Below are 47,235 nucleotides of genomic sequence, written 5' to 3'. Positions count from 1 at the left end.
GCTTTCTTCGTTTCTTCACTATATCGATTAAAAGTTTGACCTTTCTTCGCTGGCATAACAAAAATCCCCTCCGGTATCCAGTGTTTGAGTTCATTGTAACATGTCCTCTTTTTTCACTGTCTACCATCAGGGGATAATACCATTGCAGCTCTTTTTTTAAGATTATAGAATTTATAAATTTTCAGCGAAGCTGAACAATTCCGTAATCGCAAGAAAAACTTCCTTTAACCGCGGTCTGTCTTCTGAGAAAGTACGTCGATAGACGTTTTTTTATGGATGATATTTTAATGAAGGAACGATGAAGATCTTTGTTGCTCCTCCTTAATATGTCTAAAGTTTGAAGCGTTATGGGACATAGCAAAAAAAGACGTTTAATCTCCTTGCATTCCCCCCCTATTTTGCTATACTCAATTTTGTTTATATAAAAACAGAAATCAACAAATCATAACAAAATAAACATAAGGAAAGGTTGTGACAACGTCCATGGACCACAGTCGTACACCGCTCTTCACCGCACTTAAAGAACATGCGGCCAAAAACCCCGTGCAATTTCACATTCCGGGACATAAGAAGGGCCTCGGCACCGACGCCGAATTTCGGGAATTTATAGGGGATAACGCCTTTTCTATAGATTTGATTAATATTGCGCCGCTGGATGATTTGCATCAGCCTACAGGCGTCATCGAGGAAGCCCAAAAGCTGGCCGCCGACGCATTCGGTGCCGATCACACCTACTTCAGTGTCCAAGGGACAAGCGGAGCGATCATGACCATGATCATGTCGGTATGTTCGCCTGGCGATAAAATCATCGTACCGCGCAACGTCCACAAATCCGTGCTTTCCGCCATCATTTTCACCGGGGCCAAGCCTGTATTCGTATCGCCTGCCCAGGATTCCAATGTCGGAATCGATCACGGAATCACCATCAGCTCGGTCCGGAAAGCATTAAAACGTCACCCTGACGCCAAAGCCGTACTGGTCATTAACCCGACATACTTCGGGGTAAGCGCCAATCTGAAGGAAATCGTGGATTTGGCTCACAGCTACAATGTGCCCGTTCTCGTGGATGAGGCGCACGGTGTATTGATCCATTTTCATGAAGAGCTCCCGATGTCGGCCATGGAAGCGGGGGCCGATATGGCCGCGACCAGCGTCCACAAACTCGGCGGCTCGATGACGCAGAGCTCCGTGCTGAACGTGAATACCAAGAACGGATACATCAATCCTTATCGCGTACAGACGATTATCAGCATGCTGACTACAACCTCCACCTCTTACATCCTGCTGGCATCGCTTGATACTTCACGCCGCAGTTTGGCGCTGCATGGACGCGAAATGGCTGCAAGGACGATTGAGTTGGCGCAATATGCACGTGATGAAGTCAATAAAATCGAAGGTTTGTACAGCTTTGGAAAAGAAATATTAGGCGGGGAAGCGACGTACTCCTATGATCCAACCAAATTGACGATCCATGTGCGCCACCTCGGCATTACGGGATATGAAACCGAGAACTGGCTGCGGGATCACTACAATATTGAGGTGGAGCTCAGTGATATGTACAATATTCTGTGCCTCATTACACCGGGGGACAATCGGGAGACCATCGATATTTTGCTGACAGCGCTCCGTGAGCTTTCCAATCAATACATGCATGTGAATGAGATTAACGAGCTGGTTGTGAAAACTCCGGAAATTCCGCAGTTGTCGCTGATCCCTCGCGATGCATTTTACGGAGATACGGAAGTAGTGCCTTTCAAGGAATCGGCAGGGCGCATTATTGCCGAATTCATCTATGTCTACCCGCCAGGGATTCCGATCCTGCTTCCGGGCGAAGTTATTTCCCAGGAGAACATCGATTACATTATCGATCATGTCGAAGTAGGCCTTCCGGTTAAAGGCCCCGAGGACCGCAGCATCCAAAATGTTAAAGTCATCGTGGAAACGGATCCTATATTCTAAAACGTCAGCTGTAAACACAATAAACCCGGTGCGAATGGTTCGCACCGGGTTTATTGCTTTGGAGTCTTATTCCTGGTTTGCAGCAGCGACCAGTTCGTTGTAAACCGCCTCTACTTCATTCCATTCTTCTTCGTCCTCAATATTGTAAAGAACCATTTCCTCGTTCTCTTCTTCCATACGTAGAATGACGCCGTCCGCTTCCGGATTTTCGCGTTCAAGCAAAAGCGCGTAAAGCTTCTCGCCGACATCAAATGTCTCCACAAGAACCATCTCTACTTCTTTTCCTTCTTCATCCGTCAATGTCAGCACAAACTCTTCATGTTCGTGGTCGTGGTCATGATCGTGACCGCAGCCGCAAGCATCTCCGTGTTCATGTTTGTGTTCACTCATTGAAAAAACCTCACTTCGGTTAAATTATCATACTTTCGTATCGTATCACGGATAGCTTCTTCAGGTCAATTTCTGCCAAGTGCCTTAGGGCCCCTTAATTTAGGGCAGTAATCACTTTCTCCGCAACTTTCACAAAACCGTCCTCCGATTTGACTTTTACATAAAAGCCCACCGAGTATTTTCCCGCCGTTTTGAAATCATATGTGAAATCATAGGTTCGGAACCAGAAGTTATCCTTGCGGTCCTTCACTTCCTGGGATTGAATGTCCTTGATATTGCCCGAAGGATCCTCAATCGCTACTTTCACGGAATGAATATCGTTGTTTAAGCTGTCAACCTGGCTAAAAACATTGAATTTCAGCTTCCCCTTGTTCACGTTGCCGAATACAGTATCTCCTTTAAACAGAAAAATATGCACGTTCGGCTTGATGATTTGAACTTGTCCATTCGCGGGATTCCAATCCACAGCGCCGTCAAATTCCCGAACCGGCACATAGGTTTTGCCATCAATTAAATATCCGCCATCCTTCAATTCATGACCGTTCAGCCAGACACGGACACGCTCATTAACGGAATCTGCGAACAAAAGGGTGCTGCCACCCATTAAAGAGAGCACTAGCATACATGCCATCACTTTTTTCCATTTCATAATAATCATTTCCCTCCATTGGCTCATCTTGTTGTTATATGTGTATACTACATGTCAAAAAACAAGTTGCGGACAATTTTGCACTTTGTGGTAAAATTTTTTCCTCGTGCGTAACGATTGGTCCTATCACGAATTATAATGCATTTCGGCCCCGATTCGATCATATAATCCGTGTAAATCGACATGGAATTCGTTAAAATATACATTAGCATACGGGGACTACACTTCATTTCATCAGGAGGTTTCATCCATTGACACTAAAATTGCAAATGCTTGGCACCGGCAGTGCGTTTGCCAAGAACTACTATAACAATAACGCACTGGTCCATGACGGGAATTTCACACTTCTCATTGACTGCGGCATCACCGCTCCAATGGCACTTCATCAGCTGAATAAGACCTTTAACGATATGGATGCTGTGCTTATCACTCACATTCATGCTGACCATGTAGGCGGACTTGAGGAGCTGGCTTTTATTATGAAAATGAAATACAACCGTAAGCTCCCACTCTATATTGCCGAGACGCTGGTGGAACCGATATGGGAGCACACCCTCAAAGGCGGCTTATATCAACAGGGACATATCTCCTCCCTGCATGATGTATTTGACGTACACCCTCTGAAACCGGGAGTGAAGACCCATATTTCATCCGGCATCTCGGTAGAACTGATTCATACGCAGCATATTCCCGGCAAGGACAGCTATTCGCTTTATCTGAATGATCGGATTTTTTACAGTGCTGACATGGTATTCGACCCTATACTGCTCAACCAATTGGTGAATGAGCGGGATTGTGAAGTGATTCTGCATGAATGTCAGCTGCAAGGCCCTGGCGAGGTTCATACGACACTGGATCAGCTGCTTAGCCTACCACAAGAAATTCAGGAGCGCACCTATCTCATGCATTACAGCGATGAGGTCGAAGCTTTCATTGGAAAGACCGGCATCATGGAATTTGTGGAGCAGCAGCGGGTATACGAATGGTAGTTCAGTATAGATGAATAGTTTATGAGGTTTCCCGGGAACACTAATGCCGGGAGGCGATTCATATGGATAATACACAACAAGAAGTCGTAGGCGTCCGTAAAAACGGAGATGGCGACATCATCGAACTTAAGCTGGATAACGGCAGTGTCGTTGACTACAAGACAGCGCAACAAATGGCCAAGAATAAAGAGATCAAAAACCTGAACGTATTCCGTGGACGTGACGGAGACGAACATCTTCGCTCCAATGCGGATGGCGATCCAAGCAACAACCTGGACAATTTGCCAAACTTTTAAAATCATGACTAAAAAGACCTCGAGTCGATACTCGAGGTCTTTTCTTTTAAACAGTGAGGATCATTAGCACCTTAATATGGTAAGAAGCCTACAGTTCCTTTTTCATACGAACGTGGGGAATGCCCGCATCATCAAACGGCTCGTCCGAAATGGTCTCATACCCAAGCTTGCGATAAAATGCCTCCGCTTGCACCTGTGCATCCAGTACAGAATACTGCAGCTTCAATTCACGCGCCTGCGCTTCCAATGCCATCATCAGCACACGCCCTATCCCTTTGGAGCGGAATGGCTTACGCACCGCAATTCGCTGCATTTTGGCGGAGTCTTTATTGTAATAGGTGATACGTCCGGTTGCCGCGTATTGACCTTCCGATTTGATCAGGACATGAAACGCATCGGATTCCAGACGATCGTACTCATCGATCTCCAGGTCAATCGGCACCTTCTGTTCAAGCACGAAAACATCCTTCCGGATATCCAGCGCCTGCTGCAATTGCTCTTCGGTTGATACATTTATGATTTCTGCTGCCATTTCAACACCTCTTTATGTAGAATCAATTCTAGTGATATCGCAGATCGAGATATTATACAAAATAATCGTTTTCCTGTATAGTATAAGCTAACGTTTTCTTGAAAGGAGCATGGCCTTTATGGGCATGGGAGCCACGATATTTTGGGCTGTTATCATCTCAGCCGTTATCATCTACCCTATCTTTTGGGCGATTAAAAAAGGTTATTCCCGCAAATGGGATGAGGAATAACCTCGGCCGTTTTACAGCAAACCGCCAACCTGCCAGCCGACGGTTTGTTCTGCTCGTTATTCAAGCAATGGATACAGACATTCTTACGACTGATCTGTTACGGATTCGTTGCTGCACCCCTTTATGGTTGGAGATCACGTAATGTGTCCACCGAATCCATCGGCGGTACCGGCTCCAGTGCCCCGCTTCCCTGCTTGGAATACACGTCCTGATCTACAGAACGGCCGTAAACATCGAGCATTACGGGCGCTGCTGATCCATGGAGCGGCTCCAGCTGCACCGACGTTCTCTCCGGGATACTGCAACCGCTGCCCAGTACAGTTACCCCCAGCAACGAGAGCACCAGTCCGGCTCGTTTGAAATGATGGGATTTCCCACCTGCCATACCATTCACGCTCCTCCACTGGCAAATACATGCTGTATTTAGTCTGAACCGGAATGTGATTTTTTATAACGAGAAAACCATTGACAGTCGCATTGTCTGCTGGTAATATATGAATTACCTTTTTAAATATTTCATGATCTGTTAGCTCAGCTGGGAGAGCACTATCTTGACAGGGTAGGGGTCAGTGGTTCGAGCCCACTACAGATCATAACCGTAAACCCTTGATGCCATTGGCATCAAGGGTTTTTTCTTTTTTCCTTCTTTAGATTAGCTAGCTGAATTTCACCCAAAGGGGACGAATTGGGGGGACAAAGTCGGGTTTCCCCGTCTCCAGGTACGTTGCCCGGATCCACTGATCCCGAATGTTGTGTATCTTTATCGAAGATCAACGACACCATTCCAGGCTTGACTTCCACTTATCCATACAAAAAAACCGGTACCCAGAAAGGTGCCGGAAATCATAACCTACATATTCATCTTTATTTATACCATTATCTTTAAGTACCCCAGTCCCCTTACGAAGGATCAAGACTTACTTTAACAGTTCTTCCGGCGTCTCTCCGCTGTATACAAAAACGGGACTTGCAGTATTAACTACAAAAACAGCTACCAACGTCAGAGCAGATGCGATAAACGAAAACAACCGATGTCTAATCCTATGGATCCATAACATGAGCTTGTCCTCCTTTCCAGCGTATTAAACTGATAGCCTGGACCAAAAATATGACAGCCAATGTTGGGGACTGGAGTCCAAAGTTAAATATCACGATGAAACAGCTAATCAAGCGAAGTTTTGCGTAATGCTTCCTCGGTATTCGGGACTGCTTCTCAATTCGGCTGGGAGCGAACAGCATCACCAGCGACAGACTGAGAGCAGTAATTACGAGAATGCCTGCATTCCCCATATCCGCAAAAGACACCAGAGTGAATAGCGCTGTCGTGAATGCAATACAGCCTGCCCCCGTCTTAAGATGATATCCTCCGGAAAATTGCCTTAGTACCGCAAAACCCACCAAAGCTATCACAGCCTGCTTCATGTTACCTGTAAAAATAGAGATAAGCAGCGTGAAGACCACAATACACAATACGTTTAAAATGATGGTGATCGCATGTTTCAGAACAGAAACAGAGGACTTATGGTCGGGTACCTGGCGTTTGATCCCCTCCGCTATCCGCTTTGACAAGCCTTCTATGATCATAAGATTCCCGCTCCTCTGTATTGATGGCATAATACAAGAAGATTCCAAATGTTATTCCAAAGAAGAGAAGGTGCAGCCATAAACGATTAAGGTAAAATAGAATTGCAATTAATATCAACACCACGATAATCAACGTGATCAATAGAACATGTTCAAATTTAATGCGCAGCTTTTCCAGATCGTACTTAAACCCAATACCAAACCTGTACATAATCCAGGATATCAATAGTCCTGTCGCACCTGAGAGGATTTGAAGAATATAACCATTGGCATGATCGGTCTGAATGGAGTCGATCGATCCGAATATCGTTGTCAGATATGCCGTTTGAATTAACGCATAAAACATATAACCCAGAATGGTGCAGATCGCCGACCAGATAACCGGGATCTTAATAATGGCTGAAAATAAGAAAACGAAGATCAGCACGGTGATGAGAGGGGCTAGAAAATCCAATTGAAGTTCGTTGCGCATGATAAAACTTTGTAAGTTGGCAAGGATCATGACAATCAACGCCTGCCCTATGTACTCTGTCGTCTTGAATCTAAGCAACGTCATGATTAGCGAATAAATAGCCAGTGTTTCAAATGTTGAAAACAACATAAACCAAATAACTTCCATTCAAAGATTTCCTCCCTACACCATAAGAAATGGTTAAATGTGTACTACGCCACTTCTCGATTTATCCTGATTACACTGATGGTTATAACGTCCATAAATAAACGGTATACCGACAGACCCTCAGTTTCTATCGAGTCGTCCTAAATGATGCATGTTCTTGAGGTCAATTCCGATGGCGCCTGCCACTTCTTATATGTCTGGAAACTGTGATGGAAAATGTAAAAACATTAACGTCGTTTATGTCTCCGGTTTGGCCAAAAATTCTAAAAAAGAACAGCTTAGAACTTCGTATACACCAAAACGAATTAAATCGCTGACGTTCAATCCATATACCAAACGAAAATTAAGCACTAGTTATCAAGAATCCACGACCTTGCGAAAATGACTAAGCCAGAATAAACTCAGTTCCTACTATATTAACATCCTGACATCATCTAAGTTGATTATATAAGGCCCGGAGGGCATAACAACAGGTAATTAAATACATAAGTGGGGGAATCCATCATGGATCTATGAAGTGAAGGGTGAAATAGGAAGTTTATTTGCTATATCTCTATTATATACGAACCTACGTTCCTGTTCAACCGTTTACAATCTAAAAAATGAAAGAAAAGGCATCCAAATCGATTACGGGAAACCTATAATTTGGAAGCACCCAGGCCTCCATCCATGCTATCCGGGTGGAGCGAAGGAGACTGGGGAATTAGCCTTGATCCTTCCGCTCTGCCCGATCTAATTCACATAACCCTGCACCCGGTAAGGTTCTATACCCGGCAACTGATCCAAATTTTATCCTCTTAGCGTAACCCGCTTCATCTTCCCCTGCTCTTCCTGTCATTCCCCGATTCACTTATACAGCTTGGTCCATGCCAAACCATTCGCAACGAGCAGCGTGAGGATATATGCTAACATGCCATAGGGAATGGTGCTGCTTGCATAATGCAAACCCCATAATCCGCCCACTACAATAAAGAATAGCAGCACCCACCAGCCGTCTTTCTGCTGAGCCATATTAAACGCCTGAGAGAACGGTGGAGTGCGCAGAATTGCCTTGGCTGATAAAGGAATCAACACCAAGCCGGTAAGGAATACGATGAGAACATCCGGGATAATCCGGCTTCCGAACAGAATCAGGAATATGACCGCATTCACAGTGAAGAGCGGCAGGAACATTTTGACCGCAAAAGCCTTTAACGCCCCTAGGTATAACGGATTCATGCTTGGCATCGGGGCTGCGCCAAACAGCCAGAAGGCTTTGGGCTTGCCGGAGAATTTCAGCATCATGACGACCGTTACAATCATAATGAGCATCGTGTGCAGTACATAGTACGACGATCCCTGGCTGATTTCGGCCAATGAGGAGTTGCGGATTGTGGAGACAAAAAATAAATAAGGCAGTAACACGGACAATCCGAGTGTTGGATACACTTTAAGCTTAAACTCTCTCTCATTCTTCAGCATGCTGGCAGATAATCGGAAACAAGCCTGCTCCGTGCGCGACCGGCATACCAATTTGGCCAAGAATCTGTCCAAGCGCCCGCGCTCCCGCCCTTTTCCCGCTTCGCTGTGAGCCAGCTTCTCCAGATGCTGCTCGAAAGAAGGAATATAACGGACATAAACGATCATAAGCACAATCGGTACGAGTACAGCCAGCAACGAGAGTACGGTCAGCCACCCGCTCCCCTCGCCAAACAACCACTCATACGGAGCCGCAAACCACACTGGCGGAAGCAGAATCTGCCACCAGGCCGGCGTAAATACCAAATTGAAATCAATCAGATCAAAGGAACGAATCACAAACTGATAGCCAATGGCCAGCGCGGCGGAAAGTCCAATCTGTACATAATTGATCAGATCCTTCAGTTTCTCTCCATCCCAATACTTAAGCAGCAACAGATAAACCAAGGAAGTGCTCACCAGAATGAGCATATTCATCAGAATTAACTCCAGGATATAGATCAGAAAGAACAGCACGCCATGCTTGATCAATCCTACGACCAGTGAGCCTGCTGAGAGCGCCGGTAAGCAGCAGCAAGTAAATTCCAGCATGAATCGATCTCGCCAACCCGACCGTACGACCGTCGATCGGCTTTGTCATCAAAATGCTGCGGTCGCGCACATCAAGCAGCACGGAAGAGAAATCTGAAATCATGGAGCTCATGATCAAGAACATGAGGATCGCAGACAGGATGCTCATCGGCATTAAATATTCCGGATCGCTCCAGAACACAAACGGCGTTAGGACAAGCCCGATTAAGCCGTACAGCCAGAGGGAGCTGACAAACAGGTTCTTGTCCTGCTCTTCTTCTTTCTTCCTGTTGCTTGAAGATAATATGACAGGTGCACGCCTCGAATCCATCAGCAATTTGACATGGAGGATCCGGCGCAGGGTTGCATAGTCGACACCCATTCTCGAAATAATTCCCTGAAAGCGATCCAGTATCTTCAGCATTCGAAACGATGATTCCGATCCCCCCATATCAACTTCCCTCCCGAACGATCGATACGAACCGTTCCGCAATACGGGCATGGTCATGGAACCCCGTCAGCTGATTAAACACTTCTTCCAGGGACCCCTCATGAGAATGCTGTTGTAATTCTTTGAACGTTCCGTCCGCCACTACCCGGCTGTCAGCAAGCAGGATGATCCGGCTGCTGATTTTCTCAACGACGTCCATAATATGTGAGGAATAAAAAATCGTCTTGCCCTGGGCCGAGAGCTGAGCCAATACTTCCTTGACCACCATCACGCTGTTCGCATCCAGCCCGCTTAAGGGTTCATCCAGAAACAACAGATCAGGGTCATGCAGCAGGCTCGAGATCAGCAGCACCTTTTGCCGCATTCCTTTTGAAAACGTAGCGATCCGGGAGTGATAGGCCTTTTCCATGTCAAAACATTCCATTAATTGCTTCGCCTTATCATCCGCTGCATCATATGTAAGTCCGTACAACTCGCCTATAAAGGTCAAATACTCGGCAGCCGTTAACTGATCGTACAATTCGGCCACCTCGGGGACATATCCAATTCTACGTTTATAATCGATATTCCCATCGGAAATATCCTGACCGAATATGCGGACTGTCCCCGTGTACCCCTCAACCAGCCCGAGCATGATCTTGACCGTCGTGCTCTTCCCCGCTCCGTTCGGACCGATATATCCAATCATCTCGCCCCGGCGTACCTCCAAGTCGATACCGTTCAGCACGTAACGATTATCATATTTCATGCGCAGGTCTTGAATCCATAACACTTCATTTTCGGACATGATATGATTCTCCATTCCCTCATTGACTTCACATACCTACCTTATTATGGAAGTAGGTGAAAATCAACCTTTTGACGCATACTCGCTCTGCAATATCCCCATATGCACGATGTCATGCCAGTCGCCATTCCGGTACAAGCTCTGCCTGGAGCTGCCTTCGTGGACAAATCCGATTTTTTCATACAGCTTGATCGCTTTAAGGTTGAAGGAAAATACTCGCAAGCTTACCCTGTGCAGATTCATTTCCAAAAAAGCATAATCGAGCAAAAGCGTCATCGCTTCAAAGCCGTACCCTTTGCCCCAAGAAGTCTTTTCGCCAATGTCGATGATGCACTCCGCATTCCGGTTCTTGGTATCGATATGAATCAATGACATGATGCCGATCGGTCTGCCGGTATCCTTCAACAGGATCAGATAGCTCTTCGAGGAGGAAGAGCCCAGGATCACATGCTGAACGAAGTCCTTTGTTTCCTCCAGTTGATAAGCATCCAGGCAAGGACTGGTGGATTGCATCACTTCGAGATCATTACGCCAGGTATGATAAAGCTCTGCGTCATTCATCGTCATTTTTCGACATGTCAATCTAGCAGAATTAAATAGCATCAACAAGCACCCTTTCCATAATCATGTTTCTATTGATATCGGATCTAACATTATGCAGAGAGATTGGATGAACGTTTCCAACTGCTCCGGTACACAAGTCATCGTCGGTCCGAGATGGAAGGTATCCAGCATGAGTCCGTTCAGAAACGAGATCATATATCGCGCGATGGCTTCCGGTTCCAATCGGGGCCGAAACTCCCCTTGCTCCTGACCTTTCCGAATGACCCGTCCCATGGTCTCAACAGTCAGTTGATATCGTTCGGTTATATAGGGATAATTCTTCCTGGCATGAACATAAGAGGAAGACAGGATAAATTCCGCCCTGGCCAATACAAGCGAATGCCGGATTAGCGATAGATCACCCTGCTGTTTCTGAACCCAGTCCATCAACTGATTCCATATCGGATATTGCGGATCCGGTTCAAAAAAACGGAGCGTCTCTTGGTCGTCAAAACGCAGGACCTCTATAAATACATGCTCCACATTATCAAAATACGCATACACGGCTCCGCGGGACATGCCCGCTTCATCCATAATGTCCTGCATCACAGTGCGGGTATAGCCCTTTCTGATAAAAACGCGCCTGGCCGCCCTCAATATTTCATGCTTCTTCTCCTGTTTGTATTCCTCGCTAACCCGTGGACACATAAGTCATCCCTCTCCCGCCCTTTAACATGAATACAGATTCCACAAAATTCACCTTAACATAAACGACATGATTGTCGTTTTAGACTTATTTTATCATAAACGACACTGGTGTCGTTTTCAAGCGGCATCCGTGTTCAACACGAAAAGCCTCTTGAAGGAATCCCCTCCTCTCCTTATATTCCTCTTTGAAAACAACTTGTTCTATTTTTCCGCTTATGCACATTTCCGTCAACATTCGCGAATAGCTGCATATATATGGGGGAGAACGAAAAGAGGTGATCGGACATCATTAAGGGCATCAGCCGCATCCTGATCTTCACCTTACTGCTGGTTTTCTTTTTCCCCGTCGTATCCCATGGCGCTTCCGGACAGAAGCTGGACAGTAAGTACAGCAAGTACGCACAGTTTATCGTCATTGATAAATCCACCAACAAACTGACGTATTATGAAAAAGGCAAGGTCATTAAAACGTTTCCCGTCGCTACAGGCAAAAAGCCCTCCTATACGCCAGAAGGCCTGTTCAAAATCCACGAAAAAGTGAAAAACAGACCTTACTACAAGGAAGGCATCAAGGGAGGAGACCCGCGGAATCCGCTAGGGGACCGCTGGCTCGGCATTAATGTGAAAGTAAACGGCAGAGTTAGCTACGCGTACGCCATTCATGGAAACAACAACGCCAACTCGATCGGAAAATACGTGTCGGCAGGTTGCATACGGATGCATAATAAAGACGTGCGCTGGCTCTACGACAAAGTGAAAATGAATACCCCCGTCCTCATCCAAAAATAAGAGCGCAAAAAAGCCAAACACATTCATGTGTCTGGCTTTTTTAAAATTTGGCGTTTACGATCCATAGTCCGCTCCGAATTCAATAATATTGCGGTCGGGATCCAGCACGAAAATCTGGGCAAAGCCGGCAACGCTGTCGGGATTAGCCACATACTCGACGTTCATTCGGTCCAGCCATTCCTTCGTCTCGCGGTAACTTTTCACCCAGATCGAGAAATGCCCGTCCGTCGTATCGATTCCGCGCTCCCGCAGCGTATCACTGATGGGATGCTCCAGCAGATGAAGCTGCTGGTCTCCGACAGCGTACCAGACACCCTTGGAGGCAAACGGCGGTCGCGGCAGCTCCTGAAACCTCAGCACCTCCGAGTAAAACGCCTTCGCTGTCTCCAAATTTCGTACGGCCAAGCTGACATGGTGCAGTCTTTCAAATTGAATCATGATTCACACCCACTCATAAACGGAATCCATCATCGTTCATATTGTCTTACAGCTTTATAATATTGTCCATCCATTTCAACCAAGAGCACCTTGTCAGCAGGCGCCCCAGCCAACTGATAGATGGCCGTTCCGACAGGTAAACTGCTATCTCCATCTTCCAAGTGTACTCCCTCTGGAGCACGATGATCCGCAACGTCCGCATGATCGATCTCGCGGCTCACTTCTCCAAGCTTGGTTCCGGCTTTAAAAGAAGGAAGCACGGCATGCTTCAATACTTTGTAAGAGTTTCCACCACTCCATACAACAAATCCCTCGCTCCATTGCACAGGCTTACTATTTGCTGCTTTTTCCTCGGGTTGTATTTGTTCCGATGAGCCAGTTACATTAACCTCACTCTTCTCCACGGCTGCTGTGGAATTCAAAGTCATCGAAACGACCATTGCAGTGACAATCATCAAAAAGTATTTCATTCCAAGACTCTCCTTCCATTTCTTTGAATAAAGGTATGTAACCATCTTGTATAGGATAACTTATACATTATATTTGAATCAACCATCTAAGGGGGAGTTAACCATGGACATCCATTCGGAGGAATATAAAATTGCCTCACTCAATGGGAATGAAGGTACCTTGAAAGCGATTGAAGATGCTGAGACCAAAATTGCCGAGCTTACTGGCAAAGATATCACCCTGATTGCTTACGAGAAAGACCAGACCCAAGAGAAGAATCAATAATCAAGCCGAGTAAAATAAAGAGCTGCCCTCCAACCGTCCACTGTGGCCAAGGGAGAGCAGCTTTTTCATTTCATTATGCAAGACAGCAAAGCCCGATCCCTGTAACTCGGAATCGGGCCTTGCTGGACCGGGAGCTCATATTCCCAGCGGTATCTAATAAATGCTTACTAGACCGAAACTTTAACGCCGAGTGTCACGATTTCGTGAGGTTTAACCGGCAGTGTGAAGCTTTCTTGATCATCAAAGCTTTGAACCGTTCCCTCTACCTCCAGAATAGAGCTCTTATAAACGCCCCGGGAAGGTAGAGAAGATTTCAGCTTCAGTTCTGTATCCGTGCCCGCCATATTGAACCAGCGCAGCATCAGATCTCCGGTCTTAGGATTCACTTTCAGGGAAGAGAACGCAAGCTCTTCATGGCTCCATTCAAGCGGTGCGGAAGTCGATGCAACGGTGCCGGCATGGACTCCGGTCTGTGCAACCGTCCATGGAATTTGGAACTGGTAAGCCTCAGCGTATGCACCTGACTTCATGCCGTCTCCCTGATGCGGAATGACCTCCATACGTACGGTATGAACGCCGATGCACTGAGCCTCAGGTGTAGGGAAGTACCCCCAATCACCGAGCTCGCCTACGGAACGAAGCAATGTAACGGCGATGGTATTCCGGCCGTCACGCAGGACTTCATATTCATTCAAGCCTTGGTTGGCTACCGTTAACCCTGCAGTAGCCGTCGTAACGTCAACGAAAGCCTGTTGGTGAGCCGTATAACTCGGGTTCTCCCATTCGGCAGCAGGTTCGTTATCCCGCGTTGCAACCTCAAACATGGAATCCACGTTGTGTGACGATGCCTGCAGATCCGTTGGGAACAATGCACGCACCCGATGATCCTTCGCCTGATTATCCACCGTCGCTTCAATCTCCACGCCTTTGCCGCTGCGGTTCAGACTGACCACGGTACGAATGCGCATGGGCACCATCTCGCTCGATCTTTGCGCTTTGCGGTTTGGATAATATACAAGCTCATGCTGCTCTTCATCCAGCTTGCTGTCAGCCATAGCCGGAATGGACCAGTTATGAACGATTTCAATGGCTGCGCGGTAAGGCGTATCTTCCAGAACCGAAATTTGGGCGGTTTGGCCTTTCGTGGTCAAGGCCGCTTCGCCATCCGGCTGTTTGTACATATATTCGTTACCGATATCTCCGGTATTTTCATAGACGCCCAGATCGCGGTATACTTGTCCGTTCTTTTTATCCGTCAAGCAGAAGGAACCGTCCCCCTGGATCTCAACCTTGATCAGCTCATTCTCCATCACATTGGCATTGCTGATTAAGGATTCAACCTCAGTAGGCTTCACTTCACTCTTCACCCAAGCATAAGCAGTCAATCCCATTGCAGGAATTGCGCTTGCCTCGAAGGTGAGTCTCACACGACGGCACATATACGGCTGGCGGAAACGGTCGTCCGGCAGATCGTAGCCGAACTGAAGACCCAGATCCTCAACGGTGCAAGGTACAGCTTGTCCTTGAGCGTTAACCAGCACGCGGCCGGACAAGTCGATTTCCTTCATCCGGCGGCTGGTTTCCTCCAAAGAGTAACCTTCCCGGAAATAGAGCCGTTTCGCGTCCAGCTCGATGCTGACCGTACCGCTGCGGCTCCAACCCGTCGTATTGAATACAACAAGCGGCAGCGGATCGGATCCCCATTGCTCGAAGGCGCTCGTGTCAACGGCATCTGCAATGACGCGAACACTGTCGTCCACGATATTTTCGGCCACGTGTGCGCTTTTCTCAAAGCGGGTAACCATTTCGCGGTGAACTTCGTCCACGCTGCAGCCGCAGATGCTGTCATGCGGATGATTCTGCATCAGTGTCTTCCACGCGTAGGTGAACAGATGATGCGGATACTCCTTACCCAGCAGGCTCGCGTAGGATGCAAGCGGTTCGGCCACTTTTTCGAGTAAGGTCTGGCCGCGCTGGTTCATCTGCTTCAGGTACACGCGTGCCGAAGCGGTATTAACGAGCGTTCCCCATCCATCGGTACGCTGACTGCGCAGCTCTCCTTTTACGGAGGAAAGATCCTGCGGCAGCTTCTCCCGAACGGCTGTCAGGTAATCGTCAAAATTGGAATGAATAAACTCCGTATCCGGATACAGCTTCTTCGCTGTACGGATGCCTTCCGGAAGATCGGTCTGTATCGGCTGATGGTCACACCCGTTCATATAGAGCAGCTCAGGCGTGGAAGCATACTTCTCGGCATCCGCCAGCTTGCGGTCCCAGAATGCCTTCGCTTCCGCTTCATCAACGGGAACCTCGTTACCGTTACTGTACCAGTTGGCAAACAGGATGCCCAGCACCTTGGAGCCGTCCGGACCTTCCCACATCAGCTCTGAGAATGAGGACTCATAGCCGCTGTCGGAGACGGTATTGTTAAAGCCCGTTGGCTTCACGCCCCGGCCGAAGAAGGCATTATCGATGCCGGACTGCAGCATCAACTGCGGTATTTGGCCTGTAAGTCCGAATGTATCGGGGAAATAACCGATTTTGGCAACTGTGCCGTATCGCTCGGCATCCTGGTGTCCGATCTGCATATTTCTCACGTTGGCTTCACTGCTTGTCAGGTAGGCATCCTGCAGAATGTACCATGGACCGATAATAATGCGTCCATCCGTGATCAGCTTCTCAAGCTGCTCTTTCTTCTCGGGTCTCACCTGCAAATAATCTTCGATAATAATCGTCTGGCCATCAAGGAAAAAGCTGCGGTACTCCGAGTCCTTCTCCATCGTCTCAAGCAAGCTGTCCATGAGCTCGATCAGCCGCACATGGTGCTTTTCATACGGTAAATACCACTCGCGGTCCCAGTGAGTATGCGAAATAATATGTGCTTTTCTGGATTGATCCATCGTTTGCTTAGTCCCCCTTATGTTAGCCCTTCGATACCGTGATTTCGACCTCATCCGGACGGTACACCGATAACAGGTCACCGCTCGCATCTACTGCAAACAAGACCGAACGATCCGCTTCCAGCACGAATGAATAGATGAGGCCTGTGGAAGGATCCTTTACCTCAACGTTCGTGTCCCACGATTGCTCCGAGCCGAATACGAAGAGAGCTCCTTCTTCAAACGTTACCTTGCGCCCATATACGCCGGAATGTTCTCCGCCTTGATTCCAGATCAGTCCAGTGTCGGCAGCGGACAGCTCCAATGCATACCGATATAAAGCCGAAATGGTGTCGATTCGATCATTCAATTCTACGGGAAGCGGGCTCCAGAGAAGACGCCCTGCTCCAAGCTTCACATCCACGATAGAGTCGCCGGCCACATCAGCCGGTTTCGCCCCGCTGCCTGCCGGAATTTCTTTGCTCAGCTCGGCAATCTTCCGATGGCCATACGATGCAGACCATGCACGATCCCCAATGCGCAAGCTTTCTTCCCGGCGAACATTCGCCAGCTTCCGCTCGCCCAGCTCCTCGGTCATTCGATCGACCTGATGCCAATATGCATCCAGACCGATAGGACCTGTCAGAAGCAGCGTAGCTCCCGTTTCCTTCACGATATCCATCAACTCGGCAAACGCCTGGTCATCTACATTATGCGCGCTCGGCAGAATGATGAACTTCACCGGATGGTTACGCAGCGAGCTTAAATCATATTCCCCGACAGCGCGGAACGGCACATTCAGCTCGTAAGCAAGCGCGCGCGTCGCCTTGGTCGTTGCTTCAAAAGCGAGCTTCCGGTTCGAGAAATCGTTCGAATAAGGGAAAATGACCGCGGTCTCTTCCAGCTTCCGGCCTGTAAACATATCCCGGATGCCTTCCATGAAAGCGCCGAAATCATACGATACATCCGCTTCCGGTTTCTCCGTGCCGTCAGCGCGGACAGCTCCGATATGCGATTCATTGGCATTGTCCATGTAGAAATTCGTGTTCCAGATCCAATGAATGGCTCCTGCGCCCCCTGTGGAGAAAGCGTAAGCATACTTGCGCTCCAGCAAATTCCGCAGCTCGGCTTCGCTTCGCTTCGCCCGGCCATCCGGTGTCTCCACGTACATGATGCCCGTTTCCTGAATCAGGTTCGGTTTATCCGGCGTTTTGGCAAAGATGCCGTCCCAGATCAAATAGTCGTTGAACCACCAGGAGTGGACCGTCGTATAGTCTACGGCTTCGGCATAGAAGAACGGAGATGGACGCTGTGCGCCAAGCGCCTCGTCCTGTCCAACGGTAACCATATGATCCGGGCATACTTCTTTAATATCGTCATATAATTCCTTGGCCCAGCGGTTATGCATGTCCATGGAGAACAGTGCGTAATCAAGCCATTGGGTGCCTTTTTTCCCTTGATGCATGTCTTGAACGTCAAAATTAATGACTTGAGGCTCCGGTGGAACCACGGAGTCAAAACCCGGCAGCTGATCGGCTGTCATATTCCAGCGTTCCTGCAGACGCTCAATCGAACCATGGCGCTTTTTCAGCCAGTCGATATAAGCTTGTTTCTCGAATGGATCCTTCGCGGAACGCGGTCCGTCCGAGAATATCTGCGGCGGATCAAACATGGATGGCTCGTTAATCAGATCCCAGTCCACATTCTTCGTATTTTTATGTCTACTAATGATGGAACGTATGAAACGCTTCTGCGCTTCCACACTTCGCGGATCGAGGTAAGGATTTTGACCTTCCCAAGTCTCCGGTGTGAAGGAGAAGAACGTGAATGTCACCTGCAAATCATGCTTCTTCGCCGTTAACAGGAAGGCGTCAATCGAACGCAAAACCTCTTCGGATGCATGACCGTCCACCTGCATAATATTGCGGTATGCGGTCCAGATACCGGTACGAATCCAGTTGATGCCCGCATTACGCATCTGTGCCATATCGCGGTCCCATACATCCGTGTTCGGAAGGAACAGGAACTTACGCGCTACATCGGAGGTCATATAAGTCATCCCGACAACAGGCAGCGGGCGGCCATCCTTGATGAAGTAATCCCGATTGCAGGTTACAGGCGTTCCCGCCTGCAAAAGCTCGGAATCTGTTCCCCAGAACCCTTGTCTCAGCCGCCGGATTTCTCCATCCGGTCCTTCAGCTTCACATACGACCCGATAGGATCCCGGCTTGATATCCAGCTTAACCGGAATACGCTGTACATGAAATTGTCCGGTCACATCCACCGTCTCGGAATGATGCCAGGATAAGGACTCATCTTGGTCGTGTTTGACGGAGATGCAGAATGTCCAGCTCTGCGGCTCTTGTACGGGTAAGCTCCGGCCAAGACGTTGTGCCTGCAGGGTCAGAATCGCGCGCTCGCCGGACTCGTAGGCCGCATAATTCGGCTTGATCCACAGCTCGGTGATGCCTTTTGCGCAGAATGCCGCCCAGCGCCGTACCTCTTCTCCTCCATCCTGTTCCCAGAAAGAGGTTGAGAGAGGCTGATTCACAAACATCCAGCGTCCGCCCAAGAAAGGTCCGCCGACGTTTTCCCACAGAACGGCAGGAGCCGTGACTTCTCTTCCCTTCGCCGTGGTCCCCTTAAGGAGCGGATAAATCCGTGTATCCATTGGCCCGGCCGATCCCATCTGATGCGGCAGGTCACTGCTTTTGGTGACATGCGGAACCAGGTTCCACGTATCGCGGACGGATAACCGCTCACGGCAACTCTCCATAAGCGGAATAACGTCACTTGCAGTCAAATGGTCGACGCGTCCGCTGTCTACTGGCAGCGCTTCATGTATGTGAAGCTGCTGGTGATATGCCGTCTGTTCGTGCTCCACCACCCAAGCGCCATCCTCCATACGGACAGGACGCTTGAAGGGTGCGCCACCAACGCTGACCAGGCCGCCGCCATTTCTCAGAAAATCCAAAATCGCTCTCCAGGCTGATTTCGGGAAATAAGGCGCATGCAAATTGACAAAGCTTGCGCCTTGTCCTCCTGCTGATATCAGTGCTTCAGCCAAATTGTCTGCGCTGCACACCACATCGAATGCATGCAGGGCCGCCGCGCTAGCCGGCAAACCGGCAGCTTCTGCTGCCGGAAAGGACGGATCGTAGAATACAATCAGACGCCCGCTCATAGAATCCCTGCTTTCATCGCCTGATACACCAATTGCGAGAAGAGGCTGTTGGACCAGGCAAACCAAGATCTAGTAAAGACTTTTGGATCGTCGGCATGGAAGCCTTCATGCATAAAGCCGGTATCTGCATCGGTCGCTTCCAGCAGCGCAATCATCTCCAGCTTCTCTTCGGCCGTCTGTGCCGTAATTCCCTGCATGGACAAGGCCATGTGCCAGATGTAATCCGGCGGTGTATGCGGACTGCCGATTCCTTTGGCAACAGCGCCCTCGTAGTAGAAAGGATTCTCTTTGCTGAGCGCAAACCGTCTGGTGTTTTGATAGATCGGATCATCTGCAGAGCAATACCCCAGATAAGGGATGGACATGAGTCCAGGGGTTCCCGCATCATCCATCAAGCAGTGATTCCCGTAACCGTCTGTTTCATAGGCGTAGATCGGTCCAAACTCCGGATGGCGGTAGATGCCGTACAACTGAATCCCGTGATCCACGTCGGCTTCGAGTCGTTTCAGCTCATCGAGCAGCTTCATATCCCGGAACACCCATTCCGCGAATTCCTGCATTTGACGCAGGGCGACAACGGCGAACATGTTGCCCGGAATATTGTAGTGGAAGTCGCAAGCGTCATCGCTTGAACGGAAGCCGGACCAGATCATGCCCGTATAATTTACCGGCATGCCGAGCCCGTTATTGCGCAAGGAATCCGTTGGAATTCCGTTATCCCGCGTGAAACGGTAAGGCGATTTCTCGAAATGGTGCTGCTCGGTTTTAAACAGCTCGATGATTTTGATCATAGCCGACTTGAAGTTGGCGTCAAACACATCCGTAAGACCGGTTTCCTTCCAGTACAGGTAGGCCAAGCGAACGGAGAAGCACAGGGAATCAATCTCAAACTTGCGCTCCCATACCCATGGGGACATTTCGGTTTCGTCGGTTGTGTTCCAGTGCCAGTCATTCGCCGATTCATTAAAGGCGTTGGCATAAGGATCGATATGAATATATTGAAAATGGCGTTTGATCAATCCGCTTAAAATCCGCTGCAGCTGCGGATCATTCTTCGCAAACGGAATGTAATGGACCACCTGTTCTACCGAATCGCGCAGCCACATGGCCGGGATATCACCGGTAATCACAAATGTCGTGCCATCCTCCATCAGTTTGGTTGTTGTCTCCAGCGTGTTCGGGAACGTGTTCTTGAACAGCTGAAGCAGCTTTGGACGGTGCGCAAGCTTTTCTTCAGCCTCTTGCAGAACCGCCTGAATCGATTGCGGCAGCTCAAGCTCCGGCATTGGTATTTTTGGGAGTCTGAATTGTTCCATGGTTGTTCTGGCTCCTTTGATTAAATATGATGTGTAGTCAATTTGATGGTTTTGATCTCATACGGCAAGAACTGAAGGACTAACCTTCCTTCCGCAGTATCCAGTAGTTCGAGTTCTTCTTCCAGGGCGTTGGATACATGGACGCTATCATAAGGATAAGGCCAGCTCAGTACTGCTTCGTCTCGCCCTCCCGCGGATTCATACATTCGAAGGATATACCCTGAACCGTCTTCTGCTGGTTTAACGGTATCCAGGATCACATGATCGCTCTCGAACGGAATAAACGAATGAACAGCAGCCCGAGGCCCCTTGTTCGAGCTTGCTCTTACGTATGGAAGCTCATGATTGAGCTCGGCAGCTTTGCGGACGATTCCAGCGCTTCTCCAGTCTCCTTCATGCGGGTATAAGGAATATGTGAACTCATGCTCACCCAAGTCTGCCGTGACATCGGGCCACTTCGGCGCGCGCAGCAGGGACAACCGGATGGTGCTATCCTGAATGTCATACCCGTACTTGCAGTCGTTGATAAGGCTGACGCCATATCCATGCTCCGACACATCCGCGAAACGGTGGCCGCAGACTTCATATTGCGCCTGCTCCCAGCTTGTATTGCGATGAGTCGGTCTCTCGATGGTTCCGAACGGAATCTCATAAGTAGCCTTATCGGCAACGACCCCGATCGGGAAGCCGACTTTCAGCAGTTTATGTGATTCATTCCAACTGACAAACGTCTTGAAATCGATCCGCCGGTCGTGATGATAAAAAATCATGTCCTGCATGATCTCCGAGTTATGGATGCGCCAGTGGAAACGCAGCACATCCTGTACCTCACCCGCATGCACCAGCTTCTTCTCGATCAGCTCCGCCTCTCCGGCTAATTGCTCCTCGTAACGGGTATCGATATCCCATGCGTCCCACAGCGTCGGACGGTCATGGAAGAAGTGGAAGCGGTTCGCGGCTTCGCCCGGCTTGACCACTTCCCGATGAGCCTCTTTATCCCACAGGCTCGTGATTTCGCCGCGCTCATTAAAGCTGACCTTATAATGATCCGTTTCCCAGGAATTTGCGAACACTGTAGTAGAATTCTCCGCTACCGCCTGGTTTCCTGCTGGCCGCTTCAACCAAATGGTCTTGTATCCCAAAGCCGGGATGCCTTGAACATGAACATTCAAGCGGTGAGAGGTTTTACCGTTCTCTTCGGTTTGGGCATCGTATTGCAGCAGCGCTCCATCCGAATCATACGGCGCGAGGCCCTGCTCTCCTTCAATCGAAATGACCGCATCTCTGCTCCATCCAAGTCCGTTGAAGATGACATACGGAATGCCTTCCCCTTCAGTATCGGCCTGATCCGCCAATACCTGAAGTCCAAGACGGAGGCTATGATTTCCTTTTTGGAACACCTCTTCGTATTCCTTCTCGGAGGTGACATAAGACTCCGTAATGGCGGATCCTGGAATAATATCATGAAATTGATTCAGCAAAATCAATTTCCAGCCGTCATGCAGCTCGCTCCTAATCCCCTGCCGCTGCTCGTTGTCCATCGACGAAAATGCCACCGAATTCCAGAGCTCCGCCTCGCGGTACAGAATTTCCGCCTTCCGGTTATGACGCTTGTTCCGCCCATGCGTTGTATAGGTGCCGCGATGAAGCTCAAGATACAAATCCCCGCGCCATTTCGGCAGCTTCGGCTGTGTTTCCTCGATCCCGCTGAAAAACTCGGCAGCCGTACTGTACTTGCTGGCCGGTTGCCCCACCATAAGCCCGGCACGGTCGATATATTCCAACATTTCGCGGGTTACGCCACCTCCGCCGTCACCATGTCCATACAGCAGCATCTGCTCCGGATGAACGGCTCTTTGGCGGTATGACTGCCAGTGCTCATGAACATCTTTGGGCAGCGTGTTCTCATTCACGCCGTGATTGAGATAGGATAACATTGGGGTTCCATCGATCCCGACCCAATGGAACAGGTCGTAAGGGAACACATTCGTATCGTTCCAGCCAAGTTTTGTTGTCATGAAATAACGAATGCCGCCATGCTTCAGGATCTGAGGCAGGGATGCACAGTATCCGAACGTATCCGGCAGCCACTCAATATGAGATGTCAGACCAAACTCTTCTTGATAGAAGCGCTGCCCGTACAGCATTTGGCGCATGAGGGACTCCCCGCTCGGAATGTTCAGGTCCGGTTCGACCCACATCCCGCCGACCAGCTCCCAGCGTCCTTCCTTGATTCTGGCCTTCACTCTCTCGTACAGCTCAGGATCGTGATCCTTCAGGAATTGGTACAGCAAAGGCTGGCTCTGCGCGTACTTAAATTCGGGATATTCATTCATTAGCGCATCCATGGTGGAGAAGGTCCGGCTTGTTTTTCGCACGGTTTCCCTGACCGGCCACAGCCAGGCGATGTCGATATGCGATTGGCCTACCATATGCTCGGTGCCTTCAGCATGGCCGCCAATGGCAGTAACCGCCTGTTTCAGATCATGCTCAATCCCGGTTACCTGAGCGCCATCCCGAATGGCGGCGTCGTCCAGGCTGACAAAGCGGTCCATCGCCTGATACAGCGCCTCCATTAAGCGAATTCGCCGCATATCGCTATCCTGCAACAGGATAAGCGAATCGCGGATCACGGTCGCGGTGTACATCAGGCTCTGAACGGGTACGTTCACGTTGACTAGCAAGCTTTGCACCCTAGTAATCGGAGGCTGGATGACAGCCTGCTGATTCAGCGGGTCTACCGGCTCCGGAATCGGATCGTACAACTCGATCTCAAGCTTCATGTTCAAGCCGGTGCGTTTCGGATCAAGCTTGACGAAAGTATGATTGCGGTCCAAGCCCTGATAAGATACTCCGTTTATGCGCAATAATCCCTCGCCCCCGGAGTGGAATACAAGTCCGATCGCTCCATCCACCCAGTGGGTGGGCAATTCAAGGTTCCTCCGAAAGAAATAGGTTGTTCCCTGCGTGCTCGGAAACCTGTTGAAGTCATGCCCCTCTGTATAAGGAGCCGTATCCTCATACTCGCCCGGAACCATGTATGCGGTTCGGGTAATGTCCCACTCTCTAAGCTCCGTCGACTCGAGCCACTGCCGCTCCGACAGTTCGCGTATAAAGCGTCGAATGCGTTCCATTCCTTAACCCTCCTGTACAGTCAGATCTGCACTCAGCGTATCGTTCACATGTCTGCCAACCATCACACGGAACAAGCCAGGCTCAACCACCTGCTTGTAATCTTGACCGATATATTGAAGCTGTTCCGGTCCGACGGTAAATTCCACCTTGCACTGCTCTCCAGGCTGCAGAGAGATCTTGCGGAAGCCCTTCAGCTCACGGGCCGGTCTTGTATATTTGCTGGCCACATCGCTCACATACAATTGTACAACCTCGGACCCTTCCCGGTCTCCACTATTTGTAACATTCACAGAGACAACGGCGGATTCGCCTGTTCCGATCACTTCTGGCGTAACTTGAATATCCGAATAACGGAACTCGGTATAGCTAAGCCCGTATCCAAACGGATAACGCGGCTGAGAATCCTCTTCGAGGTAACGCTTACCGCGCGACCGCTTGCCGTTATAGTAAACCGGCAGCTGTCCGACATGCTTCGGAATCGACATCGTCAGCTTGCCGGACGGATTCACATCGCCGAACAAAATGTCCGCTACCGCATGTCCGCCCTCCTGACCCGGATACCATGCTTCCAGGATGGCATCGGCATGCTCGTCGATCCACGGCTCCGCAATCGGCCGGCCGTTGATATACACAACGATCATCCGCTTGCCAAGCTTATGAATCTCCTGGGCCAATTCCAATTGGACGCCGGATAACTGCAGCGTCATCCGGTCGATGCCCTCGCCGCAATCCATGTCGCTTAAAGCGTCGTCCGTGACCTTCGATGCCCCTGTGCGCAAATCGATCGTGCCTTCGCCGAAATCGCGTGCACTGGAACCGCCAAGCACCATGACCACGGTATCGGCCTGATCCGCGCAAGCTAACGCGAAATCAAAACCTTCCCTGGAGTCATCCTTAATGCGACAGCCCGGTGCATACAATACACGATTCGCCTCATCACCCAGTTTCGCGCGGATTCCATCCAATACGGTGGTCACGCTTGCAGGCGGCTGAGGAGACGTATAATCCCCAAGCTGATTGTAGCCCTGATCGGCGTTAGGTCCAATGACGGCAATCACGCCGCTTTCTTTGGATAACGGCAAGGCCTTGCTTTCATTCTTGAGCAGAACGATGCCTTCCGCAGCAAGCTGTCTGGCAAGATCCACATGATGCTGGCTGCCGATAACCTCCTCGGCTACCTGAGGATCCACGTACGGATTCTCGAATAGTCCTAGCTTGAATTTCAAGGTCAATACGCGGCGCACGGCCTCATCCAATACGGCAACCTCAAGCTTGTTTAACTCGATCGCGTTCAGGAGATGTTTGCCAAACATCTCGCCTGACATCTCCATATCGATGCCGGCACGAAGTGCCTGAACAGCGGCATCCATTCCGTCTTCAGCGGTGTCATGGCCGCTGGCCAGCATATCAATGGCCCCGCAGTCGGTGATCACCATGCCGTCAAAGCCCCACTCCTCGCGAAGAATCCCGTCAAGCAGCTCCGTATTAACGGTGCACGGCACGCCGTCAATCTCGTTATAAGCCGGCATAATGGATGCTGCTCCTGCCTCCACGGCTTTCTTGAACGGCAGCATGTCCACTTCCATCAATTCACGTGTTCCCATATGCACGGGTCCCGCATTTCTCCCGCCCTCGGAACTGCCATAAGCTACAAAATGCTTCAACGTCGCCGCAACACTGCTCGGGCTGTCCAATGAATCACCTTGAAGGCCTTCTACCGATGCGACCGCATATTCGCTGATCAGGTATGGATCTTCGCCGAAGCATTCCTCGGTACGGCCCCATCTTGGGTCGCGCACGACGTCTAGGACCGGGGAATAAGTGACGGCACCGCCTTGGCTGCGCGTTTCGAGCGCCACGGCACGGCACATATCCCGGTACAAATCCACGTTCCATGTGCTCCCGATGGACAGCGGCACCGGAAAGACCGTGCCGCCGATAGCCATATGCCCATGCGAGCATTCCTCCCCGATCAGGATCGGAATGCCCAGACGCGATTCCTCAATGGCGTAGCGCTGGATGTAGTTGACGGCTTCTGCTCCTTCACGCGGAGAAAGACCGGTCTCAAGTGTTACACCGGTCCATGGATCGGCGCGAAGGGTCCCGTAAAGGGATCCGACGCCGCCATTTTTCACTTGCTCTTTAAATGAATCCGTTAATGAAATCCGGCCTTCATTTACTTCATAGGTCTTCCAGCCGAACGGCTGGATCAGCTGCCCAACCTTTTCCTTCAGGTTCATCAGGCCAAGAAGATGTTCAACTCTTTCCGTAATGGGTTTACTGGAATCTTTATAAGTCATCTCATACCCTCCGGTACATGAAGAATTTATTCTTTAACCGCGCCGATGGTCAGACCTTGAATGAAATAGCGCTGGAAGAACGGATAAGCCAGAATAATCGGCCCCGTTGCCAGAACGACCATCGCCATCCGCGACGTATCCTGCGGCATGCTCTGCAGAGCGGCCATGCTAAGGGATGAATTCTGAGAGTTCTGCAGGATGAACTGCATGCTGGTCTCAATCCGCATGAGCATGGATTGCAGCGGAACCAGGTTCGGATCATCAATGTAGAGCAATGCGTTGAACCAGTCGTTCCAATATCCCAGGGTGCTGAATAACCCGATGGTTGCCAGACCCGGCAGGGATAGCGGCAATACCAGCTTGTAGAAAATTTTAAACTCGCTTGCACCGTCGATTTTACCGGATTCAATGATGGCATCCGGAACGCTGGTGCTGTAGAACGTTCGAAGAATCATAATATAGAAGGCGTTGAGCGCCAATGGCAGGATCAATGCCCAGATGGAATCTTTCAGACCGAGCAGTTGCGTGGCAACGATATAAGTCGGTACCAGCCCCCCGTTAAACAGCATCGTGAAAAATGCAAAGAACGCGAAGAAATTCCGATATCTGAAACCCTTGCGAGAGATTGCATAGGCATATAACGAGATGATAAACAAACTGATCAACGTTCCCACTACCGTTACAAAGATCGTAACACCATAAGAACGAAGCAGCGTATCGCCTGTCTGGAATACGTATTTGTAAGCTTCAAGACTCCATTTCTCCGGCCAGATTTGGTAACCGTTGCGGGCCAGTGAGCCTTCATCTGTAAATGAAATGATCATGACGAACAGGAATGGAAATACACATAAGAACGAGAAAATACCGGCAATCAGGTTGAATACGACATTCCACCCGGATGAAAGCTGATGGAAATCTTTCATCTTGCTTTTAGATTTGAACACATCACATACCCCCTTCTTGGTAGATTGATCGATTAGAACAATGCATTATCCTTGTCATATTTACGAACGATATAGTTCGATACCATGACCAGAATAAATCCGACTACCGACTGGTACAGACCCGCAGCGGTACTCATTCCGATCTCGCCCGTTGTCTTCAGACCACGATATACATAGGTATCAATGACGTTCGTCACGGAATACAAGGTTCCCGAATCCCTTGGCACTTGATAGAAGAGACCAAAGTCAGCGTAGAAGATTTTACCGATCGCAAGAAGAGTCAAAATGGTCATCAGCGGTTTGAGCATCGGAAGCGTAATGGCTTTAATCTGCTGCCATTTGTTTGCTCCGTCAATCATGGCCGCTTCGTACAAGGATTTGTCGATCCCCATAATCGCCGCCAGATAAACGACGCTGTTATAACCAACGGATTTCCACAAACTGATTAACGTCAGGAATATCGGCCAATACTTGGCCTCGGAATACCATTGAACCGGCTCCATGCCAAACCAGCCCAGAATCTGGTTCAACATCCCTTTATCCATGCTCAGGAAACTGAATGCGAAGTAACCTACGATAACCCAGGACAGGAAGTACGGCAGGAACATACCGGTTTGATAGACTTTCGCCAATTTCTTGTTCACGATTTCAGACAATACGATAGCCAGTGCTACGGATAGAATGAGACCTAGAATAATGAACACGAAATTATATAGAACGGTGTTGCGCGTAATGATGTAAGCATCGTTGGTACTGAACAGGAACTTAAAGTTCTGGAATCCTACCCATTCACTATTAACGATACTTGCCCAGAACCCGTCACGGCTAAAGCGGTATTCCTTAAATGCAATAATGGTCCCGAACATGGGCAAATATGAGAATAAGAGAAACCATAGGGTCCCCGGCAAAACCATGAACAGCATGGCCTTATTCGTCATAATATTTTTGAAAAACTGTCCGATCGCTCTCACGCTTACCCCTCCTCGTGATGTGCATGAAATGAACAAAAGAAGGGCGGGTGAACATCCGCCGCCCCGTCCTTGTTCATGCTGCAGCGGTACTGCTGTCCCTTAGGACAGGCAGGCCGCTTCATGCATTGTTATTACTTGCTTGCTTTCCAAGCATCAATTTGGCTTTGTGCTTCAGCGATGATCTTGTCCAGACCAGCAGCTTTCAGCTTTTCATTCGCTTTTGGCAGGAACTCCTCAGGATTCACGGTACCTGTCATCAGCGGCGCCCAGAACTCTTCTTTTACGTTGTTGACTGCTGCGAGCTCTGTGGATACTTTGGTTGGATCGAAGTTGAAACCGAGAAGCGGAGCAGGCTGGCCGGACTCGTTAAACTTCTTGAACTCTTCCCATTTGTTCTCAGGATCCTCAGGATTCAAGTAAGTCAGCATGACATTACCAAGCGCAAAGGTAGGCATGTCGTAGTTTTTCGATTCTGGCAAGTTTTCCATTACGTTCTCGCTAAGCTTTTTGTAGTGCACGCCTTCGATACCGGAGTCAACCAGGTTGCGAAGATATACGTCAGTGTTCAGGAGATTCAAGAACTCCATAGCTTTCTCAGGGTATTTCGAGTTAGCAGAAATCGCTTGCATCGAACCCATTACCGACCAGTTGAAGATCGTTGCGTCGCCAGCCGGAGTGGATACAACCGGATAGCCGTAGCTTTGGCTCCACAGATTGTCTGCGAACGGCTGCGTTGCCGCACGGTCCGTGAACCAGTTGCCGGATGTCATCAAATCTTGCGTCGAAGTTGTTGTCGCTGCTTCTGGGGAAATGTATCCCGCTTTGTAGTACTTGTTCATCAATTTCAGCATGTCCATCGTTTCTGGCATTTCGAGGAAGTTCACAACTTTCAGCTCTTCCTTATCATCCAGGTAAACGGCCATTGGCATTTTTTCGATGATGTAGTCAAATGGAAGCAACGGACCGAAGTCTTTGCTGATAGCCAAAGGAACGACATTCGGTTCTTTTTCCTTAATCGTTTTCAGCAGTGGCTCCAAGCTTTCCATCGATTTCACGTTCGAAATATCGAGGTTGTATTTATCAAGCAGCGTTTTGTTAAAGCGCCATGCTTCTTGAGCAGGAAGCTCTTTGTTTGCCGGAATTGCATAGTTGTGACCGTCAACCTTGGAACCTTCCAGGAACGCAGGGTCAATCGCGTCTTTAATGCCTTTTCCGTGGCTTTCAATCAGCTCGTCCAATTCCATGAATGCGCCTTTACGTGCATTTTGCACATAGTCAAACGCCCATGAGCTGGTAAACAGGATATCCATCGGTTCGCCGGAAGCTGCCATAACTTGCATCTTCTGGTTGTAATCACCGAAGTCGATCATTTTCATGTCAACGGTTACACCAATCTTCTCAGCAGTGTATTTATTGATTTCTTCTTCAACCTTGTCGACATCCTTTTGAGGTGTTCCGATGGTGTACCAGATCAGCTCAACCGGTTTCTCGGCAGTTCCCCCACCGTTTCCTGCACTCTCTTCTTTGTTGCCTCCGCATGCCGACAACAGCATGGATGCAGACAATAGCAGCGTTAGCGGCAGGAGCCATTTCTTTTTCGATTTACTCATGTTTATCCTCCCTTTTGAATCCTTTGTGTCTCTACACTTATAAGGTTATCCCATGAAAGCAGTTTCACATAGGCGAAAAATTAAAGGTATTATGGTGAAAATAAAGAAAAAAACTCTGATTAAATTAATCAGAGCATTCCTCGAAAATCCCTCGGCGATACGCCGACGAATTTTTTGAACTGTTTATAGAAATAACCGGTTTCCCAATAACCTACATTTTTTGCGATATCCTGCACTTTCGTCGAAGTGTTTCGGAGCAGCTCCTTCGCTCGTTCAATCCGGTATCGGTTTATATACTCCGTAAAGTTCTCTCCTGTCTCTTTATGGAACAGATGCCCCAGGTAGACCGGATGAATATGATATTGGGCACCTAACACCTTCAGTGACAAATCCTCGTTATAATGGTGCTGGATATGATGCAGAATCTGCTGGATGACAGGGCTCTTCACGTCATTGTTGAGCGAATCGACCAGCCCGCCAACCCCTTCCTTCACGGCCGTAATCAGATCGTCGATCGATACGGAATCCATAATATCGGTAATCGTATTTTTCACAAAATCAGGGGCTGCCGTGTATTGGATATCGTTCAGCTCCAGCTTCAGGCGAATGACCATCTCGACCGCGATGCTCTTGAGTGTCGTCGGGATCATCCCCTGCGTATGGCGAAGCCGATCAAAATCACTGTCAATCAAATCAAACAGCACCTGCTTGTCCCTTCCGGCGATGCCTTTGGCATATTCGGGCCACTGTACGGAATAGGATTCCGCCGCTTCTCCCTTCTTGGCTTGAACATCCACATAATCCACGTAGGAGGGCTGCTCCAGAACGAGATAGTATTCCTGTGCCTCCTTGGCGTGAAGATAACTGTCCTTATAATTACCGCCGAGGCTTTCCACGCTGCCAAGCGAGATGGAAAGCTCCTCTTCATAGCACTGCTCCCTCACCTGCTGCAGCAGGCGGATCGCCCTCGCTTTTTCCGTGTCCGGGTCTTTCATCATAAAAATCACCACATGATCGCCGTCGTTGTCCCGGAAATACAGAACACCCGGTTCCTGATCCATTAATTGATACAGACAGCTCTCCAGCGGCGTGAAATCCGCTCTCAGGATAGACGCCATGACGTAAGGCAAATTCAGATTCAGCCCCAGAAGGGTCACCCGTTCTTCCAGCTCCTCCGGCTCAATCCGGTCCGTGATCCAGCGATACAGGATATTGCTCCGCAAAATGTTGATGTCGTACTCGTCCAGTCTCATTTCCCTTCTGGATTTGTTCATTTTATCCGTTGTGCTGGCAATCGTTTCTTCCAGTTCCTTCAGATTGATCGGCTTGAGCAAGTAATTCTCGATCCCCAGACGCATGCCTTCCTTCAAATAAGCAAAATCGTCGAAACCGCTCAGGATGATCACCTTCAGATTACGGTTTAATTTACGCGCGCCTTCAATCAATTCAAGTCCCGTCATGACAGGCATCGATATATCCGTAATGAGAATATCAACCGGAATGACCGCCATCTTCTCCAGTGCCTTGCGCCCATTCTCCGCATGACCGACCACCTCGATGCCATACTTCGACCAATCCACGACGTCATATAATCCCTCTATAATGAACGGCTCATCGTCCACAATAAACACTTTATACATCGTTATTCAGCTTCCCTTCTGCCACCGGAAATTTGACTGTCACCGTCGTACCGTTACCCGGCTCACTCTGGATGTCCATTCCGTACGAACTTCCAAACGTCAGCTTTAACCGCTCATTCACACTCCGCAGACCAAACGACTCTTCACTCGACTCGGCCATCTCCAGCCGGGATTTGATCTCCTCAAGCTGCTCCGGCTCGATCCCTTTCCCGTTATCCTTGATCTCGATCACGACATCCCCATCCTGCTGCGCCGCGTTTATCGTCAGCCAGTTATCATCCTGGTCGCTGCGCAGCCCATGAACGATGTAATTCTCAATCAGTGGCTGCAGTGACATTTTCATCATCGGCACATGCTTGATATGTTCCTCACAGTGCATTTTGTAAATATACTTGTCCTTATAGCGAATGCGAAACAGTTCCAGATAGAGCCTGCACGCCTCCAGCTCATCCTTCAGCGTATAGTGGGACTTGTGCTGAACGATATTCTTGAACAGCATCGATAAGCTGTAGATCATATCGCCAACATCCTGCGCCCCTTGCGAGAGAGCTCTCATTCGAATCACTTCGAGCGTATTATAAAGAAAATGCGGATTAATTCTGGCTTGCAATGCAGACAGCTCCGCGTTCTTCTGGTTGATTTCCGCCTTATATACCTTGTCGATATACCGGGAAAGCTCGTCCAGCATCTCATTAAAGCTGCCCGCAATTTGCCCCAGCTGATCATCCTTGGTATCCTGCATCCGGGCCACGAACTCTCCCTTCTCAACCTTGCGCATAAAACGGATAATGTTATCTGTCCGCTTGGAGTAATTCACGATCATCAGCGAAGGAATGGACACAGCAATCACGATGCACAGCAGGGCGGCAATCATGATGGTGCTCTGCACGCCATGGAAAGATTCAGCGATCTCACGTTTAGGCGTAATGCCAACCACCGTATAACCTGCCTGATTGTGCGCTGCCGTTGTAATATACGATTCTTCATCGAGGTTCACGGTTTCCTTGGAATTCAGCAGCCGGTCTGCATACGGATATTTCTCGCCGTAATATTTGCCTGAGGAATCAAACATCACGCGGCCGTCGCCGGATAAAACCATTACGGATCCCTTCAATGGATCTTTGCCACTGTTCAGGACGGCATCCAGTGCTTCCGTTCGATATAAAATAACCAGCTGCCCCAGATTCTTGTAGGTGGTCATATCATTAATCGGGCTCCGGATCGAGAATAACGGTAAGGTCACGTCTCCGGCCAGCTTACGCACCCACAGATTCGGCAATGTGACACTCTGGCTTTCGAGGGCCATCACGTCGGGGATGTAAGAATGCGTCGCATTCGCCTGATAGAGCCTTGTCATGCTGCCCTGCTTGTAAACATAAACATACTGCTTCTCGGCACTGTACAGCATAATATTCTCGATATCCGGATCATCGTCCAGCCTCTGCTTAAAGTAAGCGACCACGCTGTCTGAATTGGACTGCCCTCCGCCCGCAATCCGGTTCATTCGCTTCGCCATGTACTCATTAAACGAGTTCATAAGGAAATAGGAAGTGTCAATGCCTAGAGAGGTGTTGCGATACAGCTCATTCACATAGGACTGCGCATTCACATATTTTTGATTCACATGCCGTTCCACCCGCTCAACCGCGCTTCGCTGAATGTCCAATTCACTGCGAACAGCCGATTGAAACAAGAAATAATACATGAGAAAAGATAAAGTGACAATGGTAACCACCGCAATCAGGGAGATTAACAGCAGCATCTTGGTAAACATATTATTTTTGATGTATTTTTGATAAAACCTAGCAGGAGACATCGGTTTCCCCTTCCTGATGCAAACGTTGTTACTGCGCAACATATTAAATATAACATCGGCAGACCGTCACCATTGGATGAAATTTCTACCAAGTTATGAAGGTGTAATTTGCCTATTTTAGGTCATTTTAGGGGCCAGTGTTCCCCCTGGTTCATAGCATGAATCAGGAAGGAGAGGGTTTACAATGCCCCAATACCGAATTATTGTCGATTTATCCGATTATCAGCTGCACCTGCTGGACGGCAACATCGTGGTACGTACATTCCCGGTTGCCATCGGCAAAATGGCTACACAGACGCCGCCAGGCAATTACACCATCATCAACAAGCAGCCAAATCCCGGGGGACCGTTCGGAGCCTATTGGTTAGGGTTGTCCAAACCCCATTACGGCATCCATGGCACGAACGACCCTTCATCCATCGGGTGCTCCGTTTCCCTTGGATGTATTCGGATGTACAACGAGGATGTGACGGAGCTGGCTTCCCTCGTGCCCATCCATACCCGGGTCACCATACGAAACTGATAACATAAACTGGTGATTTCAAATCCCTCCAAATTGGTTAAATACAAATGTTACATAGTACCTATGTATTTACTAATCGTTGTATGGAGGGATTGCCCATGATGCAGAGCAAATATTTCAGGACATGCTTTGGCATAATCGCACTGCTCTTGATCATTTATCTCGGTTCCGAAATCAGCTTTTTGTTCCGGCCAATCGTCTCCATGTTCAATATGCTGATCGTTCCCGTCGCGATGGCCGGCTTCTTCTATTATCTGCTCAGGCCGATCGTAGACTACCTGGAGCGGCGGAAAATCAAACGATCCATTGGCGTCCTGATGCTGTATTTCGTGTTTGCCGGTCTCTGCGCCATCTTCGGCATTGTGGTGTGGCCGACACTGCGCGAACAGATCGAAAATTTTATCAGCAATACTCCCTTTCTGGTAGAGGGCGTGCAGGAACAGATTGACCAGCTGCAGCAGAATCGATTCTGGTCACGCTATATACCGACGGAATCCGAGCTGTCCACCTCACTGACGGAGTATATGAATCGGATCATTACCTGGATCAGCAACTCCATCAACAACTTGATTACCGTTGTATCGAGCGTTGTCGTTATTATTGCTACGATTCCGATCATTCTGTACTACATGCTGAAGGAAGGCAGCAAGCTTCCGCCCAGGCTGCTCAGTGTCCTGCCAAGACGATACCGCCGTGATGGCCAGGAGGTGCTGGGTGAGATCGATACGGCACTCAGCAATTTTATTATCGGCAAAGTGATCCTGAATCTTATACTTAGCATTATGATTTATATCGGATTTCTGATCATCGGGCTGCCCTATTCTTTGCTCTTGACGGTCATTTCCTTCTTCTTGAATTTCATCCCGTATATCGGAGCGCTGCTGGCGACCATTCCTGCCGTCATTATCGGATTTATCGAATCTCCTTCCATTGCGATATGGTCCGTTGTCGTTATTGTCATCGCACAGCAGATCCAAGATAATATTCTGACACCGGTCATCTACGGGAAACAGCTTGATATTCACCCGTTGACCACGATTGCCCTCATCCTTGTAGGAGGCGATTTTTTCGGGCTGCTGGGCATTCTGCTCGCCATTCCGGCTTACATGATCATCAAAATTATCGTGGTACGGATTTACGAACTGTTCCTTGCCGAAAAAGTAGAAGACGCATCATGAACTCGGCTTACTGGAGACATACATTTCCATTTGCATAAAAAAGGACGTCCCCGCCAACTTCACGATGGCTGCTGGGGACATCCTTTATTTAAAGAATCACGCATTGCCGCGCAAGGATCGAACCACAAAATAATGCTCGTCCTTGCGCAATATCATGCCATTTGACAGGGTAACGGTATCCTCATCGTGAGAAGTCAGGATGGCTTGTGATGACACCAGTCGATTGCCCCTCCATATCATGACGGAAGATCCGAAATAGACGGCATTATCGAATTGAATCGTATGGTTCACGACATAACCGATGGAGTTCAAGGCCGGGTATGCGTTTCTCGGCATAATTCTATGAATGGAGCGAAACGGTATAACAAGCTCACCCGGGCCAAGAATCACTTTTTCCTGAACAGGGTCCCATCCTTTCAACACACCTTCAACCGTGCTTTTTGCCCCGTCTAAACGCTGAATGACAACATGACGACCAATCCAATGTTTCATGAAGGTCACCTCTCGCGGATTATTCATCTCCATCGCCCGGCGTGCTCGGGATGTCCCAATTCACCGGATCCATACCCTTTTGCATAAAAAAAGCATTCGATGCTGAAAATGGACGACTACCGAAGAATCCTTTATGCGCTGCAAACGGACTCGGATGACTGGACTCAAGCACCTTATGCCGGCTTCGGTCTATGAAGGATCCTTTCTTCTGTGCGTAACTTCCCCATAATATAAAAACCATTGGCTGATCGCGTTCATTCAGTTTCGTAATGACCGTATCGGTGAATTTCTCCCAACCGATCCCTTTGTGTGAGTTCGGCTCGCCTTCGCGAACCGTAAGCACTGCGTTAAGCAGCAGCACCCCTTGATCCGCCCACGATTGCAAGGAACCGTGATTGGGAATCGAGATTCCCAGATCCGAAGCAAGCTCCTTATGTATATTTCGTAAAGATGGAGGAATCGCAACCCCGGGCGAGACGGAAAAGCTCAGCCCCTGCGCCTGCCTGCGACCGTGATATGGGTCTTGTCCCAAAATAACGACTTTCGTCGATTGGTACGATGTTTGCTGTAGAGCCCGAAATATATCTTCCTTGGGGGGATACACCGTGCAGTGCCGGTATTCCTCGTCCACCCGTTCCATCAACGCTTGAAAATAAGGCTTATCCATTTCTCCCTGCAGAATAAGGTCCCAATCATTGTTAAACATCCGCATGTCTCCTCTCTCCTCCTCACACAGGCCAGCATGGAATCATAAAAGAATGCGATTTCTATAATCGGAACACCAACTTCTTCCGTTCAATTTGAATCAAATAACAACACGCATCATGAGTTGACCTTGTGTCGATTTAAAAAATAAGCCGGCACCCATACGGGGGCCGACTTATTTTGCATCTTACCAGACGCTGTTATAATGCCGAGGACGGGGGTCGAACCCGTACGGTAGTCACCTACCGCAGGATTTTAAGTCCTGTGCGTCTGCCAATTCCGCCACCCCGGCATATTTATCCGCGCATGTTCCTAGCGTCGTTCACGTTCACTTACATAACCGAAGGTACGCGTGGAATTCGCAATATTTTGCGATCTCATTCCGATATCTAGGTGTGCACATTTCGTCTTAGCGACAAAATTGATAATACCATGTCCAACCATATGATGTCAATATATGAAACTCATAATTTTTCGCATCACCCTATCCAAAGCCTCATTCTCGATAGCTTCAAGCCTTCGCTCTAACTCATCCGTTCGAATCCTTCCGTTTTCCGTAAAGAATAATTTTACCGTAATCACCAAATGATAAATATGCTTGCACTGTCATGTCATATGCGAAGACTAGAACAACAGAGAAAAGGAAACCGCTCACCATGAAAAAACTCTCAACCGTCATATGGATCGCTCTCTCCATCTCCCTTTGCCATCAACATGTTGTCAACGCCAGCCATGCGCCATCCGCTTCCAAGGGCAGGGGTTATTATGAGGAACGAGGCGAGATAGTATGGGAAGTCCCCACTCACAATAAAGTAATTGCTCTTACCTTTGACGATGGACCGGACGCGCAGAACACCGTTCAAATTCTGGATCTGCTAAAGCAATATGACGCAAAAGCCACCTTCTTCGTTGTTGGCAGCCGGGTGGAGAAGCACCCCGAGATCGTAGCGCGGGAACTGCACGAAGGACATGAAATCGGCAATCACTCTTACTCCCATCCTCCTTTTCACAATATTAATGTCAGCAAGTTAACAAGCGAGTTAAACCAGACGCAAGATGCGATCTTTCAGGCAACCGGCATTCGAACCGTCCTGTTTCGTCCACCGGGAGGCAGCTATAATGAAGCAATTGTCCGCACGAGCAAGGATTTCGGTATGCTGACCGTATTATGGTCATGGCATCAGGATACACTCGACTGGCGAAAGCCCGGCGTTAACCGGATTGTTAAAAAAGTGCTGGATAATGCCCATAATGGAGACATCGTACTGATGCACGACTTTGTGCCAAGCAGTACACAGACGGTAGAGGCTCTCAAAGTGATTTTACCGGAGCTGCAAAAGAGAGGCTACGAGTTTGTGACCGTTTCGGAGCTGCTCTCCTATCACGAGAAAACGCGTAAGTTCATTGAAGTAAACCATTAATCGAATGGATGACCTACAACGTTCTAGAATAACCGCTGCCTTCTGATGGTAACGGTTATTTTTTCGAAGTCGGTTGGATCGGAAAAACACAGAGTCTAATTTCCTCTTGAATATATTAATTCCATTTGATAAGATACAGAACGAACGTTCAGTATACAAAGTTCGAATAGCTTTCAAGGGTTATAGGGGGGTGCATGCGTGAATAAAAAACAACAACAAACCGAAGATACCAAGCGACGAATAGCCGAAGCCGCGAAGGCTCTTTTTATGCAGAAGGGTTACAAATCAACGTCAATAGAGGAAATCGTTGAAGCCACGGGCAGCAGCAAAGGGAATATCTATTATCATTTCAAGAGCAAGGAAGGGCTGTTTCTGTATCTGGTTGAGGAATGGGACCTCGAGTGGGAACAGAAATGGAACAGCAAAGAGCAGCATTACACCACCACCGTTGACAAGCTGTATGGAATAGCCGATCAATTGGTGTTTGATGATCTGAACCACCCCTTCTCTAAGGCGCTTGATGAATTTATAAACAGCAATGGAGATGTTAGCGAAGAAGTAGAACAAAGAGTCGTCCGGATTATTAGGAGCCATTTGGAATTCAATCAGAAATTGCTGCAGCAAGGGATGGATCGCGGGGAGTTTGAGAATCATAATGTGGAGCAACTGTCCGTTATCTTTGAGAGCCTCATTGTTGGCTTAAGCCAGATGTCGCGTATAACGAAGGTGGAAAATGCGCTTGCCCTTTATCATGCCGCCATCAAAGTATTTCTGCATGGCATTGAAAAGAAATCATGAAAAATAAATACTTTTTTTCATACACTATCACAAACCGAACGTTCAGTATATAAGTAACCGAATTACAAACATTTTCATTATGTCTTTATTAAATCGTCTTTTATTTTTGGAGGAATCATCATGTCATTACTCATGCGAAACAATGGAGCCATTCTGCTCCTCATGTTCAATATATTTCTAGTCTTCACCGGGATCGGGCTTGTCATACCTATTATGCCAACCTATATGACGGAACTGCATATCAGCGGCAGCACGGTAGGTATGCTCGTTGCCGCATTTTCATTAACACAGCTGTTATTCTCCCCACTTGCGGGAAGATTGTCCGACACCATGGGTCGTAAAAAAATCATCATCACCGGCATGATGGTGTTCGCCGTATCGGAATGGTTGTTCGGAGCTGCCAGCACACCGCCGCTCCTGTTTGCCTCAAGAATGCTGGGCGGTATCGGCGCTGCACTCATTATGCCCGCTGTTATGGCCTACACGGCTGACGTGACTTCGAATGAGGAACGCGCCAGAGGCATGGGGTTCATTAATGCTGCGATTACGACAGGCTTCATCATCGGACCAGGCATCGGAGGATTTATCGCCGAGTTTGGCATTCGCGTCCCTTTCTACGCCGCGGCCGTTGCGGGAGGTATTGCCGCGCTGGTAACGCTGCTGCTGCTTCCGGAATCATCCGCCAAGCAGGAAGCACCTACCGTGCTGGGACGGAAGAAGGAGAGCCTGGCCGTTCAGCTGGTGCGTTCTTTCAAGGAACCTTACTTCCTAAGTTTGATCATTGTATTTGTGCTTTCATTCGGGCTTGCCAATTACGAAACGGTGTTCGGCCTGTTTGTGGATCATAAATTCGGGTTCACCCCTAAAGATATTGCCATGATCATCACGTTTGGGTCGATTGCGGGTGCCGTCGTCCAAGCGACGATATTCGGTTGGATCCTCAACCGCTTCGGTGAGAAAAGAGTCATTACGCTCAGTTTGCTTACCGCGGGAATCTGTATCCTGTTAACCCTGTTTGTGCATAAATACTGGCTCATATTCCTCGTAACCTTCTTGGTATTCCTGTCGATCGACATCTTGCGTCCCGCTATCGGTACGCAAATGTCTAAGCTGGCGAAGGATCAGCAAGGCTACGTGGCCGGCCTGAACTCGGCATACACCAGTCTGGGAAATATTGCGGGGCCGCTGGTGGCAGGATATCTGTTTGATTTGGACATCAACTTTCCTTATATCTCCGCGTCCATCGTTCTCATCCTCTGCTTCTTCCTGGCCATGCGTGCAGGCAGAGCCTGGACCGCTACAGAGGCCGTCATGAATGAACGGTGACGAAAGGTAACGACTTCCTGACCGTTTACAGCTAATCATTGAACAAGACCCCGCCGGAAGCTTCTGGCGGGGTCCTGTTTTTGATTATGTATTTTTTAATAGGCCACCAGGACAATCATCGCCAATAAAGCCACCAGGGCAAACAATAGAGACCATCCCAATTCAAACCGTCTTTTTTCTTTATATGCCTTGAAAGCCTTCCTTGATTCAAATACAAATACGATCACCAAGAAGGCTAGCAACACCGGAAGTCCCCAGGACTGATTTAATACCCACTCTGACACCTTCATCCCCCACCCTATATGCTAAAATGAGCTGCATCCACAGCAGCAGCCGTATAAATAAGTGTGTCCCCCTACGACTCCATTAAAATGTACCGTAAGTCGCCCCCGATTACAAATCTCGCTTGGTCGAATCATCAATCTCCCGGAGATTTTGTCTATCACAAAGAAAACGGTGGATATATAAGAACAATTGATATGATGGACAACGAGAACATGAGGACCATGCACGGGGAGCTTTTAGAGAAGCACCCGTCTGTAGAAATAAGGGTGTGGTAGTCCTGGATCTTGTTCCATTGGGTGTTGAATATTTGGTATAATCCTTCCGAGGTGAAAATGATGAACGGAAATAAGTTTGTTATTATCATGGTTCTTATTTTGCTGATAATTGGCGCTTGTTCTTTAGTCCTAGCGCAAGTCTTGAATTCAATCGGGCGCCAAGATTTATAGAAATCTGATAGACTGGAAAATAATACATTGAGGGGCGGAATCATTGAGGATATTTTTGATTATATTGGTCTTACGGCCCCACTATAAACCAGAACGCCAAAAAGAACCCCCCTCTGCCTAAGCCAGCAGGGTTCTTTCCCACGTTAACTCTCATAAGTAAGTGGAGACAAGTAAAGTTCAACAGGGAGAAGCATCACTCAATTCGAGTATAGCCTCTAAATGGTGATTTATACATTTTTCAAAACAGCAAAATTTTCATCTAGTCACGCTGACCAGATAATCTTATTGGCTTTTTAGGATCAAGTTGGCGCCATATGGGTTTATCAGCATTTCCATCTGTAAAGATATAATTTGTATTTGGATCATCTGCAAACCTAACATAAACGGGATATGTAGGCATTTTACTAAGTTTTGCTTTAATACTGATAATGTCTGAATCAGAGTATCCCTCAACATTAATAAGATGATTTCTCAAACTTCTTTCGAGAGAATTGTATTTCACTTGAAGGTAAGTATAAAAAACACCGACAATAATCAGCACAAGTAACAGAAAAATAATCAAAATCTTTTTCTGTTTCATAAATAGATAGTCCCTCCAATCTAGTTGATAATGGTCCTGTATGTTTTTAATACAGATAGTCGCTCTCTTGTAACGGGTGAGGACAAACTTTTGAATATTTGAATCCGACAATCCGGGGGCGGTTAAATTTTGAAAATGGACGACGTCAGGGATGTTTCGGACGATATTTAATAAAATATAAAGACAGTTGTTCTACTGCTTGAAGTTTAATTGTCTTAAATAAGAGGTGACTACTGATGAAAAAAGCAATACTTCGATGGGTTATTGTTCTTTCGGCTTTATACTGTATGGGGCATATCTTATTTGATTTCAAAGAAACACATTTAATGCGGATTTTTACTGGTGCAGTTGAAATATCTTTCTTTGGGAGCATTCTTCTCTATATAAATTTGAAAACGAAAGAGGGAAAAAGCAATCATTCAACGGCGCCAAAGAAATGACCCTTAGGTTAAAAGTATTTTTTTAACGATAGATAGGGTGTCATTTTCGCAGCATTCCTTAGTATTCAAGAACATCTTACTTATGAGCTATTCTTGGATTTGGAGATAGAACAGGGATCAACTCATCAATAAGCTCATTCAAAGAAGGTGTTCTAACAGAGGAATCTTCCACCGCAGCAAAATGAGCTCTCGTGGATGTTTTTAATATCTGTTTTATTGAATTATACTGATCGGTGTCTATTTCTTTAAGATGCGTAAATCACGCTACACAACAAAAGAGGTGAGCCTTTGAAGCTTATTTCAAAATTGTATTCAGAATACTTGATCATCCCCCGCCCCTTCCGTTTATTGATTCTCTGGGGTTGGATTATATTATTTTTAGCTACCGGGATTAGACTTAATTGGTTTTTTTAACGTTTCGGAGTTCTCGTTCGATGCCGGCTCCTGATCAGCATCCGCTGGATTCTCAGCTTGACCTTCACTTAGTTCATTGGTTCCCTTTGATCCGGATTTCTCAAAATCCAGTTCAGCCTGATTTTCGTCTTTTTGTTCATCTGGCTGCTCGACGGCTGTCGCCACACTGGAAGCAGCTGCAGTTATGCGACGGCCACCTTGGTAGAGCTAGTAGGCATTATCATTATCCTTATCATTATCCCTATCGAAATCAATGACATTTGCTGATCTCTAAGGAATACGTTGAGTTCTTCCCATTGGTTGTTACTTAGGAACACCAAATTTCGGTAACGCTGCTTTAAGTGGAAACGTCATTTTAATCTCTGGATCCTGTGGATAAATAGCAGCCGTTAGCAAATCAAAGTTTCCTGATTCTTCACCATCGTTTTTGTCGGAACTAAACAGCCCTATAAACAGCAAAAAACCCTTGCATCGCAAGGGTTTTCGATAAAGTGGGCCCTGAGGGACTCGAACCCCCGACCAGTCGGTTATGAGCCGACCGCTCTAACCAACTGAGCTAAGGGCCCTGAACATACATGTACACATAAACATAAGGACGTCATACATACATCGTTTAAAAATTGGTTGCGGGGGCAGGATTTGAACCTGCGGCCTTCGGGTTATGAGCCCGACGAGCTACCGAACTGCTCCACCCCGCGTCAATGCTGTATCAAACAGCGACAAGAATAAATATACACCATAACCCTACATCAAGTCAAGTACTGTTTTAATGGAATTTCCTCAAGGCATAAACCGCACACCATAACGGCCCTTTTTGGAACGGTAAACCTCCACCATCCGCGGATCATGATACCCGAACAGCCAGCCATCCTGCTCCAAACGTTTCGCAAAGCACCCTGCCTGAAATTTGCTTGTATACAGCTTTCCATAATATACCCAATTCATCCTATGCGACTCCTTACCCGAATGATAATGTAATGCTGTCATATTATGTCCATTCTTCCACAAAAAAAACACAGATCAATAAACTTCTTCACGATCTCCCCATAAAAAAACAATCAGCCATACCCTTACCACATCGTGATACGGATACAATTGATTGTCACCTTAGGTAAATCGCGCCTATTGGCCGTCAGCCTCCGCAAATCGGGCGGCAATGCTCATAAGCTCCTGCTCCATCGAATTCATCATCTGGATGAAATTCATCAGCTGCGCCTTCGTCTCCTCGGCCTCCGTACGAAACCGCTGCTGGGAAACGCCCTCCCATTCGGCATTCAACGTTTCAATGACCTGGGACAATCGGGCGACCAATTCTCCGCCGTAGTCACTCCCGCTACGAATGTCTGCCGCAGCCCGGCGCAGCTCCTCGGGGGATACCTCTATGCGTCCTGACATGGATCTACCTCACTCCTCCCTTTATAGATATCTTCTCGTTTGTTATGTAGGCTTCGTCTCAGCGAGTACGGCCTGAAACTGTTCTTCCTCTTCGTCCTGGTAACCGGTAAAAATAATCTCCTGAATATCCTCATGGTTAAAGACGTAGGCAAACTCCGGGCTGACATAACCTTCCGGATATGGACAAGCCAAATAGTCGAACATTTGCGGCTGATCAAGCGCCAGAATTTGCTTTCGACCATAGATCACGAGCTTCTTCTCGCCTTCTTTCAAAATGACAATCGATCCGTTCGACAGCAGCTGCTGCGTCATAACTACCCTCTCCTTTTCTTGCTCTTCCGGTGCGGTGCCGCCGACGTACGGCCCTGATTCAATTTATTCAGAAACGCGGCGTTCCGCTGCTCCTTCGGCAATCCCAATACGGGATAATGAGCTTTTAGCTTATCCATGTTGTTCTGGATGAACATATACCGATGAATGAAAACAACGGCCATGTACAGACCGAGAATCAACAACACGGAAAAAGCCGCCATGCCCATTACAAATCCTCCGAGATCGCCGGTTATCGCCACCACAACGTAATAAGCCGTATAACCTATAGCCGCAAACAGTAAGGCCGCTTTGCCCGCTTTACCGACGCTGCCACTGCGCTCCATAGCCTGGTAGGTCCCTTGCTGCAGCGCTCTAAAATGCAGCACATAAAACACAAGGAGAAGCAGAAGCATCACCGCTACCGAGCTAAGCCCATATAGAATCGATTCAACTCCGGCCATGTCATACATCATTTTGAGGATAGCGATCTGACAAGTGACCGCCAGAGCCAGTCCGTATATTCCCAAATACAGCACAAAACCAACCTCAGACCGGTACGGATTTGCACTCAGGCCAATTCCCCATAGCAGCATAACCACCCACACCGCCGCAGCCACATACATATATACCGACATTATCGGCGCTGCCAGCGTGACCAGCGCAGGGATCAGCATAATGAATAAAAAACATACGATGCCGCCCCGTATCTGCTCGGCGGGGATCAGTCGGAAATGAAACTGTTCTTCCTCTGAAATCTTTGCGCTCATCCATGACACTCCCTTTATTTGAACCATCCGGCAATCGTTGAACCTATCTTCTCCGCCCCCATTTTCAATCCTTCGGTTACGGTATCTTTCTTCCCGTCCCCGTCAAAATCCGTAAACTTGATGCCGTCCATAACATAGGAAGCACCCACCGATACGCCGAAACCGATGGCCGCACCCGCAAGGGTGCCAATCGGACCGCCCACTGCTGTCCCGATCAGCGCGCCTGCCTTAGCGCCAGCCGCAGCGGATGCCACGACGGTACCCACACCGACACCCACATCAACTACAGCATCTCCGGCTATTTTTGCCCCGCTCTTGTTCTCGTTGATATTCGTCACCAGATTTCCCACCGTTTGCATGGCGATGCCTGCATAACCAAGTTTACCACCCTTCCAGCTTAGCGAGTCTTTAACAGCCGCGCCGGGTAGGACGTATTTCGGGATTCGGGGGTGATTCCGCCAGTTGTATTCGGCATAGGATTTTTTGCGGATATTAGCCAGCATCCCGTTCGTCACATTGGCTCGCATATTGCCGCGCTTGTCTTTCTCAAGCCACACGCCAAAGCCGTTCCGATACATATCCCAGTATTTATACATCGTACCCGATGCCGTTGCCGTTCCGAACAATACCCCTGCGGCCGCTAGCGGATTACTCTTCCATTGATCCGCCGTTCCGCCAAAAGGCGCAAGTGCATTGAATTCAACCCCCGCTGCCGTCACGGGCGGGTGCGTGTTCTTGTTTCCGTTCTGTGCCAGACTCGCCTGAAGCAGCAGATGCGGACTGACCTGGGTCACCGATTGTTTGCCGAAGTTGAGATTGCTGCCGAGCGATTGATCCGTCTGCGAAAAATCACCCGCCTTTTTCACCAGCTGCCCTCGATTTTGTTCCAGACGGCTAACCACCGACTGGCAAGCGGCCCTACATTGGGCCAGGCGCTGTTCAACCTGGGCACGATGACGCGACTCCCAGGACATGCTCTGGATACGCTGCTGCATGCGCTCCTGAAGCTGCTGGACTTCCCGTGCAATATCAGATACCGCTGCTCCTTGCTGGTTCAGCATGTCAGGTACCACACGTATTTTAGTCATATCTAACAATCCTCCATATCGTTGATCGAGAAGGTAATAACTTGAGAGTACAGGATCATGATGCAGCCCTTTCTCACTTAATGCGCTCAATGACCGCGCCAAGCTCCCGGATAACTTCCGTTACCGTAGCGCCCCAAATCTGATCCTGTTCGCCTTCATTGCGAATCAGCCAATTGGAATGCTGTCCTCTCAACAATTCGATTCCCTCTATTCTGCAGTTCAGATCCGGGCAATAGTACGCTGTGAAGGTTGCATATCTCTCCGGATGGCTGACGCTATCGGCCAAGGCAGAAACGACCGATTCCGGGTAGCCTTGTGCAAGCAAATACTTCCGAGGCTCCTGCTCCCCTTGCTCGGCACTCATCCATTGCTGGAACCAGCCTTTAGGCATAGCCAATGGAGCTGTATCCCGGTTCTTCCTATCCTCCAGCTGCAGGTGACTGATGATTTTAAGCCAAGCCTCCGAAGGGGTTCCCAGCGCTTCCAGCACATAGATTCTCGCACCGTCAGGCCCGCTTTCAATATCGGCCCTTACAACCAGACTTGAACTGTAATAAATGAAACACTCCTTCAGCGCTTCGTCGGAACCGGACACCCTCATATGTATCGTTAACAGGGTCCGGCTGCATACTTCTATGTATTCCAGGAGTTCCTCCACAAGAACCGGCTCCTTACCCGCCGTATCGATCAAGCCTTTCTCCTGCAGCTCCTGCTCAATCTTGGCCACTTCTACAGGCATCTCCTCGGCCAGCGTTCCGCGAAAAGGGTCCTCTAACCCAATGACAGCCCGCGCACCGACGATGCCGGTTAGTACAAAGAATTGTTTGCCGGTCAGTTTGATCCTGGATGAAACTTCCAAAGATCTCTCCTCCTTACGGTCAGTCCCGCCTATTTTGTGTTTATATCTGAGATTATCATTACTATTATAGGTGAGACGTCTCCTTCCCCTCTACCAAGTCATGGCCCTAAATTTATAGGAACATATACCCAAATCAGCCGATCTTCAAACGATTCATCAGTAAAATTTTATAAAAAAACATTCCCGGGTCGAAATCACCTCTGGAATGTTCTTATACTCATATTAGATTAGACGGGTCTTCCTGCTGGATAATTCCGTGATATAGAATCGTCATCAGCTGTTCACTGACCGCGTTCAGGCTTCCCAAACCATGGTACCATTCGGTCCGTGCCGTAAATTCCTTGATGAAAGTCAGGAATGCAACCAGTACCTGGGGAGAGATGTCTTTTCGTATCTGTCCAAGCTGCTGGCCTTTAAAGATCAGCATTTCGAATTCCGGAACAACGAATTTCTGATTGAATTGAAGCAGCTTGTCCATCTGCTCCGGGAATTTGGCCAGATCCGCCACAAATTTCTGGGATACCAACGCAGAAAATTTGTTCTGATCTCTGTAGAAGACCGTTAACGCCTCAAGCGGATCTTTTGCCTGATCCATAATATTACGGTACAGCGCCATGAGCTCCTCGACCATCCGGTCCACCACATGGTCCAATAAGCCCTCTTTGCTCTGATAGTGGTTATAAAT

The 47,235-nt window shown here is 48.4% G+C and carries 47 protein-coding genes and 4 tRNA genes (1 of these 51 running past the window's edge); 12 read left to right on the top strand and 39 right to left on the bottom strand.

The features are described from left to right. The first annotated feature begins 483 nt into the window (after nucleotides 1–483). Nucleotides 484–1,959, top strand: a complete 1,476-nt coding sequence (locus AK95_RS27305; protein ID WP_071223050.1) for an aminotransferase class I/II-fold pyridoxal phosphate-dependent enzyme — start codon at nucleotides 484–486, stop codon at nucleotides 1,957–1,959. 66 nt (nucleotides 1,960–2,025) lie between these two features. On the opposite strand, the gene AK95_RS27300 is transcribed toward AK95_RS27305, so the two are convergent. Both AK95_RS27300 and AK95_RS27295 read right to left on the bottom strand, forming a co-directional pair. Next, nucleotides 2,026–2,349 (bottom strand): DUF1292 domain-containing protein, encoded by a 324-nt coding sequence (locus tag AK95_RS27300; RefSeq protein ID WP_071223049.1) that lies wholly within the window; start codon nucleotides 2,347–2,349, stop codon nucleotides 2,026–2,028. A gap of 94 nt (nucleotides 2,350–2,443) precedes the next feature. Next, on the bottom strand, nucleotides 2,444–2,998 hold the full coding sequence (locus AK95_RS27295) for a copper amine oxidase (RefSeq protein WP_071223073.1): 555 nt from the start codon (nucleotides 2,996–2,998) through the stop codon (nucleotides 2,444–2,446). Nucleotides 2,999–3,249: 251 nt separating this feature from the next. Here AK95_RS27295 and AK95_RS27290 point away from each other — a divergent pair, with 251 nt between their 5' ends. Continuing rightward, a complete protein-coding gene (locus AK95_RS27290; protein WP_071223048.1) occupies nucleotides 3,250–3,987 on the top strand; it encodes an MBL fold metallo-hydrolase in 738 nt (245 codons plus the stop codon). 62 nt (nucleotides 3,988–4,049) lie between these two features. After that, complete coding sequence (locus AK95_RS27285; protein ID WP_071223047.1) at nucleotides 4,050–4,283, top strand: DUF3892 domain-containing protein; 234 nt, start codon at nucleotides 4,050–4,052, stop codon at nucleotides 4,281–4,283. A gap of 88 nt (nucleotides 4,284–4,371) precedes the next feature. Here the strand turns inward: AK95_RS27285 and AK95_RS27280 are convergent, their stop codons facing one another. Together AK95_RS27280 and AK95_RS27275 are read right to left on the bottom strand one after the other, a co-directional pair. Then, a complete protein-coding gene (locus tag AK95_RS27280) occupies nucleotides 4,372–4,815 on the bottom strand; it encodes a GNAT family N-acetyltransferase (RefSeq protein WP_071223046.1) in 444 nt (147 codons plus the stop codon). A 350-nt stretch (nucleotides 4,816–5,165) separates the two neighbouring features. Then, the gene (locus AK95_RS27275; RefSeq protein ID WP_071223045.1) at nucleotides 5,166–5,429 is read right to left on the bottom strand and encodes a hypothetical protein; all 264 of its coding nucleotides are present in this window, start codon (nucleotides 5,427–5,429) and stop codon (nucleotides 5,166–5,168) included. A 135-nt stretch (nucleotides 5,430–5,564) separates the two neighbouring features. On the opposite strand from AK95_RS27275, the gene AK95_RS27270 reads away from it, so the two are divergent. Continuing rightward, nucleotides 5,565–5,637, top strand: a tRNA-Val gene (locus AK95_RS27270). Between the two features lie 324 nt (nucleotides 5,638–5,961). Here AK95_RS27270 and AK95_RS33685 read toward each other — a convergent pair. The 8 genes from AK95_RS33685 to AK95_RS27240 form a co-directional block, all read right to left on the bottom strand. Continuing rightward, nucleotides 5,962–6,102 carry a cyclic lactone autoinducer peptide gene (locus tag AK95_RS33685; RefSeq protein WP_074961962.1) on the bottom strand — a complete coding sequence of 47 codons (141 nt, stop codon included), beginning with the start codon at nucleotides 6,100–6,102 and terminating at the stop codon, nucleotides 5,962–5,964. Then, nucleotides 6,086–6,628, bottom strand: coding sequence for an accessory gene regulator ArgB-like protein (locus AK95_RS27265; RefSeq protein WP_083397739.1), 543 nt, complete (start codon nucleotides 6,626–6,628; stop codon nucleotides 6,086–6,088). The genes AK95_RS33685 and AK95_RS27265 overlap by 17 nt, the downstream gene beginning before the upstream one ends. After that, a complete protein-coding gene (locus tag AK95_RS27260) occupies nucleotides 6,564–7,247 on the bottom strand; it encodes a hypothetical protein (RefSeq protein ID WP_071223044.1) in 684 nt (227 codons plus the stop codon). Before AK95_RS27260 ends, AK95_RS27265 begins: the two co-directional genes overlap by 65 nt. Before the next feature lie 846 nt (nucleotides 7,248–8,093). Further along, nucleotides 8,094–9,182 (bottom strand): hypothetical protein, encoded by a 1,089-nt coding sequence (locus AK95_RS27255; RefSeq protein WP_235613234.1) that lies wholly within the window; start codon nucleotides 9,180–9,182, stop codon nucleotides 8,094–8,096. After that, entirely contained in the window at nucleotides 9,130–9,726 is a 597-nt protein-coding gene (locus AK95_RS35000) for a hypothetical protein (protein ID WP_235613233.1), read from the bottom strand. The genes AK95_RS27255 and AK95_RS35000 overlap by 53 nt, the downstream gene beginning before the upstream one ends. Before the next feature lies 1 nt (nucleotide 9,727). Continuing rightward, the gene (locus AK95_RS27250) at nucleotides 9,728–10,513 is read right to left on the bottom strand and encodes an ABC transporter ATP-binding protein (protein WP_071223043.1); all 786 of its coding nucleotides are present in this window, start codon (nucleotides 10,511–10,513) and stop codon (nucleotides 9,728–9,730) included. A 63-nt stretch (nucleotides 10,514–10,576) separates the two neighbouring features. Next, complete coding sequence (locus tag AK95_RS27245; RefSeq protein WP_071223042.1) at nucleotides 10,577–11,116, bottom strand: GNAT family N-acetyltransferase; 540 nt, start codon at nucleotides 11,114–11,116, stop codon at nucleotides 10,577–10,579. A gap of 21 nt (nucleotides 11,117–11,137) precedes the next feature. After that, nucleotides 11,138–11,764 carry a TetR/AcrR family transcriptional regulator gene (locus AK95_RS27240; protein WP_071223041.1) on the bottom strand — a complete coding sequence of 209 codons (627 nt, stop codon included), beginning with the start codon at nucleotides 11,762–11,764 and terminating at the stop codon, nucleotides 11,138–11,140. A gap of 285 nt (nucleotides 11,765–12,049) precedes the next feature. Here AK95_RS27240 and AK95_RS27230 point away from each other — a divergent pair, with 285 nt between their 5' ends. Beyond that, nucleotides 12,050–12,553 carry a L,D-transpeptidase gene (locus AK95_RS27230; RefSeq protein WP_339296657.1) on the top strand — a complete coding sequence of 168 codons (504 nt, stop codon included), beginning with the start codon at nucleotides 12,050–12,052 and terminating at the stop codon, nucleotides 12,551–12,553. Between the two features lie 54 nt (nucleotides 12,554–12,607). Here the strand turns inward: AK95_RS27230 and AK95_RS27225 are convergent, their stop codons facing one another. Together AK95_RS27225 and AK95_RS27220 are read right to left on the bottom strand one after the other, a co-directional pair. Beyond that, on the bottom strand, nucleotides 12,608–12,991 hold the full coding sequence (locus tag AK95_RS27225; protein ID WP_071223038.1) for a VOC family protein: 384 nt from the start codon (nucleotides 12,989–12,991) through the stop codon (nucleotides 12,608–12,610). A 29-nt stretch (nucleotides 12,992–13,020) separates the two neighbouring features. Further along, on the bottom strand, nucleotides 13,021–13,461 hold the full coding sequence (locus tag AK95_RS27220; RefSeq protein WP_071223037.1) for a hypothetical protein: 441 nt from the start codon (nucleotides 13,459–13,461) through the stop codon (nucleotides 13,021–13,023). Between the two features lie 103 nt (nucleotides 13,462–13,564). On the opposite strand from AK95_RS27220, the gene AK95_RS34635 reads away from it, so the two are divergent. Continuing rightward, nucleotides 13,565–13,726, top strand: coding sequence for a hypothetical protein (locus tag AK95_RS34635; RefSeq protein WP_181469721.1), 162 nt, complete (start codon nucleotides 13,565–13,567; stop codon nucleotides 13,724–13,726). A gap of 167 nt (nucleotides 13,727–13,893) precedes the next feature. Here the strand turns inward: AK95_RS34635 and AK95_RS27215 are convergent, their stop codons facing one another. The 10 genes from AK95_RS27215 to AK95_RS27170 form a co-directional block, all read right to left on the bottom strand. Next, nucleotides 13,894–16,626 carry an alpha-mannosidase gene (locus AK95_RS27215; protein ID WP_071223036.1) on the bottom strand — a complete coding sequence of 911 codons (2,733 nt, stop codon included), beginning with the start codon at nucleotides 16,624–16,626 and terminating at the stop codon, nucleotides 13,894–13,896. Between the two features lie 22 nt (nucleotides 16,627–16,648). Then, nucleotides 16,649–19,789 (bottom strand): beta-galactosidase, encoded by a 3,141-nt coding sequence (locus AK95_RS27210; protein ID WP_071223035.1) that lies wholly within the window; start codon nucleotides 19,787–19,789, stop codon nucleotides 16,649–16,651. Next, nucleotides 19,786–21,105: a glycoside hydrolase family 125 protein gene (locus tag AK95_RS27205; protein WP_071223034.1), complete on the bottom strand. Its 1,320-nt coding sequence runs from the start codon at nucleotides 21,103–21,105 to the stop codon at nucleotides 19,786–19,788. The genes AK95_RS27210 and AK95_RS27205 overlap by 4 nt, the downstream gene beginning before the upstream one ends. A 20-nt stretch (nucleotides 21,106–21,125) precedes the next feature. Continuing rightward, nucleotides 21,126–24,239: an alpha-mannosidase gene (locus AK95_RS27200; protein ID WP_071223033.1), complete on the bottom strand. Its 3,114-nt coding sequence runs from the start codon at nucleotides 24,237–24,239 to the stop codon at nucleotides 21,126–21,128. Nucleotides 24,240–24,242: 3 nt separating this feature from the next. Then, nucleotides 24,243–26,540 (bottom strand): glycoside hydrolase family 3 N-terminal domain-containing protein, encoded by a 2,298-nt coding sequence (locus AK95_RS27195; RefSeq protein WP_071223032.1) that lies wholly within the window; start codon nucleotides 26,538–26,540, stop codon nucleotides 24,243–24,245. A gap of 26 nt (nucleotides 26,541–26,566) precedes the next feature. Further along, complete coding sequence (locus tag AK95_RS27190) at nucleotides 26,567–27,463, bottom strand: carbohydrate ABC transporter permease (protein WP_071223071.1); 897 nt, start codon at nucleotides 27,461–27,463, stop codon at nucleotides 26,567–26,569. A 53-nt stretch (nucleotides 27,464–27,516) separates the two neighbouring features. Then, nucleotides 27,517–28,446, bottom strand: coding sequence for an ABC transporter permease (locus AK95_RS27185; RefSeq protein WP_175320733.1), 930 nt, complete (start codon nucleotides 28,444–28,446; stop codon nucleotides 27,517–27,519). Between the two features lie 140 nt (nucleotides 28,447–28,586). After that, nucleotides 28,587–30,065, bottom strand: a complete 1,479-nt coding sequence (locus AK95_RS27180; RefSeq protein ID WP_071223031.1) for an ABC transporter substrate-binding protein — start codon at nucleotides 30,063–30,065, stop codon at nucleotides 28,587–28,589. Between the two features lie 128 nt (nucleotides 30,066–30,193). Beyond that, nucleotides 30,194–31,705 (bottom strand): response regulator transcription factor, encoded by a 1,512-nt coding sequence (locus tag AK95_RS27175; RefSeq protein WP_071223030.1) that lies wholly within the window; start codon nucleotides 31,703–31,705, stop codon nucleotides 30,194–30,196. Beyond that, nucleotides 31,698–33,521 carry a sensor histidine kinase gene (locus AK95_RS27170; RefSeq protein WP_071223029.1) on the bottom strand — a complete coding sequence of 608 codons (1,824 nt, stop codon included), beginning with the start codon at nucleotides 33,519–33,521 and terminating at the stop codon, nucleotides 31,698–31,700. Before AK95_RS27170 ends, AK95_RS27175 begins: the two co-directional genes overlap by 8 nt. A 184-nt stretch (nucleotides 33,522–33,705) precedes the next feature. On the opposite strand from AK95_RS27170, the gene AK95_RS27165 reads away from it, so the two are divergent. Together AK95_RS27165 and AK95_RS27160 are read left to right on the top strand one after the other, a co-directional pair. After that, on the top strand, nucleotides 33,706–34,044 hold the full coding sequence (locus AK95_RS27165; RefSeq protein WP_071223028.1) for a L,D-transpeptidase: 339 nt from the start codon (nucleotides 33,706–33,708) through the stop codon (nucleotides 34,042–34,044). Between the two features lie 98 nt (nucleotides 34,045–34,142). Continuing rightward, nucleotides 34,143–35,222 (top strand): AI-2E family transporter, encoded by a 1,080-nt coding sequence (locus AK95_RS27160; RefSeq protein WP_071223027.1) that lies wholly within the window; start codon nucleotides 34,143–34,145, stop codon nucleotides 35,220–35,222. Nucleotides 35,223–35,318: 96 nt separating this feature from the next. On the opposite strand, the gene AK95_RS27155 is transcribed toward AK95_RS27160, so the two are convergent. The 3 genes from AK95_RS27155 to AK95_RS27145 form a co-directional block, all read right to left on the bottom strand. Further along, nucleotides 35,319–35,714 carry a hypothetical protein gene (locus AK95_RS27155; RefSeq protein ID WP_071223026.1) on the bottom strand — a complete coding sequence of 132 codons (396 nt, stop codon included), beginning with the start codon at nucleotides 35,712–35,714 and terminating at the stop codon, nucleotides 35,319–35,321. Nucleotides 35,715–35,733: 19 nt separating this feature from the next. Next, a complete protein-coding gene (locus AK95_RS27150) occupies nucleotides 35,734–36,420 on the bottom strand; it encodes a uracil-DNA glycosylase (RefSeq protein ID WP_071223070.1) in 687 nt (228 codons plus the stop codon). Nucleotides 36,421–36,625: 205 nt separating this feature from the next. Next, nucleotides 36,626–36,711 (bottom strand) — tRNA-Leu (locus tag AK95_RS27145). Between the two features lie 364 nt (nucleotides 36,712–37,075). Between AK95_RS27145 and AK95_RS27140 the strand changes: the two genes are divergently transcribed. The 3 genes from AK95_RS27140 (at nucleotide 37,076) to AK95_RS27130 (ending at nucleotide 39,964) form a co-directional block, all read left to right on the top strand. Continuing rightward, nucleotides 37,076–37,840 (top strand): polysaccharide deacetylase family protein, encoded by a 765-nt coding sequence (locus AK95_RS27140; protein WP_071223025.1) that lies wholly within the window; start codon nucleotides 37,076–37,078, stop codon nucleotides 37,838–37,840. Nucleotides 37,841–38,038: 198 nt separating this feature from the next. Beyond that, nucleotides 38,039–38,638 carry a TetR/AcrR family transcriptional regulator gene (locus AK95_RS27135; RefSeq protein ID WP_071223024.1) on the top strand — a complete coding sequence of 200 codons (600 nt, stop codon included), beginning with the start codon at nucleotides 38,039–38,041 and terminating at the stop codon, nucleotides 38,636–38,638. Nucleotides 38,639–38,758: 120 nt separating this feature from the next. After that, nucleotides 38,759–39,964: an MFS transporter gene (locus AK95_RS27130; protein WP_071223023.1), complete on the top strand. Its 1,206-nt coding sequence runs from the start codon at nucleotides 38,759–38,761 to the stop codon at nucleotides 39,962–39,964. Nucleotides 39,965–40,059: 95 nt separating this feature from the next. Here AK95_RS27130 and AK95_RS27125 read toward each other — a convergent pair whose 3' ends face one another. Both AK95_RS27125 and AK95_RS27120 read right to left on the bottom strand, forming a co-directional pair. After that, a complete protein-coding gene (locus AK95_RS27125) occupies nucleotides 40,060–40,248 on the bottom strand; it encodes a hypothetical protein (RefSeq protein ID WP_071223022.1) in 189 nt (62 codons plus the stop codon). 706 nt (nucleotides 40,249–40,954) lie between these two features. Next, nucleotides 40,955–41,275 (bottom strand): DUF3139 domain-containing protein, encoded by a 321-nt coding sequence (locus AK95_RS27120; RefSeq protein WP_071223021.1) that lies wholly within the window; start codon nucleotides 41,273–41,275, stop codon nucleotides 40,955–40,957. A gap of 236 nt (nucleotides 41,276–41,511) precedes the next feature. Between AK95_RS27120 and AK95_RS27115 the strand changes: the two genes are divergently transcribed. Next, a complete protein-coding gene (locus AK95_RS27115; RefSeq protein WP_071223020.1) occupies nucleotides 41,512–41,715 on the top strand; it encodes a hypothetical protein in 204 nt (67 codons plus the stop codon). Nucleotides 41,716–42,093: 378 nt separating this feature from the next. On the opposite strand, the gene AK95_RS34325 is transcribed toward AK95_RS27115, so the two are convergent. The 10 genes from AK95_RS34325 to AK95_RS27070 form a co-directional block, all read right to left on the bottom strand. Then, entirely contained in the window at nucleotides 42,094–42,294 is a 201-nt protein-coding gene (locus AK95_RS34325) for a hypothetical protein (RefSeq protein ID WP_071223019.1), read from the bottom strand. Between the two features lie 327 nt (nucleotides 42,295–42,621). Next, nucleotides 42,622–42,695: transfer RNA gene (locus AK95_RS27105), tRNA-Ile, on the bottom strand. Nucleotides 42,696–42,750: 55 nt separating this feature from the next. Beyond that, nucleotides 42,751–42,827 (bottom strand) — tRNA-Met (locus tag AK95_RS27100). An 82-nt stretch (nucleotides 42,828–42,909) separates the two neighbouring features. Further along, nucleotides 42,910–43,074: a hypothetical protein gene (locus AK95_RS34630; protein ID WP_164817394.1), complete on the bottom strand. Its 165-nt coding sequence runs from the start codon at nucleotides 43,072–43,074 to the stop codon at nucleotides 42,910–42,912. Nucleotides 43,075–43,251: 177 nt separating this feature from the next. Beyond that, nucleotides 43,252–43,524 carry a WXG100 family type VII secretion target gene (locus AK95_RS27095; protein ID WP_071223018.1) on the bottom strand — a complete coding sequence of 91 codons (273 nt, stop codon included), beginning with the start codon at nucleotides 43,522–43,524 and terminating at the stop codon, nucleotides 43,252–43,254. Nucleotides 43,525–43,566: 42 nt separating this feature from the next. Further along, nucleotides 43,567–43,836, bottom strand: a complete 270-nt coding sequence (locus AK95_RS27090) for a DUF4176 domain-containing protein (protein ID WP_071223017.1) — start codon at nucleotides 43,834–43,836, stop codon at nucleotides 43,567–43,569. A 2-nt stretch (nucleotides 43,837–43,838) separates the two neighbouring features. Further along, nucleotides 43,839–44,603, bottom strand: a complete 765-nt coding sequence (locus AK95_RS27085) for a hypothetical protein (protein ID WP_071223016.1) — start codon at nucleotides 44,601–44,603, stop codon at nucleotides 43,839–43,841. A gap of 14 nt (nucleotides 44,604–44,617) precedes the next feature. Then, the gene (locus tag AK95_RS27080; protein ID WP_071223015.1) at nucleotides 44,618–45,691 is read right to left on the bottom strand and encodes a WXG100 family type VII secretion target; all 1,074 of its coding nucleotides are present in this window, start codon (nucleotides 45,689–45,691) and stop codon (nucleotides 44,618–44,620) included. 73 nt (nucleotides 45,692–45,764) lie between these two features. After that, nucleotides 45,765–46,550 (bottom strand): hypothetical protein, encoded by a 786-nt coding sequence (locus tag AK95_RS27075; RefSeq protein WP_071223014.1) that lies wholly within the window; start codon nucleotides 46,548–46,550, stop codon nucleotides 45,765–45,767. Between the two features lie 217 nt (nucleotides 46,551–46,767). Further along, nucleotides 46,768–47,235, bottom strand: partial view of a TetR/AcrR family transcriptional regulator gene (locus tag AK95_RS27070; protein WP_071223013.1) — the 3' portion only. The gene runs 117 nt beyond the window's last position; only the last 468 of its 585 coding nucleotides appear in the window; its start codon lies off the right edge, out of view — the gene reads right to left on this strand; its stop codon occupies nucleotides 46,768–46,770.

Source organism: Paenibacillus sp. LC231, assembly GCF_001860525.1.
GTDB lineage: Bacteria > Bacillota > Bacilli > Paenibacillales > Paenibacillaceae > Paenibacillus_AQ.
Note: the sequence above shows the minus strand (reverse complement) of the source record. Positions and strands in the feature narration are given on the sequence as shown.

Excerpts from the sequence above, each read along its gene's own strand:
- AK95_RS27305 (WP_071223050.1), top strand. The coding sequence starts at position 484 with ATGGACCACAGTCGTACACCGCTCTTCACCGCACTTAAAGAACATGCG.
- AK95_RS27160 (WP_071223027.1), top strand. The coding sequence starts at position 34,143 with ATGATGCAGAGCAAATATTTCAGGACATGCTTTGGCATAATCGCACTG.
- AK95_RS27180 (WP_071223031.1), bottom strand. The coding sequence starts at position 30,065 with ATGAGTAAATCGAAAAAGAAATGGCTCCTGCCGCTAACGCTGCTATTG.
- AK95_RS27115 (WP_071223020.1), top strand. The coding sequence starts at position 41,512 with ATGAAAAAAGCAATACTTCGATGGGTTATTGTTCTTTCGGCTTTATAC.
- AK95_RS27215 (WP_071223036.1), bottom strand. The coding sequence starts at position 16,626 with ATGGATCAATCCAGAAAAGCACATATTATTTCGCATACTCACTGGGAC.
- AK95_RS27170 (WP_071223029.1), bottom strand. The coding sequence starts at position 33,521 with ATGTCTCCTGCTAGGTTTTATCAAAAATACATCAAAAATAATATGTTT.
- AK95_RS27250 (WP_071223043.1), bottom strand. The coding sequence starts at position 10,513 with ATGTCCGAAAATGAAGTGTTATGGATTCAAGACCTGCGCATGAAATAT.
- AK95_RS27150 (WP_071223070.1), bottom strand. The coding sequence starts at position 36,420 with ATGTTTAACAATGATTGGGACCTTATTCTGCAGGGAGAAATGGATAAG.
- AK95_RS27190 (WP_071223071.1), bottom strand. The coding sequence starts at position 27,463 with ATGAAAGATTTCCATCAGCTTTCATCCGGGTGGAATGTCGTATTCAAC.
- AK95_RS27285 (WP_071223047.1), top strand. The coding sequence starts at position 4,050 with ATGGATAATACACAACAAGAAGTCGTAGGCGTCCGTAAAAACGGAGAT.
- AK95_RS27130 (WP_071223023.1), top strand. The coding sequence starts at position 38,759 with ATGTCATTACTCATGCGAAACAATGGAGCCATTCTGCTCCTCATGTTC.
- AK95_RS27280 (WP_071223046.1), bottom strand. The coding sequence starts at position 4,815 with ATGGCAGCAGAAATCATAAATGTATCAACCGAAGAGCAATTGCAGCAG.
- AK95_RS27090 (WP_071223017.1), bottom strand. The coding sequence starts at position 43,836 with ATGACGCAGCAGCTGCTGTCGAACGGATCGATTGTCATTTTGAAAGAA.
- AK95_RS27265 (WP_083397739.1), bottom strand. The coding sequence starts at position 6,628 with ATGATCATAGAAGGCTTGTCAAAGCGGATAGCGGAGGGGATCAAACGC.
- AK95_RS27155 (WP_071223026.1), bottom strand. The coding sequence starts at position 35,714 with ATGAAACATTGGATTGGTCGTCATGTTGTCATTCAGCGTTTAGACGGG.
- AK95_RS34635 (WP_181469721.1), top strand. The coding sequence starts at position 13,565 with ATGGACATCCATTCGGAGGAATATAAAATTGCCTCACTCAATGGGAAT.
- AK95_RS27260 (WP_071223044.1), bottom strand. The coding sequence starts at position 7,247 with ATGGAAGTTATTTGGTTTATGTTGTTTTCAACATTTGAAACACTGGCT.
- AK95_RS33685 (WP_074961962.1), bottom strand. The coding sequence starts at position 6,102 with ATGTTATGGATCCATAGGATTAGACATCGGTTGTTTTCGTTTATCGCA.
- AK95_RS27275 (WP_071223045.1), bottom strand. The coding sequence starts at position 5,429 with ATGGCAGGTGGGAAATCCCATCATTTCAAACGAGCCGGACTGGTGCTC.
- AK95_RS34630 (WP_164817394.1), bottom strand. The coding sequence starts at position 43,074 with ATGAATTGGGTATATTATGGAAAGCTGTATACAAGCAAATTTCAGGCA.
- AK95_RS27240 (WP_071223041.1), bottom strand. The coding sequence starts at position 11,764 with ATGTGTCCACGGGTTAGCGAGGAATACAAACAGGAGAAGAAGCATGAA.
- AK95_RS27200 (WP_071223033.1), bottom strand. The coding sequence starts at position 24,239 with ATGGAACGCATTCGACGCTTTATACGCGAACTGTCGGAGCGGCAGTGG.
- AK95_RS27225 (WP_071223038.1), bottom strand. The coding sequence starts at position 12,991 with ATGATTCAATTTGAAAGACTGCACCATGTCAGCTTGGCCGTACGAAAT.
- AK95_RS27165 (WP_071223028.1), top strand. The coding sequence starts at position 33,706 with ATGCCCCAATACCGAATTATTGTCGATTTATCCGATTATCAGCTGCAC.
- AK95_RS27210 (WP_071223035.1), bottom strand. The coding sequence starts at position 19,789 with ATGAGCGGGCGTCTGATTGTATTCTACGATCCGTCCTTTCCGGCAGCA.
- AK95_RS27080 (WP_071223015.1), bottom strand. The coding sequence starts at position 45,691 with ATGACTAAAATACGTGTGGTACCTGACATGCTGAACCAGCAAGGAGCA.
- AK95_RS27255 (WP_235613234.1), bottom strand. The coding sequence starts at position 9,182 with ATGAATATGCTCATTCTGGTGAGCACTTCCTTGGTTTATCTGTTGCTG.
- AK95_RS27195 (WP_071223032.1), bottom strand. The coding sequence starts at position 26,540 with ATGACTTATAAAGATTCCAGTAAACCCATTACGGAAAGAGTTGAACAT.
- AK95_RS35000 (WP_235613233.1), bottom strand. The coding sequence starts at position 9,726 with ATGGGGGGATCGGAATCATCGTTTCGAATGCTGAAGATACTGGATCGC.
- AK95_RS27175 (WP_071223030.1), bottom strand. The coding sequence starts at position 31,705 with ATGTATAAAGTGTTTATTGTGGACGATGAGCCGTTCATTATAGAGGGA.
- AK95_RS27295 (WP_071223073.1), bottom strand. The coding sequence starts at position 2,998 with ATGAAATGGAAAAAAGTGATGGCATGTATGCTAGTGCTCTCTTTAATG.
- AK95_RS27300 (WP_071223049.1), bottom strand. The coding sequence starts at position 2,349 with ATGAGTGAACACAAACATGAACACGGAGATGCTTGCGGCTGCGGTCAC.
- AK95_RS27095 (WP_071223018.1), bottom strand. The coding sequence starts at position 43,524 with ATGTCAGGACGCATAGAGGTATCCCCCGAGGAGCTGCGCCGGGCTGCG.
- AK95_RS27220 (WP_071223037.1), bottom strand. The coding sequence starts at position 13,461 with ATGAAATACTTTTTGATGATTGTCACTGCAATGGTCGTTTCGATGACT.
- AK95_RS27245 (WP_071223042.1), bottom strand. The coding sequence starts at position 11,116 with ATGCTATTTAATTCTGCTAGATTGACATGTCGAAAAATGACGATGAAT.
- AK95_RS27205 (WP_071223034.1), bottom strand. The coding sequence starts at position 21,105 with ATGGAACAATTCAGACTCCCAAAAATACCAATGCCGGAGCTTGAGCTG.
- AK95_RS27120 (WP_071223021.1), bottom strand. The coding sequence starts at position 41,275 with ATGAAACAGAAAAAGATTTTGATTATTTTTCTGTTACTTGTGCTGATT.
- AK95_RS27140 (WP_071223025.1), top strand. The coding sequence starts at position 37,076 with ATGAAAAAACTCTCAACCGTCATATGGATCGCTCTCTCCATCTCCCTT.
- AK95_RS27085 (WP_071223016.1), bottom strand. The coding sequence starts at position 44,603 with ATGAGCGCAAAGATTTCAGAGGAAGAACAGTTTCATTTCCGACTGATC.